A 55,206-nucleotide genomic window follows, 5' to 3' on the forward strand; every position below is an offset into this window, starting at 1 on the left:
AGCGCTGCTTCATGGGCGTGTACACGAGCACGTAGGTCAGGAGCGCGACCAGCGCGAGCAGGGCGGTGAGCCCGTTGGCGGCGAGCGACAGGATCGGGATCGCGAAGGCGGGGGCGGCGATGCCGAGCCCGAGCGCCACGAACGGATCGACGCGGCCGGCGGGCAGCGGGCGATCGCGGGTCCGCCGCATGCGCGCGTCGATGTCGCGCTCGAGGTAGCAGTTGAGCGCGTTCGCGGCGCCGACCACCACCGCGGTGGCGAGGACGGTCAGCACGGCGCGGGCGGTGCCGATGTGGCCGGGCGCGAGCCACATGCCTCCGGCGCTGGTGATCATCACCAGGCCCGAGAGCCGCGGCTTCGAGAGGAGGACCAGGTCCTTGAGGTAGGCGAGCGGCTGCGGAGCGGTGCGGGCCTGCGCGGTGGCGACGGTCACCGCGAGCACTTAGTCAGGGCTCGGCAGGGGGTCAACGTCGCGTTAGGGGCCTCGCCCGGGTGTCGAGCGCGGCAGCGGGCGGTCCCCATGGCCCCGACGGGCGACGGCGCGCCTCGAATTTACGAAGGGTGAATGGGTCGGACGCCCGCGGCGGGGCGTGGCCGCGGATCAGGGCTCGTCGTCCTCTGCGGCCTCGTCCACGTCCTCCGCGTCGTCCTCGAGGTCGTCGGTGTCGACCTCGACCTCCTCCGCCTCCGGCTCGACCGGGCGAGCGGCCGCCCGCACCCTGCGCTCGGGCGCCGGAGGCTTCAGGGCCGGGCTCTCGCGCTGGTCCGCGCCGCACTTCGGGCAGAGCGGGACCGGCTTCTTCATGTCGTAGAACTTGGTGCCGCACTTGAAGCAGCTGTGCTTGGTCCCGAGGTCCTTGGCAGCCATGTTTCCTCGTCCTGGCGGAGAAGCCGGGCCTTTATCCCAACGAAAGCGGCGGCGTCAAACGGAAATGGCGCCGCACCCTCGACCGCCGGGGCTGGGCCGCGCTAGAACCCCGCCATGCAGCAGATCCACCGGCTGGAGCGGAAGCTCCTCCGCGCGACGGCAGAGGCCATCCGCGACTTCGACCTCGTCTCCCAGGGCGACCGGATCATGGTCGCCGTCTCGGGGGGCAAGGACAGCTACACCCTGCTCCACCTGCTCATGCGGCTGCGCGAGCGGGCCCCCATCGACTTCGACCTGGTGGCGGTGAACCTCGACCAGGGGCAGCCCGGCTTCCCCGCGCAGGTGGTGGAGGATCACCTCCGGTCGGTGGGCGTCCCCTACCGCATGCTCCAGCGCGACACGTACTCCGTGGTGCGGCGGCTCGTGCCGGAGGGGAAGACCACCTGCCCGGTCTGCTCGCGCCTGCGGCGCGGGGTCCTCTACAACGCCGCCGTCGAGATGGGCTGCACGAAGATCGCGCTCGGCCACCACCGCGACGACCTCGTCGAGACGCTGCTCCTCTCGGCGCTCTACTCCGGCGCGCTGAAGAGCATGCCGCCCAAGCTCCGCTCGCGCGACGGCCGGAACGTGGTCGTGCGGCCGCTCTGCTACGCGGCCGAGGAGGACGTGGCCGCGTTCGCCGAGGCCATGCGCTTCCCCATCGTCCCCTGCGACCTGTGCGGCTCGCAGCCCAACCTGCGCCGCAAGCGCGTGAAGCGGCTGCTGGCGGAGCTGTCCGCCGAGCACCCGGCGGTGAAGGGCAACCTGCTCCACGCGCTCGCGCACGTCGTCCCCTCGCACCTGCTCGACCGCGACCTCCACCGCCAGCTCGCCGACGCGACGGGCCGCGATCCCTGGCTCGACGCCGAGGACGAGGAGGCGGAGGACTGCGGCGAGCCGCCCGCCGGCGACGGCGTGGTGTCGCTGGGCGGCGCCCGCGGCGGGCGGTAGCATCCGCGCATGCGCTCCGTTCCCCCCGAGGCGATCCGCACCCCGCGCGATCTCGCGCCGTACCTCGACCACACCGTGCTCGCGCCGGAGGCGACGCTCGAGGACGTGCGCCGCGCCTGCGCCGAGGCCCGCGCGCACCGGTTCGCGGGGGTGTGCGTGCGCGCCGACGCGGTGGCGGAGGTCCGGCGCGCGCTGGAGGGCAGCGGCGTGCGGGCGGTCGCGGTGGTGGACTTCCCGCGCGGCGAGGCGGACACCGGCGCGCGGGTGGCGGAGGCGCGCGAGGCGGCGCGGCTGGGCGCGGAGGAGCTGGACCTCGTCATCCGCCTCCCGGCGCTGCTCGCCGGCCGGCACGAGGACGTGCTCCAGGACCTGCGCGCGGTGATCGGGGCGGTGGGGGTGCCGGTGAAGGTGATCCTCGAGACCTCGCGCCTCACCCGCGACCAGAGGGTCGTCGCGGCGGCGCTGGCACGCTGCGCCGGCGCCGCGTACGTGAAGACCTCCACCGGGTTCGCCGGCGGCGGCGCCACGGTGGAGGACGTGGCCCTGCTGCGCGCGGTCGTGGGCGAGCAGGTGGGGGTCAAGGCGTCGGGCGGGATCCGCACCGCGGCGGCGGCGCGGGCGATGCTCGCGGCCGGGGCGAGCCGCATCGGCGCCTCCGGCTCGGTGGCGCTGGTGTCCGGCGCCTTCCCGTGACCGCGCCGCGCGGCGCCCCTGCGGTTAGGATCCGGGCATGAACCGCCGCCTCGTCATCCTGGTCGCCGACAGCGCCGGCTGCGGCGCGCTCCCCGACGCCGCCGCCTACGGCGACGCCGGCTCCGACACGCTGGGCAACACCAGCCGCGCCGTGGGCGGGCTCTCGCTGCCGGTGCTGGGCGCGATGGGCCTCGGCCACGTGACCGCCATCCAGGGCGTGCCGCCCGATCCCGCCCCCACCGCGTTCCACGGGCGCATGGCGGAGCGCTCGGAGGGCAAGGACACCACCACCGGCCACTGGGAGATGATGGGCGTCGTGCTGCGCCAGGGGCTGCGCACGTTCCCGGGCGGCTTCCCGCCGGAGATCGTCGAGGCGTTCGTGCGGGAGACCGGCGCGCCGGGCGTCCTCGGGAACACCGTCGCGAGCGGCACCGTCATCATCCAGGAGCTCGGCGAGGAGCACCAGCGCACCGGCAAGCCGATCGTCTACACCTCGGCCGACTCGGTGTTCCAGGTGGCGGCCCACACCGACACGGTGCCCCTCGAGACGCTGTACGCCTGGTGCCGGACGGCGCGGCGCATCCTCGACCCGTGGCGCGTGGCGCGGGTGATCGCGCGGCCGTTCGTGGGGACGCCGGGGAAGTACGCGCGCACGTACGACCGGAAGGACTTCTCCATGCCGCCGCCGGCGACGACGGTGCTGGAGCGGCTGGTCGAGGCGGGCGTGCCGGTGGTCGGCGTCGGGAAGATCCCCGACATCTTCGACCGCCGGGGCATCACCGAGGAGATCCACACGGCCGGCAACGCCGACGGGCTGGCCCGCACCGCGGCGCTCCTCGACCGGGTGGACCGCGGGCTCGTCTTCGTGAACCTGGTGGACTTCGACATGCTCTACGGGCACCGCAACGATCCGGCGGGCTACGCGCGGGCGCTGGAGGAGCTGGACCGCGCGCTGCCGGCCATCCTCGACCGGCTCGGGCCGGGCGACCTCCTCGCGCTCACCGCCGATCACGGCTGCGATCCGACCACCCCGTCCACCGATCACTCGCGCGAGCACGTGCCGCTGCTCGTGCACGCGCCCGGGCGCGGCGGCGGGGACCTCGGCACGCGCACGACGTTCGCCGATCTCGGGGCCACGGTGGCCGAGTACTTCGGCGTCCGGTCCGACGTCGGCACGAGCTTCCTCGCCGAGGTGACGCGTTGAGCGAGGCGGGGGTGGCGGGCGCGGGCGCGGCGGAGCGCGGGGCGGCGCAGGCGCCGGCGCCGGACGCGGGCCGGCTGGAGCGCGCCCGGTGGGCGGCGGGCGAGGTGCTGCGGGCGGCCCGGCTCCTGGCGGAGGACGCGGCGCTGCGCCGGGCGGCGCTCCTCCCCACCGCGCTCACCGCGGCGGGGTGCGCGGTGTTCGCCGCGCTCACGGTGGCGGGCGACGCCGCCGACGGCGAGGTCACCGGGCCGGGCGCGCTCCACGTGTTCACCGTCACCTTCGTCGGGCTCGCCTCGATGCCCCCCACGCTGCTGCAGCGGCAGTGGATGCGCGTGGCGCTGGAGGCGCGCCGGGCCCTCGGCGTCCCGGCGGGCGAGGATCCCTTCGCCGGCCAGCGCTGGCCGCGGATGGTGCTGCGCGAGTGGGTGAAGGCGCTGCGGCAGGCGGTGGTGGTCTCCGCGGGGCTGTTCCCCGTGGCGATGGTGCTCGCGATGCTGCCGGGGAAGCTCGCCACCGCCGCCATGGGCGCGGCGTGGGCGTTCTACTGGGTGCTGGTGGACGCGTTCGAGCTGCCGCTGGAGGCGATCCCCGGGCCGCGGCGGGGCGGGGGCGCGCCCTGGTACGCGCGGGCGCTGCAGCGGCTCGGCGCCGCGCTGTGGCTGCTGCGGCCGTTCCGCTGGGCGGGCCGGCTGCTCGCGCGCCTGACGCGGCCGTGGGCCGAGGAGGTCGAGTTCACCGAGCGTCATCCCTGGGAGACGGCCGGCTTCGGGGTGGCGGTGGGCGCGGTGCTGGCGATCCCGGCCGTCGGCTTCTTCTTCCGCTCCATCGCGATCGTGGCCGCGACGGCGCTGAACGCGCGGCTCGAGGGCGACGGCGCCGGGGAAGCGGCGGCGCGGCGGGAGCCGTTCGGGCCCTGACGGCAGCGGGGGAGCGCGCGTCCGGCTCAGGCGCGCCGGGCGAGCGCCATGCCGTGCACCGCGAGCCTGGGATCGGCGCGGAGCGGCCGGCCGCGAAGGCGGCGCACCACGTTCCGCACCTGGCGCTCGACGCCGAACGGCGGGATGCGCCACGGGAATGGGCCGGTGTCGGAGACGAGGAGATCGAGGGGGTGGACCGGGATCTCCGGTAGGAGCGGCTCGAACCGCTCGTGGACGGCGGCGAAGAAGTCGCGCAGCTGCGCCACGCCGAGGGTCGGGCCTCCCATGAGATCCACGTCCACCGTCACCACGAACAGGCCGCCGGGCCGGAGCGCGCGCGCGACCTCCGCGACCATCCCCGCGAAGTCGGGGACGTGCTCGATGACGCTCACGCAGTACACGGCGTCCGCCTCGCCGTCGGCGAGCGGCAGCGCGCGCCCGCTCACCTGCCGGAACCCGACCCGGCCCGGCGCAGCGTCGGTCACCGCCGCGGCGCGCCCGAGGTCGCGGCCCGCCACCGGATCGATGTCCAGGCACGCGACGTCGCACCCGAGCCGCGCCACCTCGAACGGGAAGAACGTGACGCCGCTGCCGAGGTCGACGACGAGCGGGGTAGAGGACGTGGCCCGCGCCCGCCACGCGCGCAGGTGGTGCATCGCGTACGGGTATTCCCACACGCGGCTCCACCACCGCAGCGCGTCGCGCGGCCACCGGTAGTCGGCGCTCCGGAACTCGGCCTCGTTCGCCAGGAACCGGTCCTGCGCCGCCTCCAGGGCCGAGTACGCCTCCCGCCACCCGGCCGTGTGCAGGTCCGACAGCGCGCCGAAGCCGCAGCGTTCGAAGGGGTGAGGGCGAGTCGGCGTCATGCGCGTGGCTCCGGGGGCGGTGGCTCGAAGGTGGGTGGCGCGCCACGCTACTCGACGGCCGGCTGCGGCGCCACTCCCACCGTCGCTGCGCCAGGCGAGGCCGCCGGCGCGATCCGGAGCGACGCTGCGCCGCCGGACCGGCCGCTCCCGAGCGCACGTCGGGAGCGGCCGGCGATCCTTCGGCTGGCCTAGGGCTTCGGCTTCGGCGCGGGGGTCGGGCTGGGCCGCGGCTTCGCGGCGGCGGCCTTGCCCGCGGGCTTCCTCGCCACCCGCCGCATGTCCTCGGCCAGGGCGCGGATCTCCACCAGGTCGCGCTGCAGCTCGCTCCAGCCGTACCAGTTCGCGTAGTCCGGGTTCGCGTGGAACGCGCCCTGGAACGCGCGCATCCGGTGCTCGAGGAACATGACGAACAGCGTCTGCTCGACGGGCGTGGGCGCGTCGTGGAACGTGAGCAGGTCCGGGAACGCGGAGGCGTAGCCCTTCGGCTTCTGCAGCACGCCGTCCTGGTACAGCGCGGCCACCTCGCGGATGCCCTCCGCCATCAGGTGGTCGGCGTCGCGCAGGAGTCCCTCCGACTGCCGGAGCTGCTCCTTCGCGAAGTTGGCCGAGTGGCACGCGTTGCAGGTGCGCAGCGTCTTCGCGCGCTCGGCGTCGAACGCCTCCTGGGTGAGGCGCGCCATGTCCGCGCCCTTCACCGCGTCGAGGCGCGCGGTCGGGTTGCCCTTCGGATCGAGCACGCCCAGGCCCTGCAGGATCGTGATGCGGTCGGCCTTCCACTGCGGGTCGTCCTCGGGGAACGGCAGGCGCAGGGCGAGGAACCCCCAGGCCGTCCGGACCTCGTGGTTCCCCTCCTGCATGTGGCAGGTCTGGCAGGTGGGGGCGGCCGCGTCCTCCGGGATCGCCTTCTGCTGCTTGAGCGCGTTGCGCACGCCGTGCTTCGACCCGGAGTACATCTCCCACTGCGGGTGGTCGAAGCCCATGTGGCAGGTCTGGCAGGCCTCGGGCCGCCGCGCCTCGGCCTTCGAGAACAGGTGGCGGGTGTGGCAGGCGTCGCAGGAGGCCACGCCGAAGCCGCCCGAGGCCTCCTTCAGCTCCTTCAGCTCGGCGGGCGACTTCAGGCCCAGCTTGTGGCAGCCGCCGCAGCCCTTCAGGCCCTCGCGGATGGCGAGCGGCTGGTAGTGGAACGTGGGCATCGCCTTCACCGAGGCCCACGCGAGCGCGTGCTTGCCCTTCTTGAACTGCGCCACCTGGGCCTCGTGGCACTGCGCGCAGGTGTCGGGAGTGGGGATGAGCGCCTTCGCCACGTCGTCGTTGCCGCGGTGGGCGTCGCCGTGGCAGGTGGCGCAGTCCACCTGCACCGCGGCGTGCCGCGAGGCCCTCCAGTCCGCGACGATGGCGGGGGTGCGCTGCTGGTGGCAGTCCACGCAGCCCTGGCCGGCGGCCGGCGCCGGGGCCGGCTTCCTCGCCTGGGCGGCGGCGGCGCCCGCGGCGAGCCACAGGCCCAGCGCGAGCGCGGTGCGAAGCATGGTCATGCGTCCCTCCTCCTGGTCTCGGTGGGTGCGAGCACGGCCGCGGCCGCGTCGCGGCCGGACCGGTCGGAGATGCTCGCAGCCCGGCGCCCGCGGGTCCCTGCGCCGCGCGGGGCGCCCCCATCGGCGCCCGGCGCCGCAGGACGCGCCCGCCGCCGCTCACGCCTCGCCGTGCCCCGGCTCGTCCGCGACGTAGGTCGGGTACACGCCCAGCACCTCGTCGTCGTCGGCGAGCAGGCGGTCGGCGAGCGCCTCGAGCGCCGCGCCGTCGGGCCCGGCGAACACCGCCGCCAGCCGGCGATCGCCGTCGCCGCCCTCCAGCTCCAGCGCGGGCTCGGAGAGCAGCCGCGCGGCGACCCGGGGTGCCGCCCCCGGCACGGTCTCGATCACCACCCCAGCGACCAGCATGTCGACCTCCGTCCGGCTCAGGCCTTGCGGATCGGCTCGATCTTCACCGCGCAGATCTTGAACTCGGGCTGCTTCGAGACCGGGTCCACCGCGTCGATGGTGAGCCGGTTGCACATGCGCTGCGGGTCGTGCATGTGCACGAACACCGTGCCCGGGCGCGCCCCGTCCACCAGCTTCGCCTTGAACGTCTCCGCGCCGCGGCGCGAGCTGACGCGCACCTCGTCGCCGGTCCGGATCCCGAGCGGCTTGCCGTCGTCCGGGTGCAGCTCCACCACCGACTCGGCGTTCGCGTGGCGCAGCTCCTTGCAGTTCCGGGTCATGGTCCCGGTGTGCCAGTGCTCGATGACGCGGCCGGTGGTGAGGACCAGCGGGTACGCGGCGTCGGTCACCTCGGCGGGCGGCTGCTGCGGCCGGAGCCAGATCACCGCGCGGGCGTCGGGCCGGCCGTAGAAGCGGATCCGGTCGGGCGCGTCGGCCGGGACGAGCGGGTCCTCGCCCTTCACGAAGCGGCGCTTCGTGCCCGGATGGCCCTCGGCCGGCAGCGGCCAGAGCAGCCCGTGCGACGCGGCCAGGCGGGCCCGGGTCATGCCGGTGAAGTCGTACGCGGTGCCCTTGCTCAGCGTCAGGATCTCGTCCCACGCCTCCGCCGGCCCCTTCCACGGCAGGAGCGCGCCGTGCCCGAGCCGCGCCGCCAGGTCGCACAGGATGGCGAAGTCCGGCCGGGCCTCGCCGGCGGGGCGGACCGCCTGCTCGAGCAGCTGGTAGCGCCGCTCGGTGCAGCCGTACACGCCCTCCTTCTCGGCCCACAGCGCCGCCGGCAGCACGACGTCTGCGAGCTCGGAGGTGCGCGTCGGGTGGAACGCCTCGGTGACCACCAGGAACGCCTTGCGCGCCTCGAGCGCCTTCCGGTACCGGTCCACGTTCGGCAGCGACTGCGCCGGGTTCGTGGTCATCACGTACAGCGCCTTCAGGTCGCCCTGCTCCAGCGCCTGGAACAGGTCCATGGTGGGCTTGCCGTTCTCGGGCTGGATCGTGCCGGGCGGCACGTTCCAGAGCTTCTCCATCTCGGCGCGGTGCTTCTCGTTCGCGATCAGCCGGCCGTAGGGCAGCAGGTGCGAGAGCGCCCCGCCGTCCCGGACGCCGCCGCAGGCATTGGGCTGGCCGGTGAGCGACAGCGGGGTCGAGCCGGGGAGGCCGATCTTGCCGGTCAGCAGGTGCAGGTTGTGGACGAGGTTGTTCGCCCACACGCCGCGGGTCCGCTGGTTGAGTCCCATGCACCACATGGACGTGGCGGTGCGTCCCTTCTCGCCGAACCAGCGCGCGGCGGTGACGATGTCCCCGGCGCGCGCGCCGGAGAGCTCGGCGGCGCGCACCGGGGTGTACGGGGCGAGGAAGGCCCGGTAGTCCTCCCAGGCCCTGTTCACGTCCTTGCCCTCGCCGAACGCGACGTGCGCCTTCACGAACGCCTCGTCCACCAGCCCCTCGGCGACGAGCACGTTCGCCATCGCGTTCAGGATGGCGAGGTCGGTGCCCGGGGTGAACGAGAGGTGCAGGTCGGCGATGCGCGCGGTCGGGGTGCGCCGCGGATCGAGCACGACCACCTTCACGTCCTTGCCGGTCTGCTTCCGGCGCGCCATCCGCTCGAACAGGATCGGGTGGGCCTCCGCGGCGTTCGAGCCGACCAGCAGCATGACGTCGGCGTGGTCGAGGTCCTCGTAGCAGCCCATCGGCTCGTCCTTGCCGTAGGTGCTCAGGTATCCGCCCACCGCCGAGGCCATGCACAGGCGCGGGTTGCCCTCGACGTGGTTGGTGCGCAGGCCCGCCTTGAACAGCTTGTTGGCCGCGTAGGTCTCCTCGGTGAGCCCCTGGCCGGACCCGTAGAAGCCCACCGCGCCCGGCCCGTGCGCGTCGACGGCCTCGCGGAACCGCCGCGCGACGAGCGACATCGCCTCGTCCCAGCTCGCGCGCACCAGCTTGCCGCCTTTGCGCACCAGCGGGTGCAGGCAGCGGTCCGGCGCCGACATGATCTGCGGCAGCAGGAACCCCTTGAGGCAGAGCAGGCCGCGGTTGTGGTTGTCCCGGTCGCCCTTGACGGCGAACACCTTGCCGTCGCGGACGCCGACGTACAGGCCGCAGCCGGTGCCGCAGTAGCGGCAGACCGACTTCACCCAGCGCTCACCGCCCTCGGCGGCGAGCGCGTCCACGGGGAGCCCCAGCCCGGCCAGGGCGGAGGCGGCGGCGGAGGCCTTCAGGAAGTCACGGCGCGTGAGAGGCATGATGTTCTCCTCGGGCTGCGCGGGTCACTTGGAATGCGGGGGCTCGCCCGTCGCGGTGAGGGCGTGCGGCTCGTGGCAGGTGAAGCAGCCGCCGGGCCCGGCGCGCGCTGGGCCCTGCGAGGCGGCCTGGGCCGCGTGGCAGCCCGCGCAGCGCGCCTCGGCGACGGTGCGGGTGAAGTCCTTCCCGGTCGAGCCGTGGCAGACGACGCACTTCACCAGCGCGAGGCCGTGCGGCGAGCCCTCCCACGCCCGGACCACCGCGGGCGAGCGCGCGGCGTGGCACTCGGCGCAGTCCTGCACCGCGAGCTGCGCGGTGACGTCGGGGTGGCGCGGCGGCGCCTTGGCGCGGGCGGGGACGCCCGGGGCAGCGGCGGCGAGCGCAGGGGCGAGGAGGGAAGCGAGCAGGAGCGTGCGCATTCTCGACTCCTTCGGGACGACGGGTGGAACGGCGTCCAGGTCCCCGCGCGCCGGCCGCCCCGGGGGAGTGGGGGACGGGGCGGCCGGCGGCGGGGCCCGGCTGCTACTTCAGCACCGCGGGGACCACCGCCGGGCCGGCGGGCGCGGCGGGCGCAGGCGCGGTGGAGACGTTCACCACCGCCACGGTCGGCTTGAAGGACGGGTCGCGCAGCGCGAGCTGGCCCTGGCGCGAGGCGTCGATGGACTCGAACAGCACGCGGGCGGCCTCCTGCGGCGCGTGGAAGCCGGTGGAGTTCTCGGCCTCGACGAAGTCGAACAGGAACTGCGCGCGGCGCTGCAGGTACCGGGCGGTGACCAGCTGCTCGTCGGCCTTGCCCGCCTCGCGCGCGGCCTTGATCTCGCCGATGAGCGCGACCAGCGCGTCGAAGGCCTGCTCGCGGAGCTCCATGTGCTTGTCCTGGATCGCCTCGACGCGGCCCTTCAGCTCCGCCTCCGGCCACTTGTGGCAGCCCTGGCAGGCGCGGTTCAGGTTCAGCACCGGGCTGCGCACCTGGTGGTCCGACACCTTGGTGCCGCCCACCCGCATGTACGGCATGTGGCAGTCGGCGCAGGCCACGCCGGAGCGGGCGTGGATGCCCTGGTTCCACATCTCGAACTCGGGGTGCTGCGCCTTGAGCGCCGGCGCGCCGCTCTCCTTGTGCACCCAGTCCTTGAACCCGACCTCGTCGTAGTAGGAGACGATCTGGTCGGCCTTCAGCCCCTTCGACCAGGGGAAGGTGAGCCGCTTCTCGGGCCCCTTGAAGTAGTACTCGACGTGGCACTGGCCGCAGACGTACGCGCGCATCTCTTGCCGCGTGGCCATGGTGTTCGGGTCGTAGTCCTTCACGCCGAGCGACGCCTTGTACGCGCGGATGCCCTCCAGGAACCCGGGGCGCGTGACGCGCAGGTCCATGGTGGTCGGGTCGTGGCAGTCGATGCAGGACACCGGGTGCTTGAAGTGCTGCTTCGCCTCGGAGTACGGCATCTTGTTCAGGGCCTCGAAGCCCTTGAACAGGTCGCCGTTCCCGAGCTTCTTCATCGGGACGTACACCGACGCGTGGCACTGGCCGCAGGTGCCGGGCTGCTTCGCGACCACCTGGCGCTGGGTGAAGAACTGGTCGTCGAGCATGTACGCGTGGCCGCGCTCCTCGCGGAAGTCGGCGGCGAACGCGTAGCCGGCCCACATGGTCTTCAGGCGCGGGTCCGCGTCGGTCTTGGACTGGGCGGTGACGGTGCGCGGGTCGCCGTCGCCGGGCGCGTGCGGCATCGCCTCCGAGCCGCCGTGCTTGGTCCGGACCATGTCGGTGGTCTTCCGGTAGAGGTCGTACTCGATGGGGAAGTTCCTCCCCCACACGGCGGGGTCCTCGGTCTCGTCGGTGAGCTCGACGACGCGCACCACGGGGTTGCGCGCCTCGGCCTTCTTCTGGGCGACGTCCACCAGGACCACGGCGGCGAGGACGGCGGCGAGCGCGAAGACGGCGGCGATCGCGCCGACGACGAGCGCGCGCTTCCTCGGGGACTGGGTCTCGACGGTCATTGCGGGTTCTCCTTGGAGTGCGGCGTGAGGCGGTGGGTCAGCGGAGGTGTCCGACGGAGGCGTGGCAGCGGATGCACGAGACGCCGTCCCGGCCGCCGGTCATGGCGTCGACGATCTGGGCGTGGCAGTGGCGGCACTGGCCCTCGATCACCGCGCTGCTCTCGGCGCGCGCCCGGATCACGTCCGGGAAGCCGCCCACGGTGAACGCCATCGAGTGGTGCCAGCCGTTCTCCGCCTTGACCGCGTACTTCGAGACGGTGGCGGCGGGCGTGTGGCAGTCGTTGCAGGTGGCCACCGCGTGGTGGGCCGAGGCCTGCCAGCCCGCGTAGTGGCCGCTCATGACGTGGCAGTTGGAGCAGGTGGCGGGGTCGTTGCCGAGATAGGACGTGCCCTTCGCGTAGGCGAAGGCGTATCCGCCGACGCCGACCGCGGCGCCGGCGGCGGCCGCGAGGAGGACGACCGGCAGGGAGAGGAGGGAGCTTCCTTTGCGCATGGAGGGGAGCCTCGCGTTCGGGGACGGCCCTCCCTCCTCGCAAGCGCCCTGCCACCACCGCGGGAAGCCCCGCCGCCGCGCAACCCCGCGCGTTCACTGCGGGAGATCCCCCGGCGGCGGGATGCCGCGCCCCGCCCGGTCGGATCGGGCCCGCCGGAGCGTCGGATGCGCGCGTCCGATCGTGCGCCGTGCCGGGATCAAATGGCTCCCGGTGAAGCCGCCTGGGGAGCGGCGAGCCGGATTGCAATCCGGATCGAAGGGCCTCCCGCAGCGCAGGGCGCGCGGCGCCGCGGGCGCGGTCGCGCCGGGGGTTCCCCGGTCCCCGGTCGAGGCCGAGCGCGCCGGACCTGCGGGCGAGGCGCCTCGCAGACTTCACGGATCGTGATCAGGTCGCCCGGCTCCGTTGGGTCGTCAATGAGATCTTTCTCACCGTGTTCTCGCGAAGCCAGCGGATCGAACGCGGAGCCGCGGCCGCGGCGGGGCGGGCCTGCAGCGCGCTCCGCACGCGCCACGCCAGATCAAGGGGGCCGACCCAAGTCCCTGCCGCCCGGACGCTTTGTCCCCGCAGGAGCATCCACCCACCGTGCGCCGCGACCCGCCGGCTGCGCGCGCGAGGCCGCCGACCCCGAGCAATCCCGAGCATCGTCGGGACTACGCCAGTTCAATCATTGATCAATGTGTCCCCGTTGTTCGGGATGGTCGCCTGCCGCCCCCTGGATAGCTTCGGCGGAGACCACGTACCGACGGAGCGAGGGTGGCCGCGGGCGGCGTGGCGCGGACGGTGCGCAGCACCGACGGTGCACGGGAGGACACGGCGATGACGACGAGGATGCTTCGGCACGGGGCACGGCTGGCGCTGGCCCTGATGTCGGTCGGGTGGGCGGCGGACGCGCCGCGGGCGGCGCCCGGCGCGGGCGGGTCGCTCCAGCAGACGCGGGTCACGCAGGCGCAGCGGGACGCGGCCGCCGCCGGGTCCGGCCTGGTGGTCCAGAGCCTCGACGCGGCCATGGCCACGGCGACCATGGCCGCGCCGGGGTCGGCGCCGCACTACTTCGGCCCGTATGCGAACTACGCGAACAGCCCGCTCCGGCTGGCCGACGCCACCGTGGACATCACCGGCGCGGGCACCGGGGCGGCCGCCACCGCCACCGTGGACCTCGCCACCGGCGCCGTCACCGCCATCGCCGTCACCGCCCCCGGGACCGGCTACCTCGCCGACGGGAGCACCCTCGTCACCATCTCCAGCACCGCCACCACCGCCACCGGCGCGGCCGCGACCGCGGTGGTGGATCCCCTCACCGGGGAGGTGACCGCGATCGTGCTGGACGCCCCGGGCACGGGCTACGTCAGCCCCGGCATCCGCAAGTTCGTGAACCGGCTGCCCGGGCTCGGGCCCAGCGCCGCCAACGACCTCGGCCAGTACATCCCGGTCGCGGTGCCGGACACGACCACGTACCCGGGCTCCGACTACTACGAGATCGCGGTGGTGCAGTACCGCGAGCAGCTCCACTCCGACCTGCCGCCCACGCTGCTGCGCGGCTACGTGCAGCTCGCCACCGCGGTGGTCCCCGGGGCCGGCGCGCCCACCGTCCCGCTCACCGGGACCGACGGCCTGCCCATCCTGCTCCCCAGCGGCCAGCAGGCGGTCGGGGTGGACCGTGCGCACTCCCTCGGGCCGGCGATCGTCGCCACCCGGGACCGCCCGGTCCGGATCCTGTTCCGCAACCTGCTCCCGTCCGGCCAGGGCGGTGACCTGTTCCTGCCGGTGGACACGACGGTGATGGGCGCGGGCATGGGCCCGGACATGGGCGGCATGGCCGACCCGGACCCGCGCAACCCGATGTGCGGCATGACCCCGAAGCCGATGGGCTGCTTCGCGGAGAACCGGGCCACGCTCCACCTCCACGGCGGCATCACCCCGTGGATCAGCGACGGCACCCCGCACCAGTGGATCACGCCGGCGGGCGACTCGACCTCGTATCCGAAGGGCGTCAGCGTGACGAGCGTGCCCGACATGCCGGATCCCGGCCCGGGCGCGATGACGTTCTTCTACACGAACCAGCAGAGCGCGCGGCTCATGTTCTACCACGACCACGCGTGGGGCATCACCCGCCTCAACGTCTACGCCGGCGAGGCCGCGGCGTACGTGATCTCCGACGCCGCCGAGGGCTCGCTGGTGGCGAACGGGATCATCCCCGGCCCGGCCGACACGCTGCCGCTCATCGTGCAGGACAAGACGTTCGTGCCGCCGGAGCCGCAGCTCGCGGCGCAGGATCCGACCTGGGACATGGCGCGCTGGGGCGGCCTGGGGAGCCTCTGGGTCCCGCACGTCTACATGCCCGCGCAGAACCCGGGTGACGCGAGCGGCGTGAACCAGTTCGGCCGCTGGGCGTACGGCCCGTGGTTCTGGCCGCCCACGTCCAACATCGACTACCCGCCCATCGCGAACCCCTACTACGACCCGGCGTGCGACCCGAGCGCCGGCTGGTGCGAGCCGCCGCTGGTCCCGGGCACCCCGTGGCTGTCCATGGGCATGGAGGCGTTCAACGACACGCCCACGGTGAACGGCACCGTCTATCCCACCGTGACGCTCGAGCCGAAGACCTACCGCTTCCGCATCCTGAACGCGGCCAACGACCGCTTCTTCAACCTCCAGCTCTACGTCGCCGACGCGAGCGGCACCGAGGTGGCGCTGAACGCCGCCGAGGTCCAGGCGGCGCTGGCCGATCCCGCCGGCGTGTTCCCCACGCCCGACACCGCGCTCAGCCCGCCCGGCCCGAGCTTCGTGCAGATCGGCACCGAGGGCGGCTTCCTGCCGTCGCCGGTGGTGGTGCCGCCGCAGCCCATCACCTGGATCACCGATCCCACCGTGTTCAACGCGGGCAACGTGGACAAGCACGCCCTGCTGCTCGGCCCCGCCGAGCGCGCCGACGTGATCGTGGACCTGTCGGCGTTCGCCGGGCAGACGCTCATCCTCTACAACGACGGGCCCGCCGCGTTCCCCGCGCGCGACCCCCGCTACGACTACTACACCGGCAACGCCGACCTGACCTCGACCGGCGGCGCGCCCTCCACGCCGCCCGGGTTCGGCCCGAACACCCGCACCGTCATGCAGATCAAGGTGAGCGGGAGCACCCCGGCCGCGCCGTTCGACCTGGCGGCGCTGCAGGCGGCGTTCGCGCACAAGCCCGACGGGACCGGCGTGTTCGAGGCCTCGCAGCACCCCATCGTCGTCGGCCAGGAGCCGTACAACGCCGCGCTCGGCACCGCCTTCCAGGCGAACGGCCCGCGCGCCGGCCTGGTGCAGATCTACGACGAGCTGTTCGCGTTCGACACCGTCTCCGGCGTGCCGCTCACCATGCCGCTGCAGCGCAAGGCCATCCAGGACGAGATGGGCGAGGCGTTCGAGAAGGAGTACGGGCGCATGAGCGGCAACCTCGGCCTGGAGGCGCCCAACGCGCAGGCGGGCCAGCAGCAGAACCTGATCCTGTACCCGTACGTCAACCCCGCCAGCGAGGTCCTCGCCGGGATCGTGCTGCCGCCCGGCGTGGACGTGACCCCGATCAGCACCACCGACGACGGCACGCAGCTCTGGAAGATCACGCACAACGGCGTGGACACGCACCCCATCCACTTCCACCTGTTCGACATCCAGCTCATCAACCGCGTCGGCTGGGACGGCATCGTCCGCCGGCCGGACGCGAACGAGCTCGGCTGGAAGGACACGGTGCGGATCAGCCCGCTCGAGGACACCATCGTGGCGATGCGGCCGGTCGTCCCGAAGCTCCCGTTCGGCCTGCCGCACAGCGTCCGCCCGCTGAACCCGATGATGCCGCTCGGCTCGCCGGACGGCTTCAACAGCGTGGACGCGAACGGCAACCCGATCAGCCCGGCGCTCACGAACGTCATGACCGACTTCGGCTGGGAGTACGTCTGGCACTGCCACATCCTCAGCCACGAGGAGATGGACATGATGCGGCCCATGGCCGTGTCGGTCGCGACGTCGCTGCCGTACCCGCCGACCGGCGTCACCGTCGCGCCGGGCGCCGGAGGGGTGGACCTCGCCTGGACCGATGCGACGCCGGTGGACTACGCCGGCACGGCGACCTGGGGTGATCCGTCGAACGAGATCGGCTTCCGCGTGGAGCGGGCGCCCATCGGCAACAACGGGAAGGCGGGCGCGTACCTCTCGCTGGGTACCACGCTCGCGAACCAGGCGCGGTTCCGCGACACCACCGCCGATCCGGCGCTGACCTACAGCTACCGGATCGTGGCGGTGAACTCGGCCGGCGAGTCCGTCTCGGCGCCGGTGGGCGGGCCGCTGCCGGCCCCGCCGCAGGCGCCCACGAACGCCGTCGCCAACCTGGCGGCCGGTCCCTCGGTCGCGCTCACCTGGCGCGACAACGCGAACAACGAGGCGTACTTCGTCCTGGAGCGCGCGGTGGACGGCGGCGCGTTCGCGTACCTGTCGGCGCCGCCGGCCCGCAGCAACACCGGCACGGTGACGTTCACCGATCCCGCCGTGTCGAGCGGGCACACCTACCAGTACCGGGTGAGCGCGGTGAACGCGGGCGGCTCGTCGGCCCCGGCGGTCTCGAACGCCGTGACCGTGGTCAGCCCGCCGCTCGCGCCCTCCGGCCTGGCCGGCACCGCGGTGCGCTCCGGCAAGAAGGCGAACGTCACGCTCACCTGGGTGGACGGCTCGACCGACGAGACCGGGTTCGAGCTCCAGCGCGCGACGAACGCGTCGTTCACGGTGGGGTTCAGCACCAGCACCCTGGCGGCCAACACCGTCACGGTGACGCAGACCGGCCTGTACCGCGGCGTCACGTACTACTACCGGATCCGCGCCGTGAACGGCGGCGGGGCATCCGCCTGGTCGAACGTGGCGACCGTGATCACGCCGTAGCGGTCGCGGGCGTCGCCGGCGCCGGCCTCCGGGCCGCGCCGGCGGCGCCCCTCGCTTTCCCAGCAACCGTCCCGGCCCATCACGGGCCGGCCCGCCGGAGGTCGCCGTGAGCCGCTCCCAGCGCACCCTGCTCGCCGTCCTCGCCACCGCGTTCGCCGCCGGGCTCGCGCTCCTGGCCCTGTTCGCCGACCGCGATCCGCGCGGCCTCGCGTCCGGCGCGGAGGCCGCGGCCGCGGCACCGCTCGCGCTGGCGGTGCCGCCCCCGGCGCCGGCGGGGCCCGCCGCGCCGGCGACCGCGGCCCCTTCGCCCGCTCCCGCGACCGGCGCCGCGCCGCTGCGCCCCGGCGGCGTGGACCGGTCCCCGCAGCGCGCCATGCCCCCCGCGCGCCGCCACGCGCTGGCGACGTTCCGTCGCGAGCTCGCCGGCGGGATGGTGGCGCTGCAGCAGCGCGCGCAGCGCTGCGCGCCGCGCGACGGCCAGGCCGCCGCGGTGCTGGTGGCGCTCGAGACGGTGGAGGGCGGCATCCGGGTGATCGACGCGCGCCCGCAGGCGCCCGGCAGCGCGACCGATGCCGAGGTGTCCTGCGCCCGCGCCGCGCTCGCCGGGCAGGTGCTCCCCGCCCCGAACGCCGAGCCCGGGCGGCGCTGGCAGCTGCCGCTCGCGCTGCGTCCGGGCGCCTGACGGCCGGCTCCCGTCCTCGTCGGGCCGGTCGCGAGGTACGGATGGGCGAGCGTCGCCGAGCGGGGCGCGAGGACCGAGCGGCGTCTGTCGGCGTGAGGCCGTCGCGAGCACGCAAGGTCGTCGAGCGGGCGCGCGAGGATCGAGCGGCGCCGGACGAGCCTGCCCTGCGAAGGCAGCGAGCGGGCGCGCAGCAGGGCTCCACGCGAGCGGGCGGTCTGCGGCGGCGTGCCTCGGCCCGGGCGGTGCGCCGCCGGGCGCGCCGCGGCGGCGTAGGCTGATCGCCGGAGCACCGGCCCGGAGGCGATCATGATCGGCATCACGCGCTCGATCGCGATCCGGGCTCCGGCGGAGCGGGTGTTCGCGCACCTGTCGGAGCCCGGGAACCTGCTGGAGATCTGGCCCAGCCTGGTGGCCGTCCGGAACGCGGAGGTCGGCGACGACGGTCGGCACGCGTTCGGCTGGACGTACCGCATGGCCGGGCTGCCGTTCCGCGGGCACTGCGACACCACCGCGGTCGTGCCCGGCCGCAGCCGCGAGGACCACAACAGCGGCGGCATTCCCAGCACGTTCCGGTGGCGCTTCGATCCCGCCGTCGACGGGACGACGGTCGAGCTCGCCATCGAGTACGAGGTGCCCGGGATCGTGCAGATCGTCGCCGGGGCGGCGCTGCGCGCCATGAACGAGCGCGAGGCGGACACGCTGCTCGCGAACCTGAAGGCGAGGATGGAGGTCGGCGCGGTGGCGGTCCGGCGGGGTGGGTAGGGGCGTCTCCGGGGGACGCCGGGCGTGGGTGTGGCGTCGACGCGCGTGGGCGGCGTGGGCGGGCGTGGGCGCTGGGGGCGCTGGGGCGGGGAGGGGGCTTTGGAGGTGCGGGGGCGGCCAGGGGCGGGGCTGCGTGCCGGAACCGCGGGCGCGGGATCGGCTTACGAGAGGCCTGAGGGGGCGGCGGGCACGCGGGGGCGCGCGGCCGGGAGCGGTCAAGACATCGCTGACAGGTGGGGTTGCGGGCGGAACGCTCTGCGCGACCGGACGCGATGCACGCCAGGTGTGAGTCGGCGAGATCACCTGCCCAATCAAGATCCGTCCTCGGGAGCGCGGTGACTCCTCGCTTGGGGTTCGCCGCGTCCGGGCAGGCGCGAGTCCGCGCGCGAGCGAACCCGCTCTGCGCGACCGGAGGCGATGCACGCCAGGTGTGAGTCGGCGAGATCACCTGCCCAATCAAGATCCGAGCGGGATGACCGGGGAAGTCCTCGGGAGCGCGGTGACTCCTCGCTTGTGGCTCGGCGCGTCCGGGAAGGCGCGTCCGGGCGCGAGCGAACGCTTGCGACCCGCACGGTCAGTGAGTCGATGAGGCGCCGCGCGTTAATATTTGCCCAATCATGTTCACGGCTCGTCAGCTCGGGTTCCGGCTCCCGGCTCCTCGAAGGCACGGGGGGCGCCGGCCGGGGGCGGGGCGGAAGCCGAAGGGGGCTCGGGCGGGCGTCTCGCACCACGGGCGGCCGGAGGTCACCGCCTCCACGCCGGTCCACGTCACGCTGCGGGTGCTGCCGCACGTCTGGAACCTCCGCAGCGGGCGCTCGCTGCGCGTCGTCGAGGCGGTGCTCTCGGCGATCCGGGACCGCTCCGGGTTTCGCGTGGTCCACTTCTCCCTGCAAGGCAACCACCTCCACCTCCTCGTCGAGGCGGACGGGGCGGGGGCGCTCTCCGCGGGCATGCAGGGGCTGACCATCCGCCTGGCGAAGGGGCTGAACGGCCTGATGGCCCGGCGCGGCCGGGTGTTCGCAGATCGGTACCACGCGCACGTGCTCCGCACGCCCGCCGAGGTCCGCAACGCGCTCGCCTACGTTCTGCTGAACCACCGCAGCCACCGCGCTCGTGCGGGCGGGCGGGCGGGGCAGGGTTCGGTGGATCGGTATTCGTCGGGCGCGTGCTTCGACGGGTGGCGCGACGTGGCGGGACGGGCGGACGCGCCGCGCGTCACCGCGCGGCCTCGGACGTGGCTGCTGGCGACGGGGTGGCGACGAAGAGGGCTGCTCTCCGTCGACGACGTCCCGGCGGTCGCGGCTCGCGGCGATCCGCCCGGATCGCCCGGATGCGGCTCGCGCTGAGCAGGCGAGCCGCCACGGCAGTGGGATCGTCGCAGGCGGCCGGGAGTCTCAGTCGATCGCCACCGTGTTCACCGCATAGCAGGACAGGGCGAGCAGGCTGGTCTTCTGCCACTTGCGGGCGGGGTTCGACAGGAACCGCAGCCCGTAGCGCTGCGCCTCGGGCAGCGCCTGGATCCGCTGGATCCAGTGGATGAACGCCTTGAAGCCGGAGGAGTTGCAGAACTCGAGCTCGCGCAGGTCCACCCGCACGGCGCGCTCGCCCTTCTTCACCACCTCCTCGTGCACGGCGTCGAGGAAGGGGTTCAGGACGGTCGCGGGGTTGACGGTGCTGATGGTTCCGCGGAACAGCACCCGGGTCCCGAGCGGCTCGCTGGCCACGCTGGCGGAGTACTTCTCCTCGGACACCTGGAACGGCGTGGCGCGGCCGCCGGGCTGGAACGGTACGGTCATCGGGAACCTCCGGAGGTCTGGAGCGGGGCGGGGCGGAGCCGCCCCGACGCGTGGACGGTCATGCGCCCGCCGGCGCGGCTCACGGACAGCTCGAGCTGCGCCTCGAAGCGGACGCGGGCGAGGCCGAGCCCTCCGCGCTGCGCCGTGGGCGTGTCGTGCATCGCCTGCAGGTAGTGGCGGAGGGCGTCGGGCTCGCCGTTCATGCGCGCGACCCGCTCCTCGAGCGCGTGGTACTCGGCCTCGGTGCAGCGGTTGGTCACCGCCACGGCCACGCGGTCGGCCTCGGGCTCGACCTCGAGCGTGAGCTCGACGTCGTCGTCGTGCGAGTTGGGCACGGCGTTCTGCATCAGCTCGTGCACCGCCAGGGCGAGCTGCGCCTCGCGGTTGTCGGTGGTCCCGGCGCACGCGCAGAACGACTCGACGAACCGGCGGATCTCGTCGATGAAGACCCAGGGCGGCTTCATTCGCAGCGTGAGATAGACGGGCGTCCCTCCGCGTCGGACATCAGCGGTCGTCATTCTTGCGCCTCAGCACCACGGTTGTCATGTCGTCTTCCTGCGAGGCGGCGAACGCCTCGACCGCCGAGAACACGGTCCCGAGCGCCTGCGGCGCGGATGCACCGTGCAGGTCCCCGAGCACCTGGGCCAGCCGGTCCTCGCCGAACAGCTCCCCGCCGGCGGCGGGCGCCTCCAGCATGCCGTCGGTCACCAGGCAGAGCAGCTCGCCGGGCCCGACCTGGAACTCGTACTCGGTCACGCCGGGCGGCACGCCGGCGGTGAGGCCCACCCACGGCCCGGGCGAGTCCACCACCTCGACGGCCCCGGGCCCGCGGACCACGAAGATGGGCTGGTGCGCCCCGGCGGCGACGAAGCGGCCGTCGCCGACGTGGCGGGCCGCCATGAGCGTGAGGTAGTCGTCCCGGCCCATCCGGCGGCGGACGTTCTCGTGGACCACGCGGTTCACCGCGGCGATCACGTGGCGCGGCGAGCAGCGCGGGTCCTCGGCGATGGCGCCGTACGCGGCCGCCTGCGCCATCATCATGACCAGGCCGGAGTTGATGCCGTGCCCGGAGACGTCGCCGACCAGCACCCAGAAGCCGTCCTCGAACGCCAGGATGTCGTACAGGTCGCCGCCGACGTCGTCGGCGGGCTTCATCCGCGCGGCCACCTCGTAGCCGGGGACGGCCGGGCTGACCGGGAGGATGGCCGTCTGGATCTGGTGCGCGATCTGCACCTCGCGGCGCAGCGCCTCGGTCCGCTGCAGCTCGTCCCGGGAGCGCGCCACCTCCTCCACCATTACGTTGAACGAGTGGACCAGGTCGCCGAGCTCGTCGCGGTACTCCGCGTGCACGCGCGCGGTGAGGTCGCCGCGCGACACCCGCGCCATCGACGCGGAGACGTCCACCAGCGGGCGCGAGGCCTGCCGCACCGCCGCGACGCCGGCGCCCGCGGCGGCGAGCAGCACGCCCGCGTAGAGGAGGCCGAGCACGACGCGCAGCCAGGTGAGCTTCCCGTACGCCACCCGCTCCGGCACCAGCATCAGCGTCGCCCAGCGCGGCGCCGCGGCGGCGGCCTGCGTGCGCACGGCCAGCGCGGGCTCGCCGCCGGCCGGCTCGAGCCGCTCCAGCGTGCCCGGCGCGCCCGCGGGCGCGGCCAGCACCGGCGCGAGCGCGGCCGCGTCGATCCCCGGCGTCGAGAACGTGAGCGCGGCGGTCGCGTCCGCCACGACCGGCCGGTAGTCGCCGTCGCGCCCGCTCACCTCGCCGAGCAGGCGCGCCAGCGCGTCGCGCGTCACCGCCCCGACGACGTAGCCGCAGAGGTCGCCGGCGAAGTCCTTCACCGGGGCGGTGAGGACGAGCGCGTTCCCCTCCGGCGCGCCGCGCAGGAGGCTCGAGAGCGGCACCACGTCGGTCGCCACCGCGGCGTCCTGGCCGGTGCGCGCCAGCCCGGGCAGCTCCACCACGATGCCGCGCATCTCGCCGAGCGCGATCCCGCGAGGCGCCGCGCCGGGCGCCGCGCGCACGGCCGCCCGGATCTCGCCGTCCGGCGCGAGCAGCGCGGCCGCGCCGATGGCGCCACCCTGGTCCTGGATGGTGCGGCGCAGGTAGTCCTCGGCGAACTTCGGGTCGCCGGAGTCGAGGCTCATCTGCATGGCCTCGGCCTCGGCCCAGTTGCGCACGGTCAGCGCGCGCTCGCCCTGGAACCGCACCACCGCCTCGTGCACCTCCTTGGCGCGCGCGGCGAGGTGCGAGTGCACCGCGTCCACCACCACCGAGCGCGCCACGCGCTCGAAGGCCATCGCCGCGGCGGCGAGCGCCAGCGCGAGCAGCGCCACCGTCGCCACCAGGAGGCGGAGGCGCAGGGAGGTGCGCGTGCGCTGGGCCACGAACGCGAACACCCGCTAGCTCCCGTAGCCCTGCTGCACGGCGTGGAACTTCAGGAAGTCGTAGATGAGCTGGGCCTGCTCCTCGTTGATGGCGGAGTTGGGCCGGCGCAGCATCCGCTTCATGTAGCGCTTCCACTCGGTGGGGCTGAAGCGCGCGTTCACCGAGCGCGCCAGCGGGTGGCACTTGGCGCACTTCACCGAGAACACCTGGTACTTGCGCTGCTGGTCCTGCGGGTACTGCGTGACGTCGATGCGATCGGGGCCGCCGTCGCGCGGATCCGGCGGGGCCTGCGGGGGCTCCGCCGCGGCGATCAGCGCGGCGAGCGCGGCGGCGATCGGGAGCGCGGGCATCAGAACGCACCTCCCATCCCGACGTGGTACGAGTGGAAGTCCTCGAAGTCGGTGGTGTCCCAGTACTCGTAGGAGAGCTTCACGAACACGCCCTGCGCAGGCGTGACGACCAGGCCGCCGGTGTAGCGCTGGATGCGGCTGTCGACCGAGAGCTCGGCGGAGGCGCCCGGCAGCGGCGCGCCCTTGCGGCGCAGCTCGTCGAAGCGGTAGACGGCGGCGAGGTACCGGCCGAGCGGGTGCTCCAGCTCGCCGTACCAGCCCTCCTTCTCGAACCAGTCGTCCACCAGGCCGTAGCGGTAGCCGGTCGCGTCGGGATCGAGGTCGGTGCGGCGCGCGGCGTACTCGCCGCGGGCGGTGAACGGGCCGACCCGGAACGACGCGTCCACCCCCCACATCAGGTACTTCAGCTTCGCGTCCTTGTCGTAGCGCCCCCCGGTGAAGGAGCCGCCCAGCGTGGCGTCGCCGATGAACGCGTTCGCGTCGGCGGAGTAGGTCAGCGCGAGGCGCGCCCCGCCCGCCAGCTCGCGGTTGTTGTCGGAGTAGGAGCTGGTGCGGAGCGCCATCCAGTCGACGTCGTTCGAGCCCTTGAGGCCCGCCACGCCGTACAGCCCGTACCAGACCTGCAGGCGCTCACCCAGCCACGCCACGCCGTAGGCGAGCGCGCCGGTGTCGCTGTAGGGCATGGGGACGATGCCCAGGTTCATGACGGTGCGGGCGCCGTAGGCCATGCGCCCCATGTCGTAGATGAGCGGGGCCGAGGCCGGCTTGTGGCCGGAGGGATCGGCGCGCTGCGAGTACTCGCCGAACGGCACCAGGATCCGTCCGGCCTGGACGTTGAACCAGGTCTTCGGCGTGTACTCGAGCGCCACGTGCTCCATCTCGAACCCGTGGCAGCTCGCGCAGGCCTTGGCGGTGAACGAGAGGTCGTCGTGGATGTCCACGCCGACCTTGAGCGAGGCGTCCAGCGTCAGCCCCTGCGGCGCGCCCCGGCCCACGCTGCGGTCCGGGATGCCCCAGGAGTCCACGTAGGCGGAGCCGGAGACGATGACGCCGTCGCCGGCTCGGGCGGCCGCGGCGGCCGCGAGGAGGCCGGCCGCGAGCGCGAGGCGGGCGGCGAGGCGGAGGGCGCGAGGGCGGGCGAGGAGGTCAGTCATTGGGCGCTCCGACGGCGATCCACGCCTCGATGGCCTGGAGGTCGGCCTCGTCGAGGAGGGTGTCGCCGGTGGGCATGGGGGTGGGCACGCCGCCGGCATCGCCGGCGGTGCCGCGGAGCTTCAGGACGAGGTAGCTGCGCTCGGGCGCGCCGGGCTCCACCAGCAGGAGCGCGGGGGACTGCATCGACGGCACGCCGACGAGCTGCCCGTAGGCGAGCTCGCGGTCGAGGGAGGTGGGCGCGGTCGGCGGCGGGTTGCCGGAGTGGCAGGCGGTGGTGGCGCAGCGCGGCACCAGCACGTTCTCGGCGATCGACGAGAACGTCCCGGGGACGGCGCCGCCGCCCGGCAGCCGCTCGCCCACGCGCGGATCGGGCGCGCAGGCGGCGAGCACCGAGGCGAGCGCGAACGCGAGCGCGAGCGGGGACGTGCGGCTCATGGCCGGAGCGGGAACTGCGCGTCGTTGGGATCGTCGGTGACGAGCGTGCGGCGCAGCTCCACCGTCCACGTGCCGCCGGCCCAGCGGGCCGCCGCGATCACGTCGTCGCGATGCAACCCGGGAGGCTGCAGCGCCACCGCCGGGATGCGGGTGCCCTCGGCGGGCACGGTGAGCGGGTCGAGGGGCACGGCCAGCGGCGCGCCGCCGCTCACGAACAGCGTCGCCGGGTTGGAGGCGAGCCCCCCCTCGCCCATCCACTTCGGCGAGGCCGGCGTGAGGCCGTCGGAGTTGGTCTGCGTGAGCGCCACGCTGCACGGCGGCGCGCGGCCGGTGAGGCAGGCCTGCGCGCAGGCCGGCGGGTCGGGGCAGTCGCCGTAGATGCGGGTCTCGTTCCAGAACTGGTCGTCGGCGAGGCCGAGCGGGCCGGTGCGCGCCGCGCGCCAGGTCCAGCCGTCCACGAGCTGGCCGGCGCCGTTCGTGTGCATGCTGAAGCGCTGCGACCGGACCGGATCGGTGAAGACGCCCAGGTTCTCCTTGACGTGGCAGCCGGCCGCGCAGCCCACCGCGTCGTGCGGCTTGAAGTTCGCGGCGTCGAACGAGAGGAAGAGCTTGTCCTCGTCGAGCGTGGCGTCCTGCGCCCACGCGCCGGCGGACCACACCCAGGGGCGCCAGGCGCGGCTCTCGGTCGGATCGCTCCAGCGGAACAGGAACCAGACGTAGCGGTCGTCGTAGGCGACCCGCACCCGGATGCGGTCGATGCCGTAGTCGTAGCGCGGCACGCGGGTGCACGGCTCGCCCGCCACGCACACGCCGCGGGAGACGAAGTAGCCGGTGTACTCCTCGGTCCACTGCGCCTCGGTCATGCCCATGATGGCGCCGGGCGAGACGAGCGGGATCTCGCTCTCCGGGAGGCCGGCCCAGTCCGAGGCGTCGCCGTCCACGGTGGGCGGCGAGGCGACGCGGCGCGCGGCCACCGTGCTGGCGCCGGGCTTGCCCGACAGGAACGCGATCTTCACCGAGCTCGAGGATTGCGGGATGCTGCCGCCCGAGTTCACCACGCCCACGCTGAACCAGGCGTCGGCGGGCGCGTGCGTGAGCTCCGGCGCCTCGAGGCAGCCTCCGAGCAGCACGAGCGCGGCGAGTCCCCCTGCGCGACCGAGGCGCATGCCCCCTCCATGGCCGCGAGGATTCCCCGTCCCCGCGCGCCAATCCGATGCAATGAGCGCGCATGCTAGGGGCGCAATCCATGTGGGTGTCAATTTCTCGAAGTGCGCAATACGGTGGGTGATTTCACCCACCGCCCCGCGAACTTTGCGCGGGCGGGCAGAGGCGCCCGGACTCGCGGGGGAAATGCCTGCGGCCGGGGCCGGCGCATGCACGGACCGTGAATGCGAGCTTTCGGCACCCGCGCGCCCCCGCTACCGGTAGTCGTCCCGGCTCAGCCCGTACGCCTTCATCTTCTCGTACAGGTTCCGCTCGGCGATACCGGCCGCGCGGGCCACCTCGCCGATGCGCCCGCGCCGCTCCTTGAGCAGGCGCGTGAGGTACTCGCGCTCGAAGCGCTCCACCAGGCGCTGCCTGGCCTCGAGCAGCGGGAGCGAGGTGTCCACCGGGACGCCGGCGCCCGCGTCCGGCCGCGGCGTCACCCCCGCCCCCGCTCCGAAGATGGGCGCGACCGCCGCCCAGCCCATCAGCACCGCGCGCTCGCAGAGGTTGCGCAGCTCGCGCACGTTGCCCGGCCACGGGTACGCGCGGGCCGCGGCGAGCAGGTCGGGCGGCGGCACCGGCGAGGTGCGGCCATAGCGCTGCGCGAAGGACCTCAGGAAGTGCTCGAGCAGCGCGGGCAGGTCCTGCGGCCGCTCGCGCAGCGGCGGGAGGCGCAGCGGGATCACGTTCAGCCGGTAGAACAGGTCGTCGCGGAAGCGGCCCTCGTGCACCAGCGCCTCCAGGTCGCGGTTCGTGGCGGCCACGATGCGGACGTCCACCTTGAGGGGATCGCGCGCGCCGACCCGGGTGATCTCCTGCTCCTGCAGCACGCGCAGCAGCTTCGCCTGGATGGCGAGGTCGAGATCGCCCACCTCGTCGAGGAACAGCGTGGACCCGTCGGCCTGCTCGAAGCGCCCCACCCGCCGGGCCACGGCACCGGTGAACGCGCCCTTCTCGTGGCCGAAGAACTCGCTCTCCATCAGGTCCTTCGGGATGGCGGTGCAGTTCACCGCCACGAACGGCCGGTCGCGCCGCGGGGAGCGCCGGTGGATGGCGCGCGCCACCAGCTCCTTGCCGGTGCCGGTCTCGCCGCGGAGCAGCACGGTCGCGTCCGCCGGCGCCACCTGCTCCACCATCGCGAACACCTCGCGCATCGCCGGCGCGGTGCCCACGATCTCCTCGAACCCGGCGGCCCGCTCCAGCTCGCCGCGCAGGCGCAGGACGTCGCGCCTGGCCCGCTCGTGCGCCACCGCGTGGCGCAGCACCAGCGCCAGCTCGTCGAAGCGGAGCGGCTTCGTCAGGTAGTGGAGCGCGCCCTTGCGCATCGCCTCCACGGCCGTCTCGACCGTGGCGTGGGCGGTGACCAGCACCACCGGGAGCGACGGGCGCAGCGCGTGCACCCGCTCCATGAGCGCGATGCCGTCCAGGTCCGGCATCTTCAGGTCCGACACCATGGCGAGCGGGTCGGACTCGGCCAGGCGCGCCAGCGCCTCCGCGCCCGACGAGGCGACGAGCACCTCGAACCCCTCCAGCGTCAGGTTCGCGCGCGCGACCTTCCGCGTCCCGGGATCGTCGTCCACCACCAGCACCAGCCCCTCGCCGCCCGCGCTCACGCCGGCACCTCCGCCGTCACGATCCGCCGCACCGGGAAGCGGATCGCCGCCACCGTCCCGCGGGCGCAGCGCGAACCGCGCCCGGTGCTGCTCCACCGCGCGCGTGACCACCACCAGGCCGAGGCCGGTGCCGGTCGCCTTGGTGGTCACGAACGGCCGCAGCACCTCGTCGAGCTGGTCCGGCGGGATCCCGCCGCCGCGGTCCTTCACCTCCACCACGATCGTCCCCTCGCCGCCGGACGCCTCGAAGCGGCTCGCCAGCGTGGGCGGCTCGTCGCCGCCCGCGTCGAACGCGTTCGCGAGCAGGTTCACGAGCGCGTCGGTGACCATGGGGGCGTCCACGTCCAGCACCGGCAGGTCGGGCGCCAGCTCCAGCCGCACCGCGTCCGCCGGCCGACCCCGGGCCAGCGCCGCCTTCTGCGCGGCCTCGCGGAGCAGGCGGTTCACCGACACCGCCGCGAAGCGCGGCTCGGCAGGGCGCGAGATCTCCAGCAGCTCCGAGATGAAGCGGTTCACGCGCTGGACCTCGTCGCCGATGAGCTCCGAGTACTCGGCCACCTCCGCGTCCCCGTCGAAGCGACGGCGCAGGTACTGGGCGGCCCCGGCGATGGCGTTCAGGGGGTTGCGCAGCTCGTGCGCGACCTGGGCGGACATCTGGCCCAGGCCGGAGAGCCGCTCGGCGTCGAGCAGCCGCCGCTCCAGCGTGCGCCGCTCGGTGATGTCGCGGATCACCATGACCGTGCCGAGGTAGCGCCCGTCCGCGCCCGCCACCGGCGCGTAGGTCGTCTCGAAGCGGCCCTCGCGCTCCTTGATGATCGAGTGGGCCGGGCCGGCGTCGTCGCCCCGGCGCAGGTAGCCGAGCACGCGATCCAGCATGCCGTGGCTGGCCTTCGGGTGGCAGTCCTTGATCGGCCGCCCGGGGCCGCCGGTGAGGTTGCGGAGCGCGCGCCCGGCCTGGTTCACCAGGGCCACCCGGTCCTCCGCGTCGATGAAGATGACGCCGTCCACCATCGAGTCGAGGATCGCCTGCAGGCGCTGCAGGTCGGCGGCGCGGGCCTCGCGCGCGGCGGTGGCCTCCTCCAGCGCCTCGGCCAGCTTCGCGGTGCGCTCCTGCACCCGCGACTCCAGCTCGGCGTGCGTGCGCTGCACCTCCTCGGCCATGCGCCGCAGCGCGCCGGCCAGCGCGCCCGCCTCGCCGGGCGCGTCCGGCGGCCGCGCCGCCAGGTCGCCCCGGCCGAGCGCCTCGGCGAAGCCGGAGAGCCGGCGGAGCGGCGCGACCAGGGTGGTGCGGAGCACCAGCACCACCGCCAGCGACACCGCGGCGAGCGCGAGGCCCACCAGCGCCGCCATGCGCACGGTGGAGGCGGCCAGGCGCGGCCCGAGGCCGCTCACGTCCAGCGACACCTGCAGCGCCCCGTTCACCGCCCGCTCGCCGTGGCAGCCGCGGCAGGACGCCGCGTTCGCCACCGGGCGCGTGACGACGAGCCGCGCGTCGGTCCAGCGCAGCGACGGGGTGAGCTCGAGCCGCTCCGGCCCCTCGCCGGCCCGCAGGCGCACCCGGCCCTGGACATCCGCGAGCGACACCCCGGCCACCCCGCCGGCGCGGCCCATGGCCCCGAGGATGGCGGCCATGCTGTCCGGCCGGTGCTCGGTCATGGCCTCCGTCAGCGATCGCTCCAGCGCCTCGGCGATGGCCCCGGCCCGGGTCTCGAGCAGCGCGCGCTCGGCCTGCTCCTCCTCGCGGCGCAGCGCGGCGCCGGCGACGACCGAGACCGCGGCCGCCACCAGGAGCAGGAGGAGGGTGGTCCGGCCGGTGATCCCCAGGCTGAGGAGGCGCATGCGCCCCGAGCGTAGCGCGTGGCGGCGGGAGCGGGGAAGGCCGGCGCGCCGACTTCACGAGCCGTGGTAGCGCGGGCGGCGGCCTGCGGTGTTGGCAGGGCGTCGGGCGCGGGGAGGGGGGGCGGCGCGGGGCTCGTGCCCGGTCCGCGACCCACATCGCGATCGGGCCGGGTTCGATGTAGAACCCGCCGGCCGCGCGGTCGGCGAGGAGGACCCGGGTGACGGTGGACGTCGATTCCTGGTACCGCGCGCACGGCGCGCGGGTGTTTCGCCGGTGCCGTCGGCTCCTGCGCGACGACGAGAAGGCGGTGGACGCGATGCACGACACGTTCGTGAACCTGCTCCGCGCGGGCGATCGGGTGGACGGCGAGGCGCCGGCGTCGCTGCTCATGCGCATCGCCACCCGGGTGTGCCTGAACGTCCTGCGCGGCGAGCGCCGCCACCCCGCCGACCGCGACGAGCGGGTGCTGCTCGCCATCGCGTCGGCGGAGGAGCCGGAGGCGCGCACGCTCTCGCGCGTCGCGCTCCACCGGCTGCTCGGGCGCGAGCCGGAGTCCACCCGCGTCATGGCGGTGCTGCACTGGGTCGACGGGCTCACGCTCGACGAGGTGGGCCGCGAGGTCGGGCTCTCCGGCGCGGGGGTGCGAAAGCGGCTGAGGACGCTCCGCGCGCGCGTCGAGGCGCTGGCCGAGGACGGGGCCGGCGTGGCGGAGGTGGCGCGATGACCGCCCCGCGCACGCCGGACTGGCTGGTGGAGCGGCTGCTCGCCGGCGAGCTCCCGCCCGAGGAGGCGGCCCGCGTCCGCGCCCGGCTGGAGGCGGAGGGCGGCCTGGCGCGCCTCGACGCCCTGGCCCGCGACGACGCCGCGTTCTCCGGGGACCACCCGCCCGGCCCCGCGCTCGCCGAGATCCGCCGCCGGGCTGGCGGGCCGGGGCAGGCGCCGCGGCGCGCGCCGGGCCTGCGCTGGCTGGCGCCCGCGGTCCTCGCGGCGGCGGCCGCGCTCGTCGCCGTGCCGCTGCTCCGCGCCGGCGCGCCCCGCGTCGGGCCGGACGCGGGCGGCGAGGACGTGCGGCTGAAGGGGCAGCGGCCCGAGCTCCGCGCCTGGCGGCAGGCCCCCTCGGGCGCGACCGAGCGGCTCCGCGACGGCGACGTGGCGCGGGGCGGCGAGCGGGTCCAGCTCTCGTACCTGGCCGGCGGCGCGCGGCGCGGCGCGGTGATCTCGCTCGACGGCCGCGGCGCCGTCACGCTGCACTGGCCGGAGCAGGGCGGCGCGGCGCCGCCGCTGGAGCCGGGCGGCGCGGTGGCGCTCCCGCACGCGTACCTGCTCGACGACGCGCCGCGCTTCGAGCGCTTCTTCCTCGTCACCGCCGACGCGCCGTTCGACTCCGCCGCGGTGGTGGACGCGGCCCGGCGCCTCGCCGGCGCCGCGCACCCCGACCGCGATCCGCTGCCGTTGCCCCCCGGGCTCGAGCAGTCCGCGCTCCTGCTCCGCAAGGACGTCCGATGACCCCGCGCCACGCCCGCCGCGTCCCCTCCCTCGCGCTGGCAGCCGCCCTGGCGGCGCTCGCCGCGCGCCCCGCGGCGGCCGTGCCCGCGCCCTCGGGCGCGCTGCGCCGGTTCGCGCTCCTGGTCGGCGTCAACGACGGCGGCCCGGGGCGCACGTCGCTCCGGTACGCCGGCACCGACGCGGAGCGGATGGACGAGGTGCTCCGGCGCGTGGGCGGCGTGGCCGCCGGGGACGCGGTGCTGCTGCGCGAGCCCACCGCGGCCGGCCTGCGCGCCGCGCTGTCCGAGCTCGGCGCGCGCGTGGCGGCGGTGCGCGGCGCCGGGCGGGTGGAGGTGCTCCTCTACTACTCCGGCCACTCCGACGAGGAGGGGCTGCTCGTGCGCGGCGCCCGCATCCCCTACGCGGAGGTGCGCGGGTGGCTCGACGGCCTGGGGGCGCAGGTCCGCATCGCCATCCTCGACTCGTGCGCCTCCGGGGCGTTCACCCGCGGCAAGGGCGGCACCCGGGCCGCGCCGTTCCTGGTGGACGCCTCGAGCCGCGTGTCGGGGCGGGCCATCCTCACCTCGAGCGCCGCCGACGAGGCCTCGCAGGAGTCGGATCGCATCGGCGCGTCCTTCTTCACGCACGCGCTCGTCACCGGCCTGCGCGGCGCCGCCGACACCAGCCAGGACGGGCGCGTGACGCTGTCCGAGGCGTACCAGTTCGCGTTCCAGGAGACGCTCGCGCGCACCGAGCGGACCCGGAGCGGCCCCCAGCATCCGGAGTGGGACATCCAGCTCGCCGGCGCCGGCGAGGTGGTGCTGACCGAGCTGCGCGGCGGGGGCGCCGCGCTGGTGGTCCCGGACTCGGCGCAGGGCCGCTGGTTCGTGCGCGACGACGGCGAGCGGCTCGTGGCCGAGCTGCGCAAGTATCCGGGCCGGCCGGTGGCGCTGGCGCTCGAGCCGGGCACCTACCGCGTGACGGCCGAGGAGGGCGACCGGCTGCGCGAGGCGCGGGTGACGCTCGCGGACGGGCAGCGCCTCGAGCTCTCGTCCGAGCGCTTCGCCTCGGTGGCCCGCGAACGGACCGCGGCGCGCGGCGGCGCCCTGGAGACGGCGTTCGTCGACCTCGCGCTGTTCCCGCCGCTCTCCACCAACGGCGACCGCGCCGTGGAGAACCACCTGCAGCTCGGCCTGATCGCCTCGCGGGCGACGCGGCTCACCGGCGTGGGGATCGGCACGGTGCTGTGGGTCGACGAGGACGTGCGCGGGGTGCAGCTGGGCATGGGCAACGCCGCCAGGGGCGAGGTGGTGGGCCTGCAGCTCGGCAGCATGGGGAACCTGGCGGGCGCGCTTCGCGGCGGGCAGTACGGCGCCCTCGCGAACGTGGTGCGCGGGGACGGACGGGGCGTGCAGGTCGGCGGCGTGGTGGGCTGGACCGGCGGCGCCTTCACCGGCCTGCAGGCGAACGCGGTGGTGAGCTACGCCGCCGAGGTGCACGGCCTGCAGACCGCGGTCACCTCGGTGGTCGGCGCGCTCTCGGGCGCGCAGCTCGGGGTGGTGAACGTGGGGGGCGCGATCCACGGCGCGCAGGTAGGGGTCGTGAACGTGGCCCGCTCGGTTCGCGGCGCGCAGGTCGGGGTCGTCAACGTGGCCGACACGGTGGAAGGCGCGTCCGTGGGGCTGGTGCCGCTCGTCCGCGACGGCGAGCAGCGGCTGCTGCTGCTCGGGAACGACGCCGGCATGCTGGAGGCCGGCGTCCTGCTCGGCTCGCGCCGGGTCCACACCCTCCTCACCGGCGCGGTGCAGCGGACCGGCGACGACGCGCGGCTCTGGACCGGCCTCGGGCTGGGCGTGCGGATGGGCGGCGCGCGGCGGTTCGCCGACGTGGACCTGATCGGCCAGTCGGTTCCGGACGAGCCCATCGACCACGTCCGCGGGACGCTGCGGGTGCTGGGCGGGTGGCAGGTCGCGCGGCGGCTGGCGCTGGTGGCCGGCCCCACCGTGAACGTGCTGTGGTCGCGCGACCCGGCGTTCGATCCGGGGGTGGCGGGGACGCCGTCCCGCGAGCTCGGCCACGGCGACCGGGTGCTGCGCCTGTGGGCGGGCTTCGCGGCCGGCCTGCGGATCTGAGCGCACGTGAACCCATCCCCTCCCGTCGCCGCGGCGGCCGATCCGCGTCGCATCGCGTCGTTGCTCCTCCCTCACATGCCTCGGGGCATGCTCGGTCGTCGCGCCTCGCGCTGCTCGCGGCTCGACCGCCTGGCTCGGTCCGGGGATGGATTCCACGCGCTCTGAGCGCCGCCGCGGACGGAACGGCCCCTCCCGCCGCAGGGCAGGAGGGGCCGGGGCGCGGCGCGGCGGGAGGGAGGGGCTACCGCCGCGTGGCGCGGAGGGCCTCGTCGAAGTCCTCCTTGATGTCCTCGATGTGCTCGATGCCCAGCGAGACGCGGATCTGGTCCGGCGTGACGCCGGAGCCCTGCTGCTCGGCGTCGGAGAGCTGCTGGTGGGTGGTCGAGGCCGGGTGGATCACGAGCGTCTTCGCGTCGCCGACGTTCGCGAGGTGCGAGGCGAGCTTCACCGAGTCGATGAACGCCTTGCCCGCCTCGTAGCCGCCCTTCACGCCGAAGGTGAAGACGCCGCCGAACCCGTTCCGCAGGTACTTGCGGGCCCGCTGGTGGAACGGGTGCTCCTCGAGGCCGGTGTAGTTCACCCAGGCGACGTCCGGGTGCGACTTCAGCCAGCGTGCCAGCGCGAGCGTGTTCTCGCCGATGCGCTGCACGCGCAGGGAGAGCGTCTCGACGCCTTGCAGCAGCAGGAACGCGTTGAACGGCGAGAGCGTCGGGCCGAGGTCGCGCAGCCCCTCGACGCGGGCGCGCAGGACGAACTGGATGTTGCCGAACGGGCCCTTCGGGCCGAACACGTCGTTGAACACCAGGCCGTGGTAGCCCGGGGACGGCTCGGTGAAGAACGGGAACTTGCCGCTCTTCGCCCAGTCGAACTTGCCCGAGTCCACGATCACGCCGCCGATCGAGGTGCCGTGGCCGCCGATCCACTTCGTGGCGGACTCCACCACCACGTCGGCGCCCCACTCGATGGGCCGGCAGAAGTAGCCGCCGGCGCCGAAGGTGTTGTCCACCAGCAGCGGGATGCCGTTGTCGTGCGCGAGCGCGGCCAGCGCCTCGAAGTCGGGGACGTTGCCGGCGGGGTTGCCGATGGACTCGACGTAGACCGCCTTCGTCTTCCCGTCGATCGCCTTGCGGATCGTGTCCACCTCGGCGCCCTCCACCAGCTTCACGTCGATGCCGAGCCGGGGGAGCGTGACCTTGAACTGGTTGTACGTGCCGCCGTACAGGTTGCTGGTCGAGACCACGTTGTCGCCGGCCTGCGCCAGGTTCGCGATGGCGAGGAACTGCGCGGCCTGGCCCGAGGACGTGGCGAGCGCGGCGACGCCGCCCTCGAGCGCGGCGATGCGCTTCTCGAACACGTCCGTGGTCGGGTTCATGATCCGCGTGTAGATGTTCCCGAACTCCTTCAGCGCGAACAGGTTCGCGCCGTGCTCCGCCGAGTCGAAGGTGTAGGACGACGTCTGGTAGATGGGGACCGCGCGGGCGTTCGTCCCCGGCGCGGGCTCCTGGCCGGCGTGGACCTGCAGCGTCTCGAAGCGGAGCTTCCTGTTCGGGGGGATGGCCATGCGTTCCTCTGGGCGGGGGCGGTCCGTTGAGTTGGATGGTCATCCTAAGAAGCGGACGCGCGGGATGTCAAGCCGGTCGGGCGTAATGCGGCCATCGAGGGGTGCGCCAAACCGTTCGTCCGTTTTAACGGATGGAGATCGGACGCCCGCCGCGCCGGCCGCGACGACCATTTCGCCGGCCGGCCCGGATCGGTCTACATTCCCGCCGCAACCGCAGCGACCGGAGGACCCAGCCCTTGCCCGACACCCAGCCCCGCAACGTCCCCGAGCTCTTCCTCGAGCGCGTCGGCCTCACGCCGGACGCCGAGGCGTTCCGCCATCCGGCCGGTGCGGGCTGGCGCAGCCTGACCTGGGCGGACACCGAGGCGCGGGTGCGCGCGATCTCCGCGGGCCTCCGGGCGCTCGGCGTCCAGTCGGAGCAGGTCTGCGCCATCCTGGCGTCCACCCGGATCGAGTGGGTGCTCTCCGACTTCGGCATCCTGTGCGCCGGCGCCGCCACCAGCACCATCTACCCGTCCTCCACCGCGGAGGAGTGCGCGTACATCCTGGCCGACTCGGGCGCGGTGGTGGCGTTCGCGGAGGACGGGCTGCAGGTCGCGAAGCTGGCCTCGCGCCGCGCCGAGATGCCGGCGCTCCGGCACGTGGTGGTGTTCGACGGCGAGGGCAGCGCGGACGGCTGGGTGACGCCGCTCGCCGACCTGGAGGCGCGCGGCCGCGCCTGGGACGCGGAGCACCCCGGCGCGTTCGAGGAGACGGCCGCGTCGGTGCGCCCCGACGCGCTCGCCACCCTGCTCTACACCTCCGGCACGACCGGGGTGCCCAAGGGCGTCGAGCTCACGCATTCGTGCTGGGTCTCGCAGTCGGCCTCGGTGCAGGCCTCGGGCATCCTCGACCACGAGGACCCGGTGCAGTTCTTCTGGCTGCCGCTCGCGCACTCGTTCGGGAAGATGATCGGCACCGCCCAGCTCCGGATCGGCTTCCCCACCGCGGTGGACGGCCGGGTCGACCGGATCGTCGAGAACCTCGGCGTGGTGCGCCCGACGTTCGTGTGCGCGGTGCCGCGGATCTTCGAGAAGGTGCACAACAAGATCCTCTCGAACGCGCGCGACGGCGGCCCGGTCAAGGCCGCCATCTTCCGGTGGGCCATCGACGTGGGGCTGGTGGCGTCGCGCGCGCGCCGGGCCGGCCGCCCGCCCGGGACGCTGCTCCAGGCGCAGCTCGCGGTGGCCGACCGGCTGGTGTTCCACAAGGTGCGCGAGCTGTTCGGCGGCCGCCTGCGCTTCTTCGTGTCCGGCTCGGCGCCGCTCTCCCGCGACATCGCCGAGTTCTTCGACGCGATGGGCATCGTCATCCTGGAGGGCTACGGGCTCACCGAGTCGTCCGCGGCGACGCACGCGAACCTGCCCTCGAAGCGGAAGATCGGCACGGTCGGCCCCGCGTTCCGGGGCATCGAGGTGCGCATCGCCGAGGACGGCGAGATCCTGATGCGCGGCCCGTGGATCATGCGCGGCTACCGCGGCATGCCCGAGCAGACCGCCGAGGCGCTCGACCCGGAGGGCTGGCTGCACACCGGCGACGTCGGGTTCGTGGACGCGGACGGGTTCCTGTCCATCACCGACCGGAAGAAGGACCTCATCAAGACCTCCGGCGGCAAGTACGTCGCGCCGGCCGAGCTCGAGTCCAAGCTGAAGGCCATCTCGCCGTTCGTCTCGCAGGTGCTGGTCCACGGCGACCGGCGCAACTTCGTCACCGCGCTCGTGACGCTCGACGCCGACGCCATCGCGAAGTGGGCGGCGGAGCACGGCCACGCGGGCCAGCCGGTGTCGGCGCTCGCGCGACTCCCGGAGGTGCAGGAGCTGCTGCAGCGTCACGTGGACCGCCTCAACGCCGGGCTGCCGCGCTTCGCCACCGTGAAGAAGTTCGCCATCCTGCCGCGCGAGCTCTCCGAGGCGGAGGGCGAGGTCACCCCGTCGCAGAAGCTGAAGCGGAAGGTGATCGAGCAGCACTTCCGCGCCGAGATCGACGCGATGTACGGCGGGGAGCCGCCGCGGGCCTAGGTCAGCGCGCGGGCGCCTCGCCGGCGGCCGCCTGCTCGAGCCGCGAGAGCGCCTCGCGCGCGCCGTCGAGCAGCGCCGGGTCGTCCACGCCGGCGCGGCGCGCCCAGTCCAGCGTCTGCTCGTAGGCGCTCGCCGCCTTCGACGCCAGCACGGCGACCTGCCCGCGCAGCTCGGCCCGGTAGGCGTCGGCGCGCGCCGCGTCCAGGCCGGGCGGGAGCGGCGCCTCGAGCAGCTCGCGCCGCAGCCCGTCGTACAGCTCGCCGACGCGCGCGCCGGCCGCCACGGCCCAGCGGGCGTCGCCCAGGCGGATGGCGCGGAGGTACTCGCCCTGCGCCGACAGGAGCGCCTCCGACTTCCGCTCCAGCGCGCCGTGCAGCGCGTCCGCGTCGCCGGTGGACGGGTCGAGCCGGACGGCGGCCACGCGGTCGCGGTACAGCTCGCCGAGGTAGTACTGCGCCTGCGCCGCGAAGTACGGCTCGAGCCGCTCCGCCGCCGAGGCCTCCTCGAAGCGGGCCACCGCGAGCCGGAGCGACCGCTCCGCGTCGGCCGCGCGGCCGGCGTCCCGCTCCACCACGCCGTGGAGCGCCAGCGCGCGGATCCGCGCCGCCGGCTCCAGCCCGGGCCGGCCGGCCAGCGCCGCCAGCGCGGCGGCGGCCTCGTCCAGCTCGCCCAGGTGGTACCGGCACTCGGCCGCGCCGAACTCGGCCTCGAGCGCTCCGGCCGCGTCGCCCGGCCCGGCGGCGCGCGCGCGGAAGCGCTCCAGCGCGAGGCGCCACGCCCCGGCGCGCTGGTAGGCGAGGCCGGCGCGCAGCCGGGCCTCCGGCGCGCGCGGCGAGCCGGGGAACGCGTCCGCGAGGCGCGCCCAGGCCGCGGCGGCGCGCTCGAGATCGCCGGCCTGGCCCGCGGCCGCGCCCAGGGCGGCCAGCTCCTCGTCGTTCTTCCCGGCCAGGTCGCGCTCGGCGGGGCCGGGCACCGGCTCGCCCGGCGCGAACGCGACCTGCGCGGCCGACGGCGGCGCGCGCCGCGCGCCCGCGCAGGCCGCCGACAGCGCCAGCGCGCAGACGGCGAGGCGGCGCATCACGGGGCCACCGCCTGCAGGTGCACCGTGCGCCGGCGCGGGCCGTCGAGCTCGCACAGGAACACGCCCTGCCAGGTGCCGAGCAGCGGCGCGCCGTCGCGCACGATCACCGTGGCGGAGGACCCGAGCAGCGAGGCCATCGCGTGCGCGGGGCTGTTGCCCTCCGCGTGCCGGTAGCGCCCGCGCGCCGGCGCGTCCGGGATCGCGTTCTCGAGCGCGAGCAGGAGGTCGCGCCGCACGTCGGGGTCGGCGTTCTCCTGGATGGTGATCCCGGCGGTGGTGTGCGGGCAGTAGACGAGCAGCAGCCCCTCGCGCAGGCCGGCGGCGGCGACGGCGCGGCGCACCTCGGCGGTGATCTCCACCAGCTCGCGCGCGGCGTGGGTCTCGACCTCGAGATCGGGAAGGCGCATCGGGCACATACTAGACGGCCGATCTGGAATCGGGAACCGCCGCCGCGCGCCGCGCGCCCGCAGGGGCGCAGCCGCGAGCGTCACAGCCGGTCTGCCATCCGGGCCAGGCCCGCCAAGTCGTGCACGTCGCCCTCGAGGCGCGGCACCAGCGCGTGCGGCGCACCGATCCGGGCGAGGAGGCCGGCGAGCGAGCGGCGCTCCGCGGCGGCCATCGCCTGGTGCTCCGCCAGCGTGGCCGCGAGCCGCGCGGCCAGGTCGGGCGCGCTCGCGGCGGCCGCGGCCAGCGGCGCGGCCAGGTCGGCCGCGTCCGGCAGCGGCGCCGCCGCCGGCCACAGGTCCGGGGTGAGCCGGTTCACCACCAGCCCCGCCACCGGCATCGACTCCGCGTGAAGCCGCTCGTGGAAGGCGAGCGCCTCCTCGATGGCCGCGGCCGCCGGCGACGCCACCAGCACGAAGCCGGTCTCGGGCCGGGCCAGCATGGCTCGCACCTCGCCGGCGCGCTCCTTGAAGCCGTCGTACATGCCCTGGAAGCCCTGCAGGAAGTCGCCCAGATCGGACAGGACCTGCTGGCCGGTGAAGCGCGCCAGCGTCTTCGCCACGTACCCGCCGCCGAGCTGCGCCAGCCGCAGCCCGAACCTTCCCGCGCCGAGCGCGGGCGCGAGGAGCGCGCGGGCGGTCTCGTTCCCGAGGAAGTCGAGGATCCGGTCGGGCGCGTCCAGGAAGTCGAGCGCGTGCGCGGTGGGCGGGGTGTCGAGGACGATCAGGTCGTAGTCGCGGTCGGTGGCCAGCTCGTAGAGCTTCTCCATCGCCATGTACTCCTGCGAGCCGGCCAGCGCGGCGGACATCTGCTGGTACAGCCGGTTGCGCAGGATGCGGTCGCGGCGGGCAGGGTCCGGCGCGTGGCGGCCCACCAGGTCGTCCCAGGTGCGCTTCACGTCCAGCATCATCGCCCACAGCTCGCCGCGCGGCCGCAGCCCCGCCTCGGCGAGCTTGTGCTCCGGCACGCGCGACTCGACGTTGCCGAGCGTGGCCAGCCCGAGCGCGTTCGCGAGGCGCCGCGCCGGGTCGATGGTGCACACCAGCACCCGGCCGCCCTCCAGCGCGCGCGAGAGCGCCAGCGCGGCCGCGGCGGTGGTCTTGCCCACCCCGCCGGCGCCGACGCACACCGCCACCCGGCGGCCGCCCAGGCTGTCGCGCACGGTGGTCACGGGCGCGCCTCCGCGGGCGGCGCGGCCGCGAGCGCCGCCGCGATGGCCTCCACCGCCGCCGGCCCCCACTCCACCATCGGCAGGAGCGGCAGCACGGTGGTGGGCAGGTCGAGCGCGGCCCGGGCGCGGACCAGGTAGCGCCCGGCGGCCTCGGCGCGCAGCGCCTGGATCCGCCCGGCCTCGGCGGCGGGCCCGAGCGGCGCCGCGGCGGCGGCGAGGCGGGCCAGCTCCGCCGCCTCGGCCGCGTCGAAGCGCGCGGGCGGCATGGCGTTCACCACCAGCGCGGCCACCGCCATGCCCAGCTCGCCGCGCACCAGCCCGTCGAGCTCGATCACCTCGTTGACCGGCATCTCCTCGGGCAGCGTGACCAGCGCCACGCCGGTGCGCGCCGGGTCCACCAGCAGCGCCTGCATCCACTCGGCGTCGTGGCGCAGCGGGCCGGCCGGCACGGTGTCCACGAGCGCGGACGGGACGCGCAGGAGCTGGACGGCGTGGCCGGTGGCGGGGGCGTCGAGCAGCACCAGGTCCCAGCGCGGCCGCCCGCCCTCCTCGGCGCGCACCTCGTGCAGCACCTTGCCGAGCATCACCAGCTCGGCGAGGCCCGGCACCATGCGCAGGAAGTAGCGCACCAGCCGGTTCTCGAAGACCGCCTCGTAGATGGTCCGGAACTTCAGGACCATGAGGCCGTACTCGCGCATGGCCTCGTGCGGGGTCACGTTGATGGTCGAGAGCCCGGGCAGCGCCTCCCGGACGAAGGGCCCCGAGGCAGGCGCGCCGAGCAGGGGGGCGACCCGCTCGCGGGTCGCGTTCACCTCGCACACCAGCACGCGCTTGCCCGCGCGGGCGGCGAGCAGGGCGAGCGCGGCGCAGACGGTCGTCTTGCCCACGCCGCCCTTGCCGGTCACGACGAGCAGGCGGCGATCGAGCAGGCCGGGGGAAGCCACTGGGCTTGACAAGCTATCGAGCGGAAAGGGACAAGTCCACACACGATGATCCTCGACGACGTGCTGCGGAATCCCGTGCTGAAGCGCGCCCTCGCCGCCGGCGAGGAGCAGGTGGGCCGGGTGGTCGGGAAGCTGCTCGCCAGCGACCGGGTCGGCGGGGGGCTCCAGTCGCTGGTGAGCTCGGCGCTGCAGGCGCGGAGCACCTTCGACCGCGGGGTCCGGCAGGCGCTGCACGCGGCCAACCTCCCGTCGCGCGACGACGTCGCGGCGCTGAAGCGCAAGCTGGAGGAGCTCGAGCAGGTGATCGACGGGCTCTCCGAGCGCGTGGACCGCGGCGGCCCGGACCGCGGCGGCCCGGACCGCGGCGGGCCCGGTCCGGAGTAGCGCGCCGGCGGGGGGGACGTGGCCGGCATGCGGCGGATCGCGTTCATCAACGAGAAGGGCGGTACCTGCAAGACCACGCTGTGCGTGCACGTGGCGGCGCGGCTCGCGGCGCGCGGGCTGCGCGTGCTGGTGGCCGACCTCGACACGCAGGGCCACGCCGGGAAGTCGCTCGGCGTGGACGTGCGCGGCCTGTCGCCCACCGTCCACGAGTGGCTGCTCGACGACGCGGTGCCGCTCGAGCGGGTGGTCCGGCCCACCGCGGTGGCCGGCCTCGACCTGCTGCCCGCGAACAAGGACCTGGCCGGCTTCCCGGTGGCGGTGGCCGCGGCGGCGGATCGCGCCGAGCGGCTCGATCGACGGCTCGCCACGGTGGGCGAGGACCGGTACGACGCGGTGCTCATCGACGCGCCGCCCTCGCTGTCGCTCGTGACCGAGAACGTGCTGCGCGCCGCGCGCGAGCTGGTGGTGCCGGTCGCGCTCACCTACCTCGCGCTCGACGGGTGCGCCGAGATCGTCCAGAGCCTGGAGCGGCTCCGGGCCGAGCGCGGCGCGGCGCCGGCCATCGCGCTGGTGGTGCCCACGCTGTACCGGAAGACGCAGCTCGCCGACGAGATCCTGGCGAAGCTGCGCGAGCGGTTCCCGGGGGAGCTGTCGCGGACCGTGCTGGGCTGGTCGGTGAAGGTGGACGAGGCGCAGAGCCACGGCCGGACCGTGTTCGAGCACGCGCCCCGGTCGAGCGGCGCGGCCGCGCTCGCCGCGATCGGCGACGAGGTGCTGGCGCGCGCGCCCGCACCGGCCGGCGTCACGGCAGCGGCGGCCCGAGCGGCCGGCTCCTGACGAGCTCCAGCACGAGGTCGCGGAACGCGCTCACCTTGCGCGGGACGTGGCGCGTCGCGGGCGTCACCACGTAGAGGTTGCCGCCGCTCCGCACCAGGCGCGGCAGCACGCGCACCAGCGTCCCAGCCGCCAGGTCCTGCTCCGCCATGAACGAGGGCAGCAGGCCGATGCCGGCGCCGGCCCGCATCGCCTCGCGCACGAACAGCAGCTCCGGGCACAGGATCCGCGAGCGGGGCGTCACCTCCACGGTCCCGCGCGCCCCCTCGAGCCGCAGCTTGCGGGCCTGCGTCCCGAACGTCACCCAGTCGTGCGCCTCGAGCTCCACCTCGGTGCGCGGCGTCCCGCGCCGCGCCAGGTAGAGCGGGGAGGCGAACAGCTGCAGCTGCACCGGGGAGGCCTTCCTCGCCACCAGCGTCGAGTCCTTCAGCCCCGGCGCCACGCGCAGCGCCACGTCGAAGCCCTCCGCCACCAGGTCCACCAGCCGGCTGCTCAGGTCGAGCTCCACCGAGACCGCCGGGTAGCGCAGCGTGTAGCGCGCGGTGAGCTCGGCCAGGAAGAAGATGCCGATGTCCACCGGCGCAGTGACGCGCAGCAGCCCCGACGGCTCCTCCTCGCGCTCCGGCAGCTCGCCGAGCGCGCTCTCCAGGCCCTGGAGCAGCGGGGCGATCCGGTCGTACAGCCCGGTGCCGGCCGCGCTCAGCGACACCTGGCGCGTGGTGCGGAACAGGAGCTGCACCCCGAGCTCCTCCTCGAGCCGCGCCACGGCACGGCTGGCCGACGACTTCGGGATGCGCAGCTCGCGCGCGGCGGCGGAGAAGCTGGCGGTGCGCGCGACGGCGGTGAACACGCGGAGCAGGTCGAGGTCCATCGTTCCTCCAGCGCAACACTCATTCCCTGTGCGGCTGATTGCGCCATGAACGGAACGGTATCAGATTCCTCCCGTCAGCGAGGAGCCGACCCGCGAGAACCGCGCGGAACCTTCACGAATCGAAGCAGAAAGGAATCCGACATGGCCACCACCCCCTGGAGCGTCGACGTCACCCACTCCGCCATCCACTTCTGGGTCCGCCACATGGTCATCTCCAAGGTGCACGGCCGGTTCGCCAGATGGACCGGCACCCTGGAGCTCGATCCGCAGGACCTCACCGGCGCGAAGGTGGACGTGAAGATCGACGCCGCCTCCATCGACACCCAGGTCGCCGACCGCGACACGCACCTGCGCTCGGCGGACTTCCTCGACGTCGCGAAGTACCCGGAGCTCACGTTCCGCTCGCGGCGCATCGAGAAGGCCGGCGACGGCTACCGGGTGGTGGGCGACCTCACCCTGCACGGCGTGACGCGCGAGGTGACGCTGGACGCCGAGTTCGCCGGCATCGGCAAGGACCCCTGGGGCAACGAGCGCGCCGGCTTCTCGGCGAAGGCCGCGCTCGACCGCAAGGCGTTCGGGCTGGCGTGGAACGCGGCGCTCGAGACCGGCGGCGTGCTGGTGGGGGAGAAGGTGGAGATCACGATCGAGCTCGAGGCGGTGAAGCAGGCCGCGAAGCAGTCGGACGCGGCGTAGGCCGCGGCACGTGGGAGGCGCGATGGAGCGGCAGGGCGCGGGGCGGCGGATGCCGGTGCTGTTCGTGGGGCACGGCTCGCCCATGAACGCGATCGAGGACAACCGGTGGAGCTGCGCGTTCCGCGGCCTCGCGCCGCTGCTCCCGCGGCCCCGCGCGATCCTGGCGGTGTCGGCCCACTTCGTCACCGAGGGCAGCGTCCTCACCGGCCAGGAGCGGCCCGAGACCGTCCACGACTTCGGCGGCTTCCCCGACGCGCTGTTCCGCGTCCGCTACCCGGCCCCGGGCGCTCCGGAGCTGGCGCGGCGCGCGGCGGCACTGGTCGCGGGGGACGGCGCCCGGGTGGTGGACGCCTGGGGGCTCGACCACGGCACCTGGAGCGTGCTCGTGCACCTGTTCCCGGCGGCCGACGTTCCGGTGGTGCAGCTTTCCATCTCCGCGGAGCTGGACCCGGCCGCCCACCTCGCGCTGGGCCGGGCGCTGGCGCCGCTCCGCGACGAGGGCGTGCTGGTGATGGGCAGCGGCAACCTGGTGCACGACCTGCGGCACGCGTTCGACGCGTGGCGCAGGGGCGACGCCACCACGCCGGCGTGGGCCGCGCGGTTCGACGCGGACGCGGCCGCCGCGCTGGAGCGCGGCGACGCGCGCTGGCTGGTGGAGGCGCTCGGGACGCCGGACGGCCGGCGCGCGCACCCCACGCCCGAGCACTACCTGCCGCTGCTGTACGCGGCCGGGGCGGCGGGCGCGGACCCGGTGCGGTTCCCCATCACCGGCTTCGACATGGGCTCGCTGTCGATGCGCGCCGCGCTGTTCGGCTAGCGCGTCACTGCGCGGCGGGAGGCTCCTGCGGCGGCGGCGGCCGGTCGTCGCGCGCCGACTCCTCCAGCTTCCGCTCCAGCTCGTGCAGGCGCGCGGTGATCTCGTCGAGCTGCCGGCGCACCTCGGAGAGGCTGGAGACGCCGTCCACGGCCGCGCGCACCCGCTCGTCGACCCGGCGCTGGAGGGACGCCATGGCCTCCTGCGAGGCGGCCATCAGCTCCTTGGCGCGATCGCCGGTGGCCTGGCTCCGCGCCATCAGGTTCTGCACCCGCTGCTCGGCCGCGGCCCGGACCGCCTCGACCCGCCCGCGGAGCTCGGCCTGCGTCCCCACCACCAGCCGCTGGGCCACCTCGCCGCCGTGGCGGATGAGGTCCCGGAGCGTCTCGAGGCTCATCTTGGAGGTCTTCTTCTCCTCCTCGAAGATGATCTGCGCGAGCGTGATGGAGGTGAGGTCCTCCTTGGTGCGGTTGTCGATGATCTTGACCTCGGCACCGCCCTTGATCATCTCGGCGATCTCGTCGAGCGTGACGTACCGGGACTCCACCGTGTCGTAGAGCTTCCGGTTCGTGTACCGCTTGATGACCTTCGGCTCGACGGCGGCGCTGGTGTCCGTACCTTCGGTGTGCTGGTCGCTCATCGCTCCATCCGCGGCGGTAAGTGTGCGAAACTTCGGGCATTGTTCCTGCGGTTGGCGCTTGGTGTCAAGCGGCATGACGGTGTAACGTCCTGCCGGCGCCCCGCATGATCGCCCACTGCACCCACTGCCAGGCGAAGTTCCGGATCGCGGACGACAAGATCGGCCCGCGCGGCGCGAAGGTGCGCTGCTCGCATTGCAAGACGGTGTTCGCGGTCCGTCGGCCCGACGCCCCGCCGGTCGCCGCGCCGCCGGAGCCTCGTCCGGCGCCGCTCCCGCCGCCGGGCCCGGCGCTCCCCGGCCCGGCCGATCCTTTCGCGGAGCCTGCCTTCGCGGCGGCGCAGGATCCGTTCGCCGCCGATCCGTTCGCAGCCCCGCGTCCGCCCGTCCAGGCGCCGGCGCCGGATCCGTTCGGCCCCGATCCGTTCGCCGGTCCGGCCCGCGGGGCGCCGGCCGCGGACCCGTTCGCGCTCGAGACGCCCCCGACCGGCTTCGCGGGGCCCGATGGCGCGGATCCGTTCGCGTTCACGATGGGTGATCGCCCCGGCGCCGAGGCCGCCGCCGGCCCGGCCGATCCGTTCGCGCCGGAGGCCGGGGGCGCGGACCCGTTCGCCGCTGCGCTCGCCGGCGCAGCCGATCCGTTCGCGGCGTCCGTGTCGCCCCGCCGCAGGGCGGCCGCCGCCGAGATCCCGGCGGGCCTGGCGGCGCCCGCGCCGGGCGCCGCGCCGGGCGGCTCGTCGGCGCTGCCGCTCACCGATCTCTCCGACCTGCTCGGCGACGCGCCCGCGCCGCCGCCGCCGCTCCCCGCGCCGCCCGCGCTCGCGCCCGAGCCGCTGCCGCCCGCGGGCGGCCTCGACCTCGCGTTCCCGCCCGAGCCGGCTCCCGGCCTTCCGGCCGGGCTGGCCCTGGAGCTCGCCGGCCCGTCCGAGCTGGAGGCACCGCTCGACCCGCCGGCGCCGCCGCCCGCCATGGACCTCGACCTCGCCGGCGGGCCCGATCTCGGCCTCCCCGGCGGCCCGCTGGCCGGTCCGGACCTGGCGCTCGAGGAGCGCTCGACGCCGGCGCCGGCGCGGCTGGACGAGCCGCCGCTCGAGGACGATCCGTTCGCGCGGGCCGCGCCGTGGGCGGCGGGCGGCGGCGACGCCGGTCCGAACGAGCTCTCGTTCGCGGATCGCGGCGAGGAGACGCTGGCGCTCGCCACCGAGCCGTCCGGCCCGCAGGAGGCCCCGCCTCCGCTCCCCCCGGAGCCCCCCCGGCCTGCCCGGGCGGCCGCGGTCGCGGAGGCGCCGGCGGAGGCGTCGGCGCGCGACGCGTCGAGGCCCGCGGGCCCGCGCGGCGGGCGGCTGCGCTCGATGGCGGTGAACGCCGCGGCCCTGGCGGCGCTGCTGCTGGTCGCGCTCGCGTTCCGGGTGGCGTGGCGCGGCGACGCGCCGCTCGAGCCGGGCGCGTTCCGGCCCTCGTCGGTGCTGGGCGCGGTGGGCGTGGGCGAGCGCGCCGCCGGACCGCTCTCGGTGGCCGAGCTGCGCAGCGGGCTCTACGACCGCGCGCGCGGCGGTCCGGTGCTGTTCGTGCGCGGCAAGGTCGTCTCGCGCGCGCCGTCGCCGGTGGCCCGCGCGCGCGTGGAGGTGGAGCTCGTCCGCGACGGCCAGGTGATCGCGCGCGGCACCGCGCCGGCCGGCGCCGTCGCGACGCCGGAGGAGCTGCACGGCGCCGGCGGGGCCGCCGAGCTCGAGGCGGTGGCCCGCGCCGTGGAAGCGCGCGCGCCCGCCCGGATCCGCCCCGGCGAGTCGCTGCCGTTCCTGGTCGTGCTGCCGGACGCGCCGGACGACCTGGCCGGCGCCACCGTGCGGGTGGCGGCGATCGGCGGCGTGGAGGCGGCGGCCCGATGACCGCGGGCGCGGCGCCCGGGCCGGAGGCGGAGGCCCGCGCGCTGATCCGCCGGCTGTACGCGCTGGAGGAGGGGCCCATGCGCGCGCGCGCCGCGGCGCGCGCGCTCGGGGCCGTGGAGCCGGAGCGGGCGGCGGAGCTGATCGCCGCGCTGGCCCGCCGCGGCGCGGGCGAGGCGCGGGGCGCGATGGCGGCGATCGGCCAGGCGCTGCGCGATCCCGAGCCCGACCTCCCCTACGCCTGGCGCGCCGACCTCTACGCCGTGGCCGCCGGGCGCGGCCTCGCCGAGGTCACCGGGCTCCTGGTGGCCCCGCCGCCCCGGGCGCCCTGGCGCCCGCCGCGGGACAAGGCCGACGCGCGCCTCGCGCATCTGACGCTCGGCCACAAGAAGGCGCTGGCGCGCGCGCACCGCGATCCGGACCTGCTGGCGCGGCTCGCGGCGGAGGGCGAGCCGTCGGTGGTCCGCGAGCTGCTCCGCAACCCGCAGCTCACCGAGCCGTTCGTGGTGCGGATCGCGGCCCGGCGCCCGTGCCGCCCCGAGACGCTGCGCTGCGTGGTCGAGTCGCCGCGCTGGCGCACGCGGACCGCGGTGGCGCTCGCGGTGGTGCGCAACCCGTACGCCGAGACGGAGCTGGCCCTGAAGCTGCTGGCGGTGCTGCCCGGCGCCGAGGTCGCGGACGTGGCCCGCGACGGCGCGCTGCACCCGCTGGTGCGGGCGGTGGCAGCGCGGCTCGTGGCGGGGCGCGCCGGGTGAGCCCGGCGCCGGGTCAGGGCCGCGGCGGCTGCTCGGGCCCGCGGTCGCCGCGCGCGGCGGCCCGGACCCCGCGCACCGCCCGGCCCAGCGCGTCCCCCAGCGCCGGGATCCGGGTGGCGCCGAAGACCAGCAGCGCGACGAAGGCGACGATGAGGAGCTCGGTCATCCGGGGGTTCCGTGCCCGCGCCGCGGCGATCCCGCGGCAGGCGGCGCGCTAGGATAGTCGCGCGACCCTCCGGGCGCCAGGCGGCAAGGCGCCCGGCGGCGCGGAGGCGCAGGAGCGCGACGCCGGCATGCCCACCCCGAACCGCAGGGCCCCCCGCGCAGACGGCCGCCCGCTCGTGCTCGGCCACCGGGGCGCGAGCGCCGACGCGCCCGAGAACACGCTCGCCGCCTTCCGCCTGGCCCTCGCGCAGGGCGCCGACGGGGTGGAGCTGGACGTCTGGCGGTGCCGCACCGGGGAGGTGGTGGTCGTCCACGACGAGGACACCGGGCGCGTGGCCGGCGCGCGGTTCCGGGTGGACGCCACGCCGCTCGCCGAGCTGCGCGCGCTCGACGTGGGCGCGTGGAAGGGCGAGCGGTTCCGGGGCGCGCGGATCTCGACGCTGCCGGAGGTGCTGGAGGCGCTCCCGGGGGCGGTGGTGAACGTGGAGCTGAAGTCGCGCGGGCGCGACCTGCGCCTGGCCGAGGCGGTGGCGCGCGACGTGCGGCGCGCCGGTGCGGGGGGGAGGGTGATCGCCTCCTCCTTCGACTACCGGCTGGTGGCCGCGTTCCGGCTGGCGGCGCCGGAGGTGCCGGTGGGGCTGCTCTTCGAGCCGGGGCACCGCTGGCGCCTGCGCACGGCGCTCGCCGCGCGGCTGCTCGGCGCCGCCGCCGTCCACCCGGACGCCTCGCTCGTCACCCCGGCGCGCGCCGAGGCGTGGCGGGCGCGCGGCCTGGCGGTGAACGCCTGGACCGTGGACGCGCCGGACGAGGTGGCCCGGCTCACCGGGCTCGGTGCGGCCGCCCTCATCACCAACGTCCCGGGCCGCACCCGGGCGCAGGTGCGCGCGCTCACCGGCCGCTAGCGCGCGCGGGAGGGCGGGCGATCGCCGCCGCGCCCGCGCGCGTCCGCCGCCGGGCCCCGCCTATGCGCCGGTCACGATGCCGCCGGCCGTGTACGGGCTCTCGAGCCCGCGGCGCTTCGGGACCGCGACCTCCTTCGCGAGCTTGTTGTACAGGCCCATGATCAGGATCGACGGCGCCCACTGGCCGACGAAGTTCCCGAGCTGCTTGCGCCCGGTGATCACGAGCGCGGCCGACGCGGCCATCGCCCCGAGCGCGATCCCCAGGAACGCCAGCGACGGCACCCGCGCCGTCGTCCCCTCCACCATCTCCGTCGCACGATCCTCGTGTTCCATCCCGTCCTCCGTGTCCGCAGGTCTTCGCGAATCTGGCGACGTGCCCGCGCCGGTGCGAGGCCGCGGGGCGGGCGCGGAGGCGAGCGCCGGGCGGCGGCCTGGCGTGCACCGGAAACCGCGGCGCGCCGGGCGCAAGCGACACGCTGCCGCACCCGGAGAGGCCGGGCGAACAGCCGTCCGGGTGGGCAAGTATCGGCCGCCGTGACCGACCTCCTCGCCGCCCGCGCGCTCTTCGGCGTCTCGCTCGCCTTCCACATCGTCTTCGCCGCCGTCGGCGTGGCCATGCCGCTGTTCATGGTCCTGGCCGAATGGCGCTGGCGCCGCACCGGCTCGGAGGTGCACCTGGAGCTGGCGCGCCGGTGGGCGAAGGGCACCGCCATCCTGTTCGCGGTGGGCGCCGTCTCCGGCACGGTCATCTCGTTCGAGCTGGGGCTGCTCTGGCCGCGCTTCATGCAGTTCGCGGGTCCCATCATCGGCATGCCGTTCTCGCTGGAGGGCTTCGCGTTCTTCGCGGAGGCGATCTTCCTCGGCATCTACCTGTACGGCTGGGGCCGCGTCGGCCCGCGCCTGCACCTCGCCGCCGGGTGGGTGGTCGCGGCGAGCGGCGCCACCTCCGCGTTCTTCGTGACGCTCGCGAACGTCTGGATGAACGTGCCGGCCGGCTTCGAGCTGGGCGCCGGCGGGGTGGCGGCCGGCGCCGCCGCCATCGACCCGTTCGTCGCGATGTTCCCGCCCGGCTGGCAGCACCAGGTCATCCACGTCCTCATCTCGTGCTACGCGGCGACCGGCTTCGCGGTGGCGGGCATCCACGCGTTCATGCTCCTGCGCGAGCGGGACAACCCGTTCCACCGCGCCGCGCTCCGCATCGCGTTCGGCGTGGGCGCGCTCGCGGCGCTGCTGCAGCCGCTCTCGGGCGACTTCTCCGCGCGCCAGATCGCGACCACGCAGCCGGTGAAGCTCGCCGCGCTGGAGGGTCACTTCCGGACCGAGCGCGGCGCGCCGCTGCGCATCGGCGGCATCCCCGACGAGGAGCGGCGCGAGACGCGCTACGCGCTGGAGATCCCGTACGGCCTCTCGCTGCTCGCGTTCCACGACCCGCAGGCCGAGGTGCGCGGCCTGGAGGCGTTCCCGCGCGACCGCTGGCCCAACACGCTGCTCGTGCACCTCGCCTTCCAGGTGATGGTCGGGCTGGGCTCGATCATGGCGCTGCTCGCCGCGGCCTGGGCGGTGCGCCGGGTGCGCCGCCGCGAGCCGGGGCGCTGGCTGCTGCGGGCGCTGGTCGTGGCGTCCCCGTTCGGCTTCGTGGCGCTCGAGGCGGGCTGGCTCGTGACGGAGTGGGGCCGCCAGCCGTTCACGGTGTGGGGCGTGCTGCGCACCGCCGACTCGGTGACGCCGGTGACGAACCTCGCGATCCCGTTCATCGGCTTCATGGTGCTCTACGTGTTCCTCGCCGTGGTGGTGGTGGCGCTGCTCTGGCGCCAGATCGCGAAGAGCCCGCGCGCCGTCGCCCTCGGCCCCGGCGCCGGCACCGCGGAGGTGCGGCCGTGACGCCGGCCGACCTGCTGGGCGGGGTGATCCTCGTCGCCGCGGTCCTGTACGCGCTGCTCGGCGGGGCGGACTTCGGCGCCGGCATCTGGGACCTGCTCGCCGGCGGTCCGCGCAAGAAGGAGCAGCGCGCGCTGATCGAGGAGGCGCTCGGGCCGATCTGGGAGGCGAACCACGTCTGGCTGATCCTGATCGTGGTGCTGCTGTTCACGGCGTTCCCGCCGGCGTTCGCGGCCATCACCATCGCGCTGTTCGTCCCGCTCATGCTCCTGCTGGTCGGCATCGTGCTCCGCGGCGCGGCGTTCACGTTCCGGACCTACGACGCGCCCGAGGACCGCGTGCAGGCGCGCTGGGGGCTCGTGTTCTCCGGGTCGTCGGTGGTGGCGCCGCTCACGCTCGGCGTCATCGTGGGCGCGCTCGCCTCCGGCGGCTTGGGCGCGGCCGCGCGCGGCGAGGCGCCGTTCGCCTGGGCGGCGCCGTTCCCGCTGGCGGTGGGCGCGTTCGCCGCCGCGCTGTTCGCGTACGTGGCCGCGGCGTACCTGGCGGTCGAGGCGGGGGGCGCGCTGCGCGAGGACTTCCGGCGCCGCGCCATCGGCGCGGGCGTGGCGGTGTTCCTGACCGCGGCCCTGTCGGCCGCGCTCTCCTGGCGCGAGGCGCCGCTCGTGTTCGCCGGGCTGACGCGGCGCGGCTGGTCGATCCCGCTGCACCTCGCCACCGGCGCCGCGGCGGTCACCGCGTTCGCCGCGCTGTACCGCGGGCAGGTACGCCTGGCGCGCGCCGCGGCGGCGGCGCAGGTCACGCTCATCGTGCTCGGCTGGGGCGCGTCGCAGTACCCGTACCTCGTGGTGCCGGACCACACGCTCGCGTCGGCGAGCGCGCCGCGCGCGACGCAGGTGCCGGTGCTCTGGGCGCTCGCCGCCGGGGCGGTGCTGCTGTTCCCGGCGCTCTACCTGCTGTTCCGCGTCTTCAAGGGCGAGCGGCCCTTCGCCATCCTCGACCGCGATCGTCCGCGCTGACGCGGCGAGGCGGCGCCGCTACACCGGGATCCGGCCGCGCAGGTCGGCCGCGCGGTGCGGCCCCTGCTCGGCCACCAGCGCGCGGGCGGCGTCCAGCTTGCCGAACGCGCCCCAGGTCACCACGCCCCGGACGCGCCCGTCGGCGAGGTAGTAGATCACGCCCCGGCGGAACGGCTCCTGCCAGTCGGCGACGGTCTCGAGCCGCGCGTCCACCACGCCGACCGCCTCGTACCCGAGGTCGAACAGGTCGGAGTAGAAGAACGGGAGGTGGCCGTAGACGACGTCCGCGCCGGCCATGGCGCGCCCCGCCGTCTCGCCCATCTTGTTCGCGTTGTCCTCGTGCTCCACGCGGAGGAGCCGGCCCAGCGCGGGGTTCCAGAAGCGCGCCACGTCGCCCGCGGCGAACACGTCCGGATCGCGGGTGCGGAGCGACGCGTCCACCACGATGCCGTCGTCCACGTCCAGCCCGGCGCCGCGCGCCAGCGCGTCGTTCGGCGCGATCCCGAGCCCCGCCACCACCAGGTCCGCCGGGAGCTCGCCGCCGCCGGTGCGCACGGCGAAGCCGTCCCCGCGCCGCTCCACGCCGGAGACCCGCGTGGCCGGCAGCACCTCCACCCCGTGCTCGCCGTAGTAGCCGTTCAGGTGCAGGCCCAGGTCGCGCGGGAACGTCCGCGCACCGATGGTCTCCTCCGGGAACACGAGCGTCACCCGGTAGCCGGCGTCGGAGAGCGCCGAGGACACCTCCGAGCCGATGAAGCCGCCGCCGACCACCACCACGCGCCGACCGGCCGGGAGCGCGCGCAGCCGGCGGAAGTCCGCCACGGTGCGGAAGTGGATCACCCCTTCCGCGGCCCCGGGCAGCCGCCGCGGCGTCCCTCCGGTCGCGAGCAGCAGCTTGCGGTACTCGATCGCCCCGCCGCCCTCGAGCTCGACCCGGTGCGCGGCGCGGTCGATCGCGCTCACGCGCACGCCGGTACGGAGCGTGGTCCCGGCCACCTCGGGCAGCCAGATCGAGCCCTCCTCCTGCCCGCGCCAGAGCGCCTTGGAGAGCGGGGGCCGGGCGTAGGGCCGCTCCGGCTCGTCGCCCAGGATGGCGATGGAGCCGGCGCCGTCCACCAGCCGGATCCCCTGGGCCGCGGCGTGCCCCGCCATCCCGCCGCCCACCACCACGTAGTCGAAGCCGGCCATCGCGTCCTCCGCGGCGCGGCGCCGCCGGGCGCCGCTGCGAACCCCATAGTGGATGCGGCCGCGGGGATCGCGTTACGGGAGGGCCGGGTGCGCGCCCTGGCGCTCGCGCGGGCCGGCCACCGCCACCCGGAGGTCGGCGGCGAACGCCTCCACGTCGGCGGGCGTCACGTCCCAGGCGCACATGAGCCGGACGCCGCCGGAGCCGATGAAGTCGTAGAAGCGCCAGCCCTTCGCGCGCAGCCGCGCGGCGGCGTCGCCCGGCAGCGTCGCGAACACCGAGTTCGCCTGCACCGGCTGGAGGATCTCCACCCCGGGGACGGCGCGGAGCGCGCGCTCCAGCAGCGCGGCCATCGCGTTGGTGTGCCGGGCGTGGCGCAGCCAGGCACCGCCCCGGAGCATGCCCACCCACGGCGCCGCCAGGAAGCGCATCTTGCTCGCGAGCTGCCCGGCCTGCTTGCAGCGGTAGTCGAAGTCGGCCGCCAGCGCGCGGTCGAAGAACACGATCGCCTCGCCCACCGCCATGCCGGCCTTGGTGCCGCCGAAGCAGAGCACGTCCACGCCCACCTTCCAGGTGAGGTCCTTGGGGGCGACGCCCAGCGCCGCCACGGCGTTGCCGAAGCGCGAGCCGTCCATGTGGAAGCGCAGCCCGTTCGCGCGCGCGCGCTCGCCGATCGCGCCGAGCTCGTCCACCGTGTAGAGCGTGCCCAGCTCGGTCGGCAGCGTCACCGAGACCGCGCGCGGCTTCGGGTAGTGGATGTCGGTGCGGCGCCGGACCATGTGGTCGATGCCGTCGGGCCGGAGCTTGCCGTTCGGGCCGGGCAGGGTGAGGACCTTGGTGCCGTTGGAGAAGAACTCCGGCGCGCCGCACTCGTCGGTCTCGACGTGCGCCGTCTCGTGGCAGAGGATCGAGTGGTACGACTGGCAGAGCGCGGCCAGCGCGAGCGAGTTCGCGGCCGTGCCGTTGAACGCGAAGAACACCTCGCAGTCGGTCTCGAACGTCTCGCGCAGCAGGTCGGCCGCCTCCTGCGTCCAGCGGTCGTCGCCGTAGCCCGGCGAGTGGCCCACGTTCGCCTCGGCCATGGCCGCGAACGCCTCGGGGCAGATGCCGCCGTAGTTGTCGGAGGCGAAGTGGCGGAGCGGGCCCGAGGGGGCGGGCGGGGCGGGGTGGGACGGGGTGCCGGGGTTCATGGCCGCGGACTGTACGCTTTCGCGGACGACTGTCCAGCGGTTCCGTTTTAACGGATGGACGCGGAGATCTCAGGGGTGGTAGGGCCGCACCGGCGCGACCTGCGCGGCCAGCTTCTCGGGCGCGATCGCGGGCAGCCGGCAGGCGCCGCGCTCGCACACGTACGCGGTGGCGCGGCCGCCGGCGGCCGCCTTGCCGGCGGCGATGGCCGCCACCTCGCCGAGCCGGGCGAGCCCCTCGCCCTCGGGCGCGCCGGTCAGGGCGCGGCTGGGCAGGAACGTCCGCCGCAGCACGTCCACGAACGGCCCGGGGTCGCCGCCCTCCGGCCAGATCAGCACCACCTCGCGCACCGCGTCGCTCGCGTAGTCGAGCGCGAGCAGGAGCTCGGACATGGCCAGCGGCTGCTCGGCCAGCGTGCGCGCGTGGTGCCGCAGCGCGCCGTCGGCGGCGCGGCGCCAGCGGGGATCGGACGTGAACGCCTCGAGCCGCAGCGCGTTCAGCGCCGCCACCGACGCGCCGGACGGCTCGGCGCCGTCGTGCGTCGGCTTCTCCCGCGCGAGCAGGCGCTCGTGGTCGGTGGCGGACTGGAACCAGCCGCCGCCCTCGGGATCTCCGAACAGCCGGTCCTGGGCGCCGGCCAGCTCCGCCGCCGCCGCGAGCCAGCGCGGGTCGAACGTCGCCTCGTGCAGGTCGAGCAGCCCCTGCACCAGGAACGCGTGATCCTCGAGGTAGGCCGGCACGCCGGCGCGGCCGGCGAGCCAGCTCCGCTGCAGCCGCCCGTCCTTCACCAGGCGCGTCAGCACGAAGTCGGCCGCGCGCGCCGCCGCGTCCACCCAGCGCGGCTCGGCCAGCGCCCGCCCGCCGAACGCGAGCGCCGAGATGGCCAGCCCGTTCCAGCCGGCCAGGATCTTCTCGTCCCGGAGCGGCCGGGGCCGCCGCTCGCGGAGCGCGTACAGCGCGGCGCGATCCGGGGCGAGCGCCTCCCACGCGTCCTCGTCCGGCGCGGGGACGTGCAGCACGCTCCGCCCCTCGAAGTTCCCCTCCGGGCGCACCCCGTGGAACCGGAGGAACGCCTCGGCCCGGTCGCCCAGCGCCTCGCGGAGCTCGGCCTCGGTCCAGGTGAAGAACCGCCCCTCCTCGCCCTCCGAGTCGGCGTCGGTGGCGGAGTAGAGGCCACCCTCCGGCGACGTCAGCTCGCGCAGGAGATAGTCGAGCGTCTGCCGGGTCACGCGCGCGAAGTCGCGCCGGCCGGTGACCTGCCAGGCCTCGGCGTACGCGAGCGCCAGCAGCGCGTTGTCGTAGAGCATCTTCTCGAAGTGCGGCACCAGCCACTCGGCGTCGGTCGAGTAGCGGTGGAACCCGCCGCCCACCTGGTCGTGCAGGCCGCCCGCCGCCATCCGCTCCAGCGTGACGGTGGCCATGCGGAGCGACCGCGCCTCGCCGGTGCGGCGGTGGTGCCGGAGCAGCAGCCGGACCGGGACGTTCGACGGGAACTTGGGCGCGCGCCGCAGGCCGCCGTGCCGCTCGTCGAAGCTCCGCTCGAGGAGCGCCACCGCGTGCTCGATCGGCTCCGGCCCGGGCACCTGGGCCGCGGCGGGTCCGGCCGGCGCCAGCGCGGTGCGCACCGCCTCGACGAGCGCGCCGGTGGCCGAGCGGATCCGGTCCGGGTCGCGCTCCCACAGGCCGGCGATCTCGTGGAGGATCGACAGGAAGCCGCGCGCCGGCCCGCGGACGCCGTCCCGGGGCGGGAA

50 protein-coding genes (2 of these 50 only partly in view) are annotated in these 55,206 nt (G+C 75.3%); 21 read left to right on the forward strand and 29 right to left on the reverse strand.

From position 1 onward, the window contains the following. On the reverse strand, positions 1–433 hold the 5' end (the start) of the coding sequence (cyoE, locus tag A2CP1_RS04735) for a heme o synthase (RefSeq protein WP_174315301.1). It extends 455 nt beyond the left edge of the window; only the first 433 of its 888 coding nucleotides appear in the window; its start codon is at positions 431–433; the stop codon falls past the left edge of the window. 168 nt (positions 434–601) lie between these two features. Then, positions 602–868: a TIGR02300 family protein gene (locus A2CP1_RS04740; protein ID WP_012525013.1), complete on the reverse strand. Its 267-nt coding sequence runs from the start codon at positions 866–868 to the stop codon at positions 602–604. Positions 869–982: 114 nt separating this feature from the next. Here A2CP1_RS04740 and ttcA point away from each other — a divergent pair, with 114 nt between their 5' ends. From ttcA to A2CP1_RS04760, 4 genes are read left to right on the forward strand one after another with little or no spacing between them, the layout of a single operon-like run. Next, positions 983–1,858, forward strand: coding sequence for a tRNA 2-thiocytidine(32) synthetase TtcA (gene ttcA / locus A2CP1_RS04745; RefSeq protein WP_012632307.1), 876 nt, complete (start codon positions 983–985; stop codon positions 1,856–1,858). A 9-nt stretch (positions 1,859–1,867) separates the two neighbouring features. Then, positions 1,868–2,551, forward strand: a complete 684-nt coding sequence (gene deoC / locus A2CP1_RS04750; protein WP_012632308.1) for a deoxyribose-phosphate aldolase — start codon at positions 1,868–1,870, stop codon at positions 2,549–2,551. Positions 2,552–2,588: 37 nt separating this feature from the next. Further along, positions 2,589–3,755, forward strand: a complete 1,167-nt coding sequence (locus tag A2CP1_RS04755; protein WP_012632309.1) for a phosphopentomutase — start codon at positions 2,589–2,591, stop codon at positions 3,753–3,755. Then, positions 3,752–4,672, forward strand: a complete 921-nt coding sequence (locus tag A2CP1_RS04760) for a hypothetical protein (RefSeq protein WP_150106316.1) — start codon at positions 3,752–3,754, stop codon at positions 4,670–4,672. Before A2CP1_RS04755 ends, A2CP1_RS04760 begins: the two co-directional genes overlap by 4 nt. A 26-nt stretch (positions 4,673–4,698) precedes the next feature. Here A2CP1_RS04760 and A2CP1_RS22750 read toward each other — a convergent pair whose 3' ends face one another. The 7 genes from A2CP1_RS22750 to nrfH all read right to left on the reverse strand — a co-directional run bounded on the left by A2CP1_RS22750 (position 4,699) and on the right by nrfH (position 12,237). Then, the gene (locus tag A2CP1_RS22750) at positions 4,699–5,538 is read right to left on the reverse strand and encodes a class I SAM-dependent methyltransferase (RefSeq protein WP_012632311.1); all 840 of its coding nucleotides are present in this window, start codon (positions 5,536–5,538) and stop codon (positions 4,699–4,701) included. A gap of 188 nt (positions 5,539–5,726) precedes the next feature. Further along, complete coding sequence (locus tag A2CP1_RS04770) at positions 5,727–7,070, reverse strand: multiheme c-type cytochrome (protein WP_012632312.1); 1,344 nt, start codon at positions 7,068–7,070, stop codon at positions 5,727–5,729. Positions 7,071–7,226: 156 nt separating this feature from the next. Next, positions 7,227–7,475, reverse strand: a complete 249-nt coding sequence (locus tag A2CP1_RS04775; protein WP_012632313.1) for a hypothetical protein — start codon at positions 7,473–7,475, stop codon at positions 7,227–7,229. Positions 7,476–7,492: 17 nt separating this feature from the next. Beyond that, positions 7,493–9,751: a molybdopterin oxidoreductase family protein gene (locus tag A2CP1_RS04780; protein WP_012632314.1), complete on the reverse strand. Its 2,259-nt coding sequence runs from the start codon at positions 9,749–9,751 to the stop codon at positions 7,493–7,495. Between the two features lie 24 nt (positions 9,752–9,775). Continuing rightward, positions 9,776–10,168, reverse strand: a complete 393-nt coding sequence (locus A2CP1_RS04785; protein ID WP_012632315.1) for a hypothetical protein — start codon at positions 10,166–10,168, stop codon at positions 9,776–9,778. A gap of 103 nt (positions 10,169–10,271) precedes the next feature. Next, on the reverse strand, positions 10,272–11,744 hold the full coding sequence (locus A2CP1_RS04790) for an ammonia-forming cytochrome c nitrite reductase subunit c552 (RefSeq protein WP_012632316.1): 1,473 nt from the start codon (positions 11,742–11,744) through the stop codon (positions 10,272–10,274). A gap of 37 nt (positions 11,745–11,781) precedes the next feature. Continuing rightward, positions 11,782–12,237, reverse strand: coding sequence for a cytochrome c nitrite reductase small subunit (nrfH, locus tag A2CP1_RS04795; RefSeq protein WP_012525023.1), 456 nt, complete (start codon positions 12,235–12,237; stop codon positions 11,782–11,784). Between the two features lie 817 nt (positions 12,238–13,054). Between nrfH and A2CP1_RS04800 the strand changes: the two genes are divergently transcribed. The 4 genes from A2CP1_RS04800 (at position 13,055) to A2CP1_RS04815 (ending at position 19,936) form a co-directional block, all read left to right on the forward strand. Further along, a complete protein-coding gene (locus A2CP1_RS04800; RefSeq protein WP_012632317.1) occupies positions 13,055–17,146 on the forward strand; it encodes a fibronectin type III domain-containing protein in 4,092 nt (1,363 codons plus the stop codon). 106 nt (positions 17,147–17,252) lie between these two features. Further along, positions 17,253–17,828, forward strand: a complete 576-nt coding sequence (locus A2CP1_RS04805) for a hypothetical protein (RefSeq protein WP_012632318.1) — start codon at positions 17,253–17,255, stop codon at positions 17,826–17,828. A 306-nt stretch (positions 17,829–18,134) separates the two neighbouring features. After that, positions 18,135–18,590 carry an SRPBCC family protein gene (locus A2CP1_RS04810; RefSeq protein WP_012632319.1) on the forward strand — a complete coding sequence of 152 codons (456 nt, stop codon included), beginning with the start codon at positions 18,135–18,137 and terminating at the stop codon, positions 18,588–18,590. A gap of 617 nt (positions 18,591–19,207) precedes the next feature. After that, positions 19,208–19,936 (forward strand): transposase, encoded by a 729-nt coding sequence (locus tag A2CP1_RS04815; RefSeq protein WP_012632320.1) that lies wholly within the window; start codon positions 19,208–19,210, stop codon positions 19,934–19,936. A 48-nt stretch (positions 19,937–19,984) separates the two neighbouring features. On the opposite strand, the gene A2CP1_RS04820 is transcribed toward A2CP1_RS04815, so the two are convergent. From A2CP1_RS04820 to A2CP1_RS23680, 8 genes are all read right to left on the reverse strand, one after another. Continuing rightward, entirely contained in the window at positions 19,985–20,386 is a 402-nt protein-coding gene (locus A2CP1_RS04820) for an STAS domain-containing protein (RefSeq protein ID WP_012632321.1), read from the reverse strand. Next, entirely contained in the window at positions 20,383–20,850 is a 468-nt protein-coding gene (locus tag A2CP1_RS04825; RefSeq protein ID WP_232288372.1) for an ATP-binding protein, read from the reverse strand. Before A2CP1_RS04825 ends, A2CP1_RS04820 begins: the two co-directional genes overlap by 4 nt. 40 nt (positions 20,851–20,890) lie before the next feature. Next, positions 20,891–22,783 carry a PP2C family protein-serine/threonine phosphatase gene (locus A2CP1_RS04830; RefSeq protein ID WP_012632322.1) on the reverse strand — a complete coding sequence of 631 codons (1,893 nt, stop codon included), beginning with the start codon at positions 22,781–22,783 and terminating at the stop codon, positions 20,891–20,893. Between the two features lie 3 nt (positions 22,784–22,786). Continuing rightward, positions 22,787–23,122, reverse strand: coding sequence for a hypothetical protein (locus A2CP1_RS04835; RefSeq protein WP_012632323.1), 336 nt, complete (start codon positions 23,120–23,122; stop codon positions 22,787–22,789). Next, positions 23,122–24,276, reverse strand: a complete 1,155-nt coding sequence (locus A2CP1_RS04840) for a hypothetical protein (protein WP_012632324.1) — start codon at positions 24,274–24,276, stop codon at positions 23,122–23,124. Before A2CP1_RS04840 ends, A2CP1_RS04835 begins: the two co-directional genes overlap by 1 nt. Continuing rightward, positions 24,269–24,712 (reverse strand): hypothetical protein, encoded by a 444-nt coding sequence (locus tag A2CP1_RS04845; RefSeq protein WP_012632325.1) that lies wholly within the window; start codon positions 24,710–24,712, stop codon positions 24,269–24,271. The genes A2CP1_RS04840 and A2CP1_RS04845 overlap by 8 nt, the downstream gene beginning before the upstream one ends. Further along, positions 24,709–25,878 carry an ethylbenzene dehydrogenase-related protein gene (locus A2CP1_RS04850; RefSeq protein WP_012632326.1) on the reverse strand — a complete coding sequence of 390 codons (1,170 nt, stop codon included), beginning with the start codon at positions 25,876–25,878 and terminating at the stop codon, positions 24,709–24,711. The genes A2CP1_RS04845 and A2CP1_RS04850 overlap by 4 nt, the downstream gene beginning before the upstream one ends. 252 nt (positions 25,879–26,130) lie before the next feature. Beyond that, the gene (locus A2CP1_RS23680) at positions 26,131–29,370 is read right to left on the reverse strand and encodes a sigma 54-interacting transcriptional regulator (RefSeq protein ID WP_012632327.1); all 3,240 of its coding nucleotides are present in this window, start codon (positions 29,368–29,370) and stop codon (positions 26,131–26,133) included. Positions 29,371–29,588: 218 nt separating this feature from the next. Here A2CP1_RS23680 and A2CP1_RS04865 point away from each other — a divergent pair, with 218 nt between their 5' ends. From A2CP1_RS04865 to A2CP1_RS04875, 3 genes are read left to right on the forward strand one after another with little or no spacing between them, the layout of a single operon-like run. Next, entirely contained in the window at positions 29,589–30,095 is a 507-nt protein-coding gene (locus tag A2CP1_RS04865; protein WP_012632328.1) for an RNA polymerase sigma factor, read from the forward strand. Further along, positions 30,092–30,877, forward strand: a complete 786-nt coding sequence (locus A2CP1_RS04870; protein WP_012632329.1) for a hypothetical protein — start codon at positions 30,092–30,094, stop codon at positions 30,875–30,877. Before A2CP1_RS04865 ends, A2CP1_RS04870 begins: the two co-directional genes overlap by 4 nt. Continuing rightward, positions 30,874–32,988: a caspase family protein gene (locus tag A2CP1_RS04875; RefSeq protein WP_012632330.1), complete on the forward strand. Its 2,115-nt coding sequence runs from the start codon at positions 30,874–30,876 to the stop codon at positions 32,986–32,988. The genes A2CP1_RS04870 and A2CP1_RS04875 overlap by 4 nt, the downstream gene beginning before the upstream one ends. 241 nt (positions 32,989–33,229) lie before the next feature. Here the strand turns inward: A2CP1_RS04875 and A2CP1_RS04880 are convergent, their stop codons facing one another. Continuing rightward, positions 33,230–34,549, reverse strand: a complete 1,320-nt coding sequence (locus A2CP1_RS04880) for an O-acetylhomoserine aminocarboxypropyltransferase/cysteine synthase family protein (RefSeq protein WP_012525045.1) — start codon at positions 34,547–34,549, stop codon at positions 33,230–33,232. A 236-nt stretch (positions 34,550–34,785) separates the two neighbouring features. Between A2CP1_RS04880 and A2CP1_RS04885 the strand changes: the two genes are divergently transcribed. Continuing rightward, positions 34,786–36,606, forward strand: coding sequence for an AMP-dependent synthetase/ligase (locus tag A2CP1_RS04885; RefSeq protein ID WP_012632331.1), 1,821 nt, complete (start codon positions 34,786–34,788; stop codon positions 36,604–36,606). Between the two features lies 1 nt (position 36,607). Here A2CP1_RS04885 and A2CP1_RS04890 read toward each other — a convergent pair whose 3' ends face one another. The 4 genes from A2CP1_RS04890 to A2CP1_RS04905 form a co-directional block, all read right to left on the reverse strand. Next, positions 36,608–37,684, reverse strand: coding sequence for a hypothetical protein (locus A2CP1_RS04890; protein WP_012632332.1), 1,077 nt, complete (start codon positions 37,682–37,684; stop codon positions 36,608–36,610). Beyond that, entirely contained in the window at positions 37,684–38,094 is a 411-nt protein-coding gene (locus A2CP1_RS04895) for a secondary thiamine-phosphate synthase enzyme YjbQ (RefSeq protein ID WP_041450432.1), read from the reverse strand. The genes A2CP1_RS04890 and A2CP1_RS04895 overlap by 1 nt, the downstream gene beginning before the upstream one ends. A gap of 80 nt (positions 38,095–38,174) precedes the next feature. Continuing rightward, positions 38,175–39,302, reverse strand: a complete 1,128-nt coding sequence (locus A2CP1_RS04900; RefSeq protein WP_012632334.1) for an ArsA family ATPase — start codon at positions 39,300–39,302, stop codon at positions 38,175–38,177. Next, a complete protein-coding gene (locus A2CP1_RS04905; protein ID WP_012632335.1) occupies positions 39,299–40,246 on the reverse strand; it encodes an ArsA family ATPase in 948 nt (315 codons plus the stop codon). Before A2CP1_RS04905 ends, A2CP1_RS04900 begins: the two co-directional genes overlap by 4 nt. A 45-nt stretch (positions 40,247–40,291) precedes the next feature. On the opposite strand from A2CP1_RS04905, the gene A2CP1_RS04910 reads away from it, so the two are divergent. Both A2CP1_RS04910 and A2CP1_RS04915 read left to right on the forward strand, forming a co-directional pair. Next, entirely contained in the window at positions 40,292–40,630 is a 339-nt protein-coding gene (locus tag A2CP1_RS04910; RefSeq protein WP_012632336.1) for a hypothetical protein, read from the forward strand. 27 nt (positions 40,631–40,657) lie between these two features. Further along, on the forward strand, positions 40,658–41,467 hold the full coding sequence (locus tag A2CP1_RS04915) for a ParA family protein (protein WP_012632337.1): 810 nt from the start codon (positions 40,658–40,660) through the stop codon (positions 41,465–41,467). Here A2CP1_RS04915 and A2CP1_RS04920 read toward each other — a convergent pair. Beyond that, positions 41,433–42,335 carry a LysR family transcriptional regulator gene (locus A2CP1_RS04920; RefSeq protein WP_012632338.1) on the reverse strand — a complete coding sequence of 301 codons (903 nt, stop codon included), beginning with the start codon at positions 42,333–42,335 and terminating at the stop codon, positions 41,433–41,435. The two genes, A2CP1_RS04915 and A2CP1_RS04920, sit on opposite strands and share 35 nt — an antisense overlap. Positions 42,336–42,476: 141 nt before the next feature. On the opposite strand from A2CP1_RS04920, the gene A2CP1_RS04925 reads away from it, so the two are divergent. Next, positions 42,477–43,028, forward strand: a complete 552-nt coding sequence (locus tag A2CP1_RS04925) for a YceI family protein (protein ID WP_012632339.1) — start codon at positions 42,477–42,479, stop codon at positions 43,026–43,028. Positions 43,029–43,050: 22 nt separating this feature from the next. Next, on the forward strand, positions 43,051–43,845 hold the full coding sequence (gene ygiD, locus A2CP1_RS04930) for a 4,5-DOPA-extradiol-dioxygenase (RefSeq protein ID WP_012632340.1): 795 nt from the start codon (positions 43,051–43,053) through the stop codon (positions 43,843–43,845). Positions 43,846–43,849: 4 nt separating this feature from the next. Here the strand turns inward: ygiD and A2CP1_RS04935 are convergent, their stop codons facing one another. Further along, on the reverse strand, positions 43,850–44,482 hold the full coding sequence (locus tag A2CP1_RS04935) for a polyhydroxyalkanoate synthesis repressor PhaR (RefSeq protein ID WP_012632341.1): 633 nt from the start codon (positions 44,480–44,482) through the stop codon (positions 43,850–43,852). 104 nt (positions 44,483–44,586) lie between these two features. Here A2CP1_RS04935 and A2CP1_RS04940 point away from each other — a divergent pair, with 104 nt between their 5' ends. Further along, a complete protein-coding gene (locus A2CP1_RS04940; protein WP_012632342.1) occupies positions 44,587–46,368 on the forward strand; it encodes a zinc-ribbon domain-containing protein in 1,782 nt (593 codons plus the stop codon). After that, positions 46,365–47,120 carry a hypothetical protein gene (locus tag A2CP1_RS04945; protein ID WP_012632343.1) on the forward strand — a complete coding sequence of 252 codons (756 nt, stop codon included), beginning with the start codon at positions 46,365–46,367 and terminating at the stop codon, positions 47,118–47,120. The genes A2CP1_RS04940 and A2CP1_RS04945 overlap by 4 nt, the downstream gene beginning before the upstream one ends. Before the next feature lie 13 nt (positions 47,121–47,133). On the opposite strand, the gene A2CP1_RS04950 is transcribed toward A2CP1_RS04945, so the two are convergent. Beyond that, positions 47,134–47,286, reverse strand: coding sequence for a Sec-independent protein translocase subunit TatA/TatB (locus A2CP1_RS04950; RefSeq protein ID WP_012632344.1), 153 nt, complete (start codon positions 47,284–47,286; stop codon positions 47,134–47,136). Between the two features lie 127 nt (positions 47,287–47,413). Between A2CP1_RS04950 and A2CP1_RS04955 the strand changes: the two genes are divergently transcribed. Then, a complete protein-coding gene (locus A2CP1_RS04955) occupies positions 47,414–48,187 on the forward strand; it encodes a glycerophosphodiester phosphodiesterase (protein ID WP_012632345.1) in 774 nt (257 codons plus the stop codon). A 60-nt stretch (positions 48,188–48,247) separates the two neighbouring features. Here the strand turns inward: A2CP1_RS04955 and A2CP1_RS04960 are convergent, their stop codons facing one another. Then, positions 48,248–48,520 carry a hypothetical protein gene (locus A2CP1_RS04960; RefSeq protein ID WP_012525061.1) on the reverse strand — a complete coding sequence of 91 codons (273 nt, stop codon included), beginning with the start codon at positions 48,518–48,520 and terminating at the stop codon, positions 48,248–48,250. Positions 48,521–48,721: 201 nt separating this feature from the next. Between A2CP1_RS04960 and A2CP1_RS04965 the strand changes: the two genes are divergently transcribed. Next, a complete protein-coding gene (locus tag A2CP1_RS04965) occupies positions 48,722–50,068 on the forward strand; it encodes a cytochrome ubiquinol oxidase subunit I (protein ID WP_012632346.1) in 1,347 nt (448 codons plus the stop codon). Beyond that, positions 50,065–51,081, forward strand: a complete 1,017-nt coding sequence (locus tag A2CP1_RS04970) for a cytochrome d ubiquinol oxidase subunit II (RefSeq protein WP_012632347.1) — start codon at positions 50,065–50,067, stop codon at positions 51,079–51,081. The genes A2CP1_RS04965 and A2CP1_RS04970 overlap by 4 nt, the downstream gene beginning before the upstream one ends. An 18-nt stretch (positions 51,082–51,099) precedes the next feature. Here the strand turns inward: A2CP1_RS04970 and A2CP1_RS04975 are convergent, their stop codons facing one another. The 3 genes from A2CP1_RS04975 to A2CP1_RS04985 all read right to left on the reverse strand — a co-directional run. After that, entirely contained in the window at positions 51,100–52,269 is a 1,170-nt protein-coding gene (locus tag A2CP1_RS04975; RefSeq protein ID WP_012632348.1) for an NAD(P)/FAD-dependent oxidoreductase, read from the reverse strand. 72 nt (positions 52,270–52,341) lie between these two features. Next, positions 52,342–53,457 carry a threonine aldolase family protein gene (locus tag A2CP1_RS04980; RefSeq protein ID WP_012632349.1) on the reverse strand — a complete coding sequence of 372 codons (1,116 nt, stop codon included), beginning with the start codon at positions 53,455–53,457 and terminating at the stop codon, positions 52,342–52,344. A 69-nt stretch (positions 53,458–53,526) separates the two neighbouring features. Then, positions 53,527–55,206 carry the 3' portion of a thioredoxin domain-containing protein gene (locus A2CP1_RS04985; RefSeq protein ID WP_012632350.1) on the reverse strand. Its footprint extends 477 nt past the window's final position, so only the last 1,680 of its 2,157 coding nucleotides appear in the window; the start codon falls outside the window, past its right edge; it ends in the stop codon at positions 53,527–53,529.

Source organism: Anaeromyxobacter dehalogenans 2CP-1, assembly GCF_000022145.1.
In the GTDB taxonomy this organism is placed as follows: Bacteria; Myxococcota; Myxococcia; order Myxococcales; family Anaeromyxobacteraceae; genus Anaeromyxobacter; species Anaeromyxobacter dehalogenans.

What these genes read in the sequence shown, in the direction of transcription:
- A2CP1_RS04740 (WP_012525013.1), bottom strand. Translation starts at nt 868, where the DNA reads ATGGCTGCCAAGGACCTCGGGACCAAGCACAGCTGCTTCAAGTGCGGC.
- ttcA (WP_012632307.1), top strand. Translation starts at nt 983, where the DNA reads ATGCAGCAGATCCACCGGCTGGAGCGGAAGCTCCTCCGCGCGACGGCA.
- deoC (WP_012632308.1), top strand. Translation starts at nt 1,868, where the DNA reads ATGCGCTCCGTTCCCCCCGAGGCGATCCGCACCCCGCGCGATCTCGCG.
- A2CP1_RS04755 (WP_012632309.1), top strand. Translation starts at nt 2,589, where the DNA reads ATGAACCGCCGCCTCGTCATCCTGGTCGCCGACAGCGCCGGCTGCGGC.
- A2CP1_RS22750 (WP_012632311.1), bottom strand. Translation starts at nt 5,538, where the DNA reads ATGACGCCGACTCGCCCTCACCCCTTCGAACGCTGCGGCTTCGGCGCG.
- A2CP1_RS04770 (WP_012632312.1), bottom strand. Translation starts at nt 7,070, where the DNA reads ATGACCATGCTTCGCACCGCGCTCGCGCTGGGCCTGTGGCTCGCCGCG.
- A2CP1_RS04775 (WP_012632313.1), bottom strand. Translation starts at nt 7,475, where the DNA reads ATGCTGGTCGCTGGGGTGGTGATCGAGACCGTGCCGGGGGCGGCACCC.
- A2CP1_RS04780 (WP_012632314.1), bottom strand. Translation starts at nt 9,751, where the DNA reads ATGCCTCTCACGCGCCGTGACTTCCTGAAGGCCTCCGCCGCCGCCTCC.
- A2CP1_RS04785 (WP_012632315.1), bottom strand. Translation starts at nt 10,168, where the DNA reads ATGCGCACGCTCCTGCTCGCTTCCCTCCTCGCCCCTGCGCTCGCCGCC.
- A2CP1_RS04790 (WP_012632316.1), bottom strand. Translation starts at nt 11,744, where the DNA reads ATGACCGTCGAGACCCAGTCCCCGAGGAAGCGCGCGCTCGTCGTCGGC.
- nrfH (WP_012525023.1), bottom strand. Translation starts at nt 12,237, where the DNA reads ATGCGCAAAGGAAGCTCCCTCCTCTCCCTGCCGGTCGTCCTCCTCGCG.
- A2CP1_RS04800 (WP_012632317.1), top strand. Translation starts at nt 13,055, where the DNA reads ATGACGACGAGGATGCTTCGGCACGGGGCACGGCTGGCGCTGGCCCTG.
- A2CP1_RS04810 (WP_012632319.1), top strand. Translation starts at nt 18,135, where the DNA reads ATGATCGGCATCACGCGCTCGATCGCGATCCGGGCTCCGGCGGAGCGG.
- A2CP1_RS04815 (WP_012632320.1), top strand. Translation starts at nt 19,208, where the DNA reads ATGTTCACGGCTCGTCAGCTCGGGTTCCGGCTCCCGGCTCCTCGAAGG.
- A2CP1_RS04820 (WP_012632321.1), bottom strand. Translation starts at nt 20,386, where the DNA reads ATGACCGTACCGTTCCAGCCCGGCGGCCGCGCCACGCCGTTCCAGGTG.
- A2CP1_RS04825 (WP_232288372.1), bottom strand. Translation starts at nt 20,850, where the DNA reads ATGAAGCCGCCCTGGGTCTTCATCGACGAGATCCGCCGGTTCGTCGAG.
- A2CP1_RS04835 (WP_012632323.1), bottom strand. Translation starts at nt 23,122, where the DNA reads ATGCCCGCGCTCCCGATCGCCGCCGCGCTCGCCGCGCTGATCGCCGCG.
- A2CP1_RS04840 (WP_012632324.1), bottom strand. Translation starts at nt 24,276, where the DNA reads ATGACTGACCTCCTCGCCCGCCCTCGCGCCCTCCGCCTCGCCGCCCGC.
- A2CP1_RS04845 (WP_012632325.1), bottom strand. Translation starts at nt 24,712, where the DNA reads ATGAGCCGCACGTCCCCGCTCGCGCTCGCGTTCGCGCTCGCCTCGGTG.
- A2CP1_RS04850 (WP_012632326.1), bottom strand. Translation starts at nt 25,878, where the DNA reads ATGCGCCTCGGTCGCGCAGGGGGACTCGCCGCGCTCGTGCTGCTCGGA.
- A2CP1_RS23680 (WP_012632327.1), bottom strand. Translation starts at nt 29,370, where the DNA reads ATGCGCCTCCTCAGCCTGGGGATCACCGGCCGGACCACCCTCCTCCTG.
- A2CP1_RS04870 (WP_012632329.1), top strand. Translation starts at nt 30,092, where the DNA reads ATGACCGCCCCGCGCACGCCGGACTGGCTGGTGGAGCGGCTGCTCGCC.
- A2CP1_RS04875 (WP_012632330.1), top strand. Translation starts at nt 30,874, where the DNA reads ATGACCCCGCGCCACGCCCGCCGCGTCCCCTCCCTCGCGCTGGCAGCC.
- A2CP1_RS04880 (WP_012525045.1), bottom strand. Translation starts at nt 34,549, where the DNA reads ATGGCCATCCCCCCGAACAGGAAGCTCCGCTTCGAGACGCTGCAGGTC.
- A2CP1_RS04890 (WP_012632332.1), bottom strand. Translation starts at nt 37,684, where the DNA reads ATGCGCCGCCTCGCCGTCTGCGCGCTGGCGCTGTCGGCGGCCTGCGCG.
- A2CP1_RS04895 (WP_041450432.1), bottom strand. Translation starts at nt 38,094, where the DNA reads ATGCGCCTTCCCGATCTCGAGGTCGAGACCCACGCCGCGCGCGAGCTG.
- A2CP1_RS04910 (WP_012632336.1), top strand. Translation starts at nt 40,292, where the DNA reads ATGATCCTCGACGACGTGCTGCGGAATCCCGTGCTGAAGCGCGCCCTC.
- A2CP1_RS04915 (WP_012632337.1), top strand. Translation starts at nt 40,658, where the DNA reads ATGCGGCGGATCGCGTTCATCAACGAGAAGGGCGGTACCTGCAAGACC.
- A2CP1_RS04920 (WP_012632338.1), bottom strand. Translation starts at nt 42,335, where the DNA reads ATGGACCTCGACCTGCTCCGCGTGTTCACCGCCGTCGCGCGCACCGCC.
- A2CP1_RS04925 (WP_012632339.1), top strand. Translation starts at nt 42,477, where the DNA reads ATGGCCACCACCCCCTGGAGCGTCGACGTCACCCACTCCGCCATCCAC.
- ygiD (WP_012632340.1), top strand. Translation starts at nt 43,051, where the DNA reads ATGGAGCGGCAGGGCGCGGGGCGGCGGATGCCGGTGCTGTTCGTGGGG.
- A2CP1_RS04935 (WP_012632341.1), bottom strand. Translation starts at nt 44,482, where the DNA reads ATGAGCGACCAGCACACCGAAGGTACGGACACCAGCGCCGCCGTCGAG.
- A2CP1_RS04940 (WP_012632342.1), top strand. Translation starts at nt 44,587, where the DNA reads ATGATCGCCCACTGCACCCACTGCCAGGCGAAGTTCCGGATCGCGGAC.
- A2CP1_RS04945 (WP_012632343.1), top strand. Translation starts at nt 46,365, where the DNA reads ATGACCGCGGGCGCGGCGCCCGGGCCGGAGGCGGAGGCCCGCGCGCTG.
- A2CP1_RS04950 (WP_012632344.1), bottom strand. Translation starts at nt 47,286, where the DNA reads ATGACCGAGCTCCTCATCGTCGCCTTCGTCGCGCTGCTGGTCTTCGGC.
- A2CP1_RS04955 (WP_012632345.1), top strand. Translation starts at nt 47,414, where the DNA reads ATGCCCACCCCGAACCGCAGGGCCCCCCGCGCAGACGGCCGCCCGCTC.
- A2CP1_RS04960 (WP_012525061.1), bottom strand. Translation starts at nt 48,520, where the DNA reads ATGGAACACGAGGATCGTGCGACGGAGATGGTGGAGGGGACGACGGCG.
- A2CP1_RS04975 (WP_012632348.1), bottom strand. Translation starts at nt 52,269, where the DNA reads ATGGCCGGCTTCGACTACGTGGTGGTGGGCGGCGGGATGGCGGGGCAC.
- A2CP1_RS04980 (WP_012632349.1), bottom strand. Translation starts at nt 53,457, where the DNA reads ATGAACCCCGGCACCCCGTCCCACCCCGCCCCGCCCGCCCCCTCGGGC.